Source organism: Dactylosporangium sp. NPDC049140 (assembly GCF_040648435.1).
Genome location: NZ_JBEZDS010000049.1, coordinates 1 through 57671, shown reverse-complemented (window position 1 = coordinate 57671; position 57671 = coordinate 1). Strand labels below are relative to the sequence as shown.

Here is a 57671-nt window from a genome sequence, read left to right as displayed (position 1 = left end):
GACCCGCAGCTGGACGCCTCCGCCCTCGCCACCGAGGTGTTCGCCGCGTCCGGGCTGGCCAAGGCCGAGAAGAAGAAGGGCGAGGCCAAAGATATCGAGTCCGGCTACCTGCTGTTTCTCAGCCACCGCCAGCTCGACAACCTCGCCGCCGCCGCGGTGCAGGCCGCGCAGGCCGGCGCCGCGCTGGACAAGGCGCAGTTCAAGGCCCTCGCCAACACCGAGCACTCGGTCGACATCGCCATGTTCGGCCGGATGGTCGCCGACATGCCCGACATCAACGTCGACGCAGCCTGCCAGGTCGCCCACGCGATCAGCGTCCACGCCGTCGACAACGAATACGACTACTTCACCGCCGTCGACGACCGCAAGGCCGACGCCGCGGAGACCGGCGCCGGCATGATCGGCACCGTCGAGTTCAACTCCTGCACCTTGTACCGCTACGCCACCATCAACGTCGCCGCGCTGCACGAGACACTCGGCGACGCCGCGGCCACCCGCGCCGCCGTGGAGGCGTTCCTCACCGCGTTCTCTCGCAGCGTCCCGACCGGCAAGCAGAACACCTTCGCGCACCGGACCCTTCCCGACGCCGTGGTGGTCCGCGCCCGTGACACGCAGCCGATCAACATGGTCGGCGCGTTCGAGCAGCCGATCGAGGAGACCGAGGCCGCCGGCCGGGTCAAGCTCGCCGCCGACGCGCTCGCCTCCCACATCGGCGCGGTCGAGCACGCCTACGGCGAAACGCCGACCGGCAGCTGGGTCACCCAGGTCGGCGAGCAGACCGCGGCGCTGGCCGACCTTGGCATGGCGGTGCCGTTCCCGCAGCTGGTCACCGGTGTCGGCGAGCACGTCGCCGCAGCCCTCGGCCGGTCGGCATGACCGTGCTGGTGCTGCGGCTCGCCGCGCCGATGCAGGCGTGGGGCGCCTCCAGCCGCTTCGCCCGCCGCGGCACCGAAGTCGCCCCGACGAAGAGCGGTGTCATCGGCCTGCTCGCCGCGGCCCGCGGCATCCGCCGCACCGACCCGCTGACCGAGCTGCTCGGTCTGGAGTTCGGCGTCCGCCTGGACCAGCCGGGCCAGGTGCTGCGCGACTTCCAGACCGCCCGCAGCCTCGACGGCCGGATCAGCGCGCCGCTGACCGAACGCTTCTACCTCGCCGACGCCGCCTTCGTGGCGGTCGTCGGCGGGGAACGGGAACTGCTGCACGGGTTGGACGAGGCGCTGCACCGGCCGCATTTCCCGCTGTATCTCGGCCGGCGGTCCTGCCCGCCGGTCGGCCCGATCACCTGCGGCGTCCACGAACAGAGCGTCGACGAGGCGCTGACCACCTGGCCGTGGATCGCCGCGGACCGGCACCGCCGACGCGCCGCCCGCACCGTCCGCCTCGAAATCATCCGTGACGCGCGGCCCGGCGACCCGACCGCCGAGACGGTGCACGACATGCCGGTCAGCTTCGACCCGGCCCACCGCCAGCACGCCTGGCGCGCCGTCCACCGCAGCCACATCGACGTCGACAACGACCTGGTGGAACGTGCCGCGGTCGCCGAGCACGACCCGCTGAGCCTGCTGGGAGGCTGACTATGTACCTCACCCGGTGCACCATCGACCCGGCCCGCCGCGGAGCCCGCAAGCTCCTCGGCTCGCCGCAGGCCATGCACGCCGCCGTCCGGGCCGCGTTCGCCGCCCCCGAAGACTACGAACGCCCCGGCGCGCGAGCACTGTGGCGGCTGGACACCACCGCCGGCGGGACCGTCCACCTGTATCTCGTGAGCCCCGGCGCTCCGGACCTCGCCCACCTGGTCGAACAGGCCGGCGGGCGGGACACCGCCGAGGCGTGGACCACCCGCCCCTACGACGGCCTGCTCACCTCGCTCCAGCCCGGGCAGCGGTGGGCGTTCCGGCTCACCGCCAACCCCAGCCACAGCGGCCGCAAAACCCCGGAGTCCAAGGACACCCAACGCTTCGGCCGGCTCCGCGCCGGGGAACAGGTCCAGTGGCTGCTCGACCGGACGGCCCGCTGCGGGTTCACCGTCGCCGCCCAGCGCGACGGCGCACCGAACCTCGCCCTGCACCGCCGGCAGACCCTGACGTTCAAACGCGGCATGCACACGGTCAGCCTCACCACCGCCACCTACGACGGTGTCCTCGAGGTCGCCGACGCCGCCGCGTTCCGGCAGGCACTCACCGGCGGCATCGGCCACGGCAAAGCCTACGGCTGCGGGCTGCTCACCATCGCCCCGGTCGGCTGACCCGGACCAGCGATGCAGATCCCCGGGGTACCGCCGGCCGACCTTCCCGCCCTCACCCGGGCCGAGGACCGGATCAGCTTCATCTACCTCGAACGCAGCGTCATCCACCGCGACAGCAACGCCATCACCGCCACCGACGACCGGGGCGTCGTGCACATCCCGGCCGCATCCATCGGAGTCCTGCTGCTGGGACCCGGGACCAGCATCACGCACCAGGCCATCGCCCTGCTCGCCGACCACGGCGCCACCGCCGTCTGGGTCGGCGAGCGGGGCGTGCGCTACTACGCCCACGGCCGCTCCCTCGCCGCATCCACCCGGCTGCTCGTCGCGCAGGCCGCCGCGGTCAGCCACCGCGGACGCCGCCTCGCCGTAGCCCGCAGCATGTATGCGATGCGGTTCCCCGGCGAAGACACCACCGGGCTGACCATGCAGCAGCTGCGCGGCAAGGAAGGCGCACGCGTCCGCCGGATCTACCGCGAGCACGCCGCCCGCACCGGCGTGGCGTGGAACCAGCGGCAGTACGACCAAGCCGACTTCACCGCCGGTGACCCGGTCAACCAGGCCCTGTCCGCCGCGCATGCCTGTTTGTACGGCATCGTCCACGCCGTCATAGTCGCCGTCGGCGCCGCCCCCGGCCTTGGCTTCGTCCACACCGGACACGAGCGCGCATTCGTGTACGACATCGCCGACCTCTATAAGGCCGACATCACCATCCCCGTGGCCTTCGACGTGGCCGCCAGCAACTCGACCGACATCGGTGCCGACACCCGCCGAGCTGTCCGCGACCGCATCCACGACGGCGCCATCCTCAGCCGCTGCGTCCACGACATCCGCGCCCTGCTACTCCAGCCACACCCGACCGGCGAGATCGACGACGAAGAAACGTCGATCGGCCTCTGGGACGATCACGGATTCGACGTCCCGGCAGGCCGCAACTACGCCGGCGGAGAGGACATCGACTTCTGATGACCGTCATCATCCTCACCGCCTGCCCCGCCGGGCTACGCGGCCACCTCACCCAATGGCTCCTCGAACTATCCGCCGGCGTCTACGTCGGGCATGTCAGCACCCGCGTCCGACGCAGACTCTGGGCACGCGTCATCGACATGGCCGGCCCCGGCCGCGCCATCATGGTGTTCCAGACCAACGGCGAACAGCGGCTCAGGTTCGAGGTACACGACCACCACTGGACCCCGGTCGACCTCGACGGCATCACCCTCATCCGACGACCCAGCGCACCAGTATTCAACGCCGCACTGCCGAAAGGCTGGAGCAACGCATCACGCCGTCGACGGTTCGGCCGCCGGACACGCGGATCTGGCCAATCGTCGATACCGAGTGAAGAGAATTGACGATCTGGATCTTCAGGGCCGCAGGTCAACAAGTGTGCTCCCCGCGCACGCGGGGATGGTCCCTCCCGGTTGAGCCTGCCGATCTCGCCGCGGACGTGCTCCCCGCGCACGCGGGGATGGTCCAACACCAGGCCGCTGCACAGGTAGGCATCCGACGTGCTCCCCGCGCACGCGGGGATGGTCCGGGGAGCCCGCCGGCCAATCCCGGCGGGCTCTTGTGCTCCCCGCGCACGCGGGGATGGTCCCAGGGCGACGGCGAACCGCACGCCGCCGCTCGCGTGCTCCCCGCGCACGCGGGGATGGTCCCACCAGCTCGGCGCGCTTCTGGTTGGCGCTGTCGTGCTCCCCGCGCACGCGGGGATGGTCCTTGTCCGACGGCCGGCAGTTGTTCTTCACGGTCGTGCTCCCCGCGCACGCGGGGATGGTCCGGCGCCACCGAGGCCGGGCCGGCCGCCGCCGACGTGCTCCCCGCGCACGCGGGGATGGTCCCTGGTGGTTTGCGCTCTACTCGAACGCAGCCACGTGCTCCCCGCGCACGCGGGGATGGTCCGGATGAGGAGGCGGCCAAGTGAGCCAGCTCGGCGTGCTCCCCGCGCACGCGGGGATGGTCCGCAGTGACCCTGGCCGCCGCCCTGGCCCGTCCCGTGCTCCCCGCGCACGCGGGGATGGTCCTGCCCGTTCCACGGGGTGATCCATGGCAACTGAGTGCTCCCCGCGCACGCGGGGATGGTCCCTGGATCCGCGGCCCGTCGAGGAGGCTGAAGTCGTGCTCCCCGCGCACGCGGGGATGGTCCGTGCTCATCGACGGGATCGGGGCGGATGCCGCGTGCTCCCCGCGCACGCGGGGATGGTCCGTTGATCGATACATCGGTGACGAGAGGCATGGCGTGCTCCCCGCGCACGCGGGGATGGTCCGGCGACGAACAGCCTCGACAACATGGCGGCAAAGTGCTCCCCGCGCACGCGGGGATGGTCCCATGTCCGCCGGCAGCCGCGCCATCGCCCGCGGGTGCTCCCCGCGCACGCGGGGATGGTCCGCTGTATCGGCTCGGCGTGGGCCGCCAGCCGTTGTGCTCCCCGCGCACGCGGGGATGGTCCTGGGACTGTGAGCTTCACGCCGAATTGGCCGAACGTGCTCCCCGCGCACGCGGGGATGGTCCCTCCACCGTGCCGGTCGCCGCCTGCGCAGTGTCGTGCTCCCCGCGCACGCGGGGATGGTCCTTAGCGACCGCGGTTCATCATCTGGTCGGCGGCGTGCTCCCCGCGCACGCGGGGATGGTCCAGAGATCACGATCACCGTGTCGGAGGAGACGCTGTGCTCCCCGCGCACGCGGGGATGGTCCTGTCAGCGGGGCCACCCTCACCAACCCCGGGGTGTGCTCCCCGCGCACGCGGGGATGGTCCCTTGCAGTGCAGGTTGCCGTCGGCGTCGGTCTCGTGCTCCCCGCGCACGCGGGGATGGTCCTTCGATGAACCACGGGTTCACGTCCTGGGCGCCGTGCTCCCCGCGCACGCGGGGATGGTCCGGCCGTGATCGTCCGGAAGTTCCGGGCGGGTGTGTGCTCCCCGCGCACGCGGGGATGGTCCCTGGCAGCAGTCGTTTATTGACGCGGTCATTAAGTGCTCCCCGCGCACGCGGGGATGGTCCGCAGGTCGTCCAGAACTTGCTGGGCCAGACGGTGTGCTCCCCGCGCACGCGGGGATGGTCCGCAGCCGCTGCCCGTGACGATGTGACCGTGAACGTGCTCCCCGCGCACGCGGGGATGGTCCGTTAGCGGCCAAAGCCCCAAAATGCATCCAGGAGTGCTCCCCGCGCACGCGGGGATGGTCCCACCATGGCCCCGTCGTTGGCGCTAGCCGTCTCGTGCTCCCCGCGCACGCGGGGATGGTCCCGACACGGACGCAACCAGCGAGGTCGCGTTCGGGTGCTCCCCGCGCACGCGGGGATGGTCCCTGGAGGCACCACTCCGGTTAGCGGGAGCCGATGTGCTCCCCGCGCACGCGGGGATGGTCCTGAGCCTCGCGTTCCGCGCGGCCGGCCGAACAAGTGCTCCCCGCGCACGCGGGGATGGTCCGAACGCGGCGGCGCGCGGACTGCCCGTAACCGAGTGCTCCCCGCGCACGCGGGGATGGTCCATTCTTCGGTTCCGGTGCCTCGGGAGTAGCGCCGTGCTCCCCGCGCACGCGGGGATGGTCCGGCCAGCGGCTCGGCCGCGGCCGTCTCGTCCGCGTGCTCCCCGCGCACGCGGGGATGGTCCGGAGAGGTGCTTTCCCTGCCCCGCCATCATCACCGTGCTCCCCGCGCACGCGGGGATGGTCCCTCCGAGATGATCGTCTGCCCGGAACCGGCGGTGTGCTCCCCGCGCACGCGGGGATGGTCCCGAGTTCACCCCGACGAGCGCCAAGGGATTCGGGTGCTCCCCGCGCACGCGGGGATGGTCCGGGTGCAGCCAGGCCCTAGATCAGGACCGCCTCGTGCTCCCCGCGCACGCGGGGATGGTCCGTCCATCAGCACCGGAAAGTCCGCCGCGTACGCGTGCTCCCCGCGCACGCGGGGATGGTCCTGAACAAGTGCGCCACGTGCGGCGCGGACCTCAGTGCTCCCCGCGCACGCGGGGATGGTCCCTTGACCACCCAATGACCCAGCAGGATCAGTACGGTGCTCCCCGCGCACGCGGGGATGGTCCTGGACGCCCGCCGGTCCGGCCACAGCGATCTACGTGCTCCCCGCGCACGCGGGGATGGTCCGGTCCGCACCATCAACCAGAAGCTCAACGACATGTGCTCCCCGCGCACGCGGGGATGGTCCCTGTCGAGGGTGCCCGGGCTCGCCGGCGATGTGGTGCTCCCCGCGCACGCGGGGATGGTCCCTACTCGAATACGTTCGCGGAGACGACCCTGACGTGCTCCCCGCGCACGCGGGGATGGTCCCAAGGAGAGGGAGAAAACGAAATGGTGTCTTTCGTGCTCCCCGCGCACGCGGGGATGGTCCGCGCGGCCAGGGCCTGCTCTTCGCCCTTGCCGCGTGCTCCCCGCGCACGCGGGGATGGTCCGCCGCCGAACCCCGGCCGGAAGATGAGCGATCCGTGCTCCCCGCGCACGCGGGGATGGTCCACGGCGCATCGCCGCCGTCCTGCGCGACGGCACGTGCTCCCCGCGCACGCGGGGATGGTCCGTCGAAGGGCCACGAGTACGGGCCGGACACCGAGTGCTCCCCGCGCACGCGGGGATGGTCCCGACGCCGGTTTGCGGGTCGGGCGGTAGTCGACGTGCTCCCCGCGCACGCGGGGATGGTCCCATGACCGGGCGGCGGCCGGCGGCGGCGCAGAAGTGCTCCCCGCGCACGCGGGGATGGTCCCCCGATCTCCGACATCCTGATCTGCTACGACCCGTGCTCCCCGCGCACGCGGGGATGGTCCGACCTCGCCGAGCAGCAGGTACAAGCCGTCCTCGTGCTCCCCGCGCACGCGGGGATGGTCCGGAGAAGAGCAGTGAGCGACTACCAGCCCGTCGTGCTCCCCGCGCACGCGGGGATGGTCCGCCCCTTCAGCGCAAGACGCCGCTCGTGGCGAAGTGCTCCCCGCGCACGCGGGGATGGTCCGGCGTCGCTTGCCGTGTTGGTGCCGGGCCGCATGTGCTCCCCGCGCACGCGGGGATGGTCCATCGACCCGCTGGCCGAGCTGCAGATAATGCGCGTGCTCCCCGCGCACGCGGGGATGGTCCTCACCTCATCGGCGGTTGTCGCCTTGCGCATCTGTGCTCCCCGCGCACGCGGGGATGGTCCGACTGAGGACAAGGGTACTGGCAATAGCATTGCGTGCTCCCCGCGCACGCGGGGATGGTCCTCAGTCCGGGTCGACGCCCGCGGCGCGGAGCACGTGCTCCCCGCGCACGCGGGGATGGTCCGAACCTCGCGGCCGCGCGGGCGTACTGCAGCGCGTGCTCCCCGCGCACGCGGGGATGGTCCGGTGATGGGCCGGAAGCGGCGCGACGGCAGCACGTGCTCCCCGCGCACGCGGGGATGGTCCGTACCGCCAATCCATGGTGCTCCGCAGGTGCACGTGCTCCCCGCGCACGCGGGGATGGTCCGGCGGCGATGAGGAAGCACACCAGCGCGGCGATGTGCTCCCCGCGCACGCGGGGATGGTCCTTGCTGCTGGATCGCGGCGTCCCGGCCGCCGGCGTGCTCCCCGCGCACGCGGGGATGGTCCCCGTTCGAGGAAGCTCCACTCCTCGGTGTGGCTGTGCTCCCCGCGCACGTGGGGATGGTCCGAGGTCAAGACTCCGATGATCGCCATGAAAGCCGTGCTCCCCGCGCACGCGGGGATGGTCCCGCGTCCAGCGCCGACGCGTTCGCCAAGACGTTGTGCTCCCCGCGCACGCGGGGATGGTCCGTTCGTCGCGGGCACGCTCGACGATGAAGGCTAGTGCTCCCCGCGCACGCGGGGATGGTCCTGGGCGCCAGGAAGACCGGCTTCGAAGAACTCGGTGCTCCCCGCGCACGCGGGGATGGTCCTCACCGGGCAGGTACAGGTAGGCGCGGTCCTCGGTGCTCCCCGCGCACGCGGGGATGGTCCGGTGTGGGAGTACACCGACGGGACCGAGGAGCCGTGCTCCCCGCGCACGCGGGGATGGTCCGGACTACCCGCTGTGGAACAACCGGGACATCTTGTGCTCCCCGCGCACGCGGGGATGGTCCGGCTTCAATCTCGTTCGCCATGTTGACCAAGACGTGCTCCCCGCGCACGCGGGGATGGTCCCGACTTCTACACCAGCACCCTGTTCGTCGAGACGTGCTCCCCGCGCACGCGAGGATGGTCCGGCAGCGAGGACAACTCCACAGCGGGACAGGGAGTGCTCCCCGCGCACGCGGGGATGGTCCGGTCTTCCGCCCGGTCGTCCGGGTGCAAGTCCAGTGCTCCCCGCGCACGCGGGGATGGTCCGGAGCCACGGCCTCTCTGACCGGTGCGGGTGCGGTGCTCCCCGCGCACGCGGGGATGGTCCCAACCCGGACTGCCCACGCCCGGACGTATGCGAGTGCTCCCCGCGCACGCGGGGATGGTCCCAACCCGGACTGCCCACGCCCGGACGTATGCGAGTGCTCCCCGCGCACGCGGGGATGGTCCCAACCCGGACTGCCCACGCCCGGACGTATGCGAGTGCTCCCCGCGCACGCGGGGATGGTCCGACTGACCGCCGGTCGCCTGGGCGGTGTAGGACGTGCTCCCCGCGCACGCGGGGATGGTCCCGGGCTTTGACCTTGATCGGGTTGTTACCGATCGTGCTCCCCGCGCACGCGGGGATGGTCCGACGCCACAGTCGGGTCTGGGGCTGCTGACGGCGTGCTCCCCGCGCACGCGGGGATGGTCCGTCGGGCGCCCTTGCCTGCGGTCAACAGCGCCTGTGCTCCCCGCGCACGCGGGGATGGTCCGCGCGCCACGATGCGCATCGCGGCGGCAAGGCGGTGCTCCCCGCGCACGCGGGGATGGTCCGCAGACCGGGCCCCGGTGGCTCTACCGGTACGTGTGCTCCCCGCGCACGCGGGGATGGTCCACACACGCAGAGCCTCAATCGAGGTACCGAAGCGTGCTCCGCGCGCACGCGGGGACGGTCCATACACAATGGCCTGGTTGGCTGCTGGCACACCAGTGCTCCCCGCGCACGCGGGGATGGCCCAGTCCCGGGAAAGGTTGCTGGGGTGGTTAAGAGTTCCTAACAAAGATGGTCAATGACACAACGGGTGTCCCTTGTAGACGATCGTTTACCGTGCTGAGCTGTGCGGCGTGGTGAGCAGCCGCCGTGGATCGTGCCCGATGGGTTGTGGGAGCGGATCGAGCCACTGCTGCCCAGACATGTCCCACGCGATTCGCGGCGTCCCGGTCGGAATCGGGTCCCGGATCGGCAGGTGTTGTGCGGGATCTTGTTCGTGCTGCATACCGGCATCCAGTGGGAGTTCCTGCCCCAGGAGCTTGGGTTCGGATCCGGGATGACGTGCTGGCGGCGCCTGGAGGAGTGGAAATAGTCGGCAATGATGTGGCCGCCGTGCCGTTGCACGCGGCTGGTCGCGTCGGCGAGTTGGTCGGTGTGGAGGGCTCGGGCGGCACGGCGCTCTGTCGTGGCCGCCAGTCCGTAGAAGGCAAAGTCCATGATCGCTCCTGCGTAGTGGGTCGGCGTGCGGTCTGTGGTTGGTGTGCGTTGGAGGGGGAAGGCGACGTCAGGTATCCGCCTTCTCGGGCTCGGGACGATTGGGTGAGGATGCGCTGCGATGCATCGGCGGCCGTGAGCATCGTTCACGTGCTGCGACGAGGATCTTGAGCATTGCGCGTGCGGCGGATGGCGTGATCACGGGCGGCTCATCTGGGGGAATGAGCATTAGGCCCCGTGGGTGAGACGTCGACCTGTCGGTGCGAGTGCCGATGTGCGGGCGTGGTTCGGTCGCGTCGTCGTCGGCAGTTGCGGCGTCGTGAGCGGAAGGCTTGTTCACGCCCACCCATGGCCCAACTGGGTCGCCCAACTCGGCACCTGCGGCTTGAGCGGGGCCCAACCGGACTCAACCAACCCAACCAGCAGGGGCCAACGGACCCAACTGGCATGGTCAGTGGACCCAACTGGCAGGAGGCGCGGCTCGGCAGGTAGCGCTCCGATCCCAAGGGGTATGGGTCGGAGGTACGAGCTGCCGAGTTGGCCCGGCGCTTACACGCTCTCGGCGGTGATCACCGGGATCGGTAGGGGAGGGGGCGGGGTGCCACGGGTTCGAGTCCCGACCGGCCCAACGAAGGTGGACAGGCGCGAACCGCATTCCGATCCGCGGTTCGCGCTTCTGCGTGCAGGATCGAGGGCCTGTCCGCCCTGCTGAGCGGGATGCGGACTACTGGTGTCGCGGTCTCGCGGTCGATGCGTACCTCGGCGAGCAGGGCTTCGCACATCGCCTTGCGTTCGGCCGCGCTGCCCGTCTCGATGATCTCAGCGATGCGGTCGCGGATCTCCACGAGGTGGGTGCCGTCAGGTTCGTCTGCGTCGACGTCGAGGAGGAAGGTCAACTCGTCACGGCGGTGGCGCAGCTGTCGGATCTGCTCGGAGATCTTTTCGATCCGTTCGGCGACGGTGTCGCGCTCGATCCTGTTTTCCTCATAGTCGGTGAGGTACCTGTCGACCACTGATTCCTTCGCGGCTAGTTGATCTTCAATGGTTGTCAGCTCATGCTCGTAGCCGCCTCGCGCGCGATGGTGCTGCGCCCGCGCTGCCGTGATCGCATCCAATGCTTCGGTGAGGTGGTTGGTGTAGAAATCGCGAAGGATGTCGAGGACCAGACTGTCGAGGGCGTCGGCGTGGATGCGGGGGGCGGCGCAGTGGTCGACGCCGTAGCGGCTGCGGGTCCAGCAGGTGCAGTAGCGGTAGGTGCGGCTGCGTCCACCGGCGTTGGTGCCGACGTAGCGGCGAGTGCACGCGGGGTAGGTGATTTTGCCGGTGAGGTGGTAGTCGGAGGGGCTGGACGCCTTCGTCGGTACTTCGCCGCGCTGCGCGAGGATCTCCTCCGCCAGGTCGAAAGGTGGTCGGATCGACCGTCGCTTCGTGGGCATCGGTCGCGATGACCTCGCGGAAGTGGACTTCGCCGAGGTGGACCCGGTTGATGAGAATGTCGGCGACCGTCTTGTGGCTCCACGGCCGCGCGGGGCCCTGCCCGGTGGCCTTGCGTTGTGCGCCGCGGCGGAGTTGTCCCTGCCGGTTGAGGTACGTCGCGATCGCGCGCGTACCCATCCGCCGTCGCGTGTAGAGGCGAAAGATCTCCTGGACGATGCTGATCTCGTCGTCGATGGCACTAGGGTGTCATCGGTTTCACGGGCGAAGCCGTATGGCACCTGCCCGAGCGTCCACTGACCCTTGGCCGCCTTCCGTTCCATGCCGTTGACGACCCGGTCGGCGATCATCTCGCGCTCGAACTCGGCGAACACGGCGAACATCTGGACCATCATCCGGCCGGCGGGGGTGGCGGTGTCGAACGGTTCGGTGGCCGAGCGGAACGCGACGTGGGCGTGGTCGAGTTCGTCGACGAGGTAGGACAGGTCGCGGATGCGGCGGGTGAACCGGTCAACGCGGTAGACCAGCAGGATGTCGAACTGCCCGGAGCGGGCGTCGGCGAGCGCCTGGCGCAGGCCGGGGCGGTCCAGGTTGGCGCCGGAGGCGTCGTCGGAGTACACGGCGACCAGCCGCCAGCCGGGTTGCGAGACGACGTAGGCGTCCAGCTTGGTCTGCTGGGCTTCCAGGCTGAAGGGTTGGTGCTCCTCGTCGGTGGAGCGGCGGATGTAGATGGCCACCCGCAGGCCGCTGTCGGCGGCCTGCGCGACGGCACGGGTGGTGGCGCGACGCGCCATGACGGTGGTCCTCTTCTTCCCTCAGCCGCGCTCGGACGGCCCGACACGCGGTCCAATGCGCGCGGCGGTGACGACGGCGAGCGCGTGCGAAGCCGTCGAGTGCGGCGTCTTGGGCGGCCTCGAACCCGGCGACGACGGTCAGCATCGCCAGCAGCAGCCGGTCGGTCGGGTGGGACGTGTCCACCGCGCCGTCCGCGGTGCGCAGGGCCACGCCGGCCCGGTCCAGGTCGGCCAGGACTGCGGCGACTGGGCCCACCATGCGGCCGAGCACGGTGGGCCCAGTCGTGCGACGAGCAGGACGTCGAACTGCCCGGTGCGGGCGTCGGCGACCGCCTGCCGCAACGCCGGCCCGGTGCGGCGGGCGTTGCTGCCGTAGTCGTGGTAGTCGGCGATCGGGTACCAGTCGGGTTGGCTGAGCAGGAACTGCCGCAGCTGGATCTCCTGGCCGATCGAAGAGGAGGCGTGCAGGTCGCGGGTGTGCGTGTGCAGCGCGACCCGGGACGGGCGGTGGGCACAGATGATGAATGTGGGCAAGGTGGTCTCCAATGCGCTGGAACCTGCGGCTGGCTGCCGCCAACCGTGGTATCTGGAAGGCGTCGGAGATGCAGCGCCTGCTCGCCGACCACGGTTTGGTGATCTCCGCCGGGAAGATGTCCGGCCTGTGGTCCGGGCAGCCGGTCACGGTCAAGCTGACGGACCTGGACGTCATCTGCGTGGTGCTCGGCTGTGAGGTCGGCGGCCTGCTCATCCCCGAGCCGGACACGGTGGCCAAGCCGATCGACGCCGGCCAGACGGCCCGTGCCGCCGCTGGCGCCGCCGGGTTGACGGTGGTGCCACGCCGCCGCGACGGGCGTTCCCTGCCACCGGCCTGACCCGTGGTCGCACGCCAGAGCGACGGCAGCATCGTGCGCCGCGCCGTCACCAGTTGCGCCTCGTGCCTGGCTTGGGGCCTGACCTACGCGCAGGGCGTGTGCCTGGCCTGCTACAACTTCGCCGCACCCCGGCACGCCCAACTTCCCGGCGAGTGCGCCGCGTGCCACCGGTGGGAGCGGCTCAAGCATGGGTACTGCCGGCTGTGCTGGTGTCAGGCCCGCGCCGACCGCGCAGTCCTCGCGGAGACCGCCCGGTCGGCGGTGCTGCTGGCTCCCTATCTGCGCAACATCCGCCACTACCAGCTGTTCCTGGCTGACCTGGACCGGCGGCGGGCCAAGCCACGCACCATCGAGCGCCGCCGCGGCGCCAAAGGTCGGCCGCTCAAGCCGCCGCCCGCGCCGGTGACCCGGCCGGTCACCGGCTGGATCCAGCCGCCGCTGTTCGACGCCGGCCCACGCGTCTACCGCTACAGCCGTATCGACCTGCGCAGCGGACCCGCGCCGGACAACCCGTGGCTGGCGTGGGCGCTGCACGTGGCCCACAGCACCGGGGAGGCCCGCGGCTGGCGTCCGGAGATCCGCCGCGCGATACAGCGGGTCCTGGTGATGCTGCTGGCCAACCACGTCGAAGGCGAGCAGATCCGGGTCAGCGACTTCCAACGCATCCTCGCGCGGCAGTCCACCAACCTCGACCTGGTGGTGGAGATCCTGTCCACGATGGGTGTCGTCGTCGGCGACCGTCCCGCCCCGCTGGAATCGTGGCTGGACACCAAAATCGCCATCCTCGCCCCGGCGATCGGCCGCGACGTGCTGCAGTGGGCCCGCGTCCTGCGCGATGGTGGGCCACGCACCCGCGCCCGCCATCCCGAGACTGTCCGTGGCTACGTCGCCGCCGTCGTGCCGGCCCTGGCCGGCTGGTCGACCCGCCACCACCTGCGCGAGATCGTCCGCGACGACGTGATCGCCTACCTGGCGACGGTGTCTGGCCACGCCCGCCAGACCGCGACGAGCGCGCTGCGGTCCCTGTTCGGTTGGGCCAAACGCACCAACCTGATCTTCCGCAACCCGACCGCCAGAATCAGCAACCCGCACGTCCCGGACGGCATCTGGCAGCCGCTGCGCCCGGACGAGCTCGCCGAAGCCGTGGCTGCCGCGATCACGCCGCAGGCCCGGCTGTTCCTCGTTCTCGCCGCGGTGCATGCGGCGCGGCCAAGCCAGATCCGAGCCCTGCACCTCGACGACGTCGATCTCCCAGCGCGGCGCATCACCATCAGCGGTCACGACCGGCCACTGGACGACCTGACCTACCAGGTACTCATCGGCTGGCTCGAGCACCGGCGCAGCCGCTGGCCCAATACCGCCAACCCGCATCTGCTGGTCAGCAAGGAAACCGCGCTGCACCACGGCCCGGTCAGCCACGCGCTGATCTTGAATCTGCGGCGACTGGCCGGAAACCTCGAACGCCTGCGCATCGACCGCCAACTCGACGAAGCCATCGTCACCGGCGGCGATCCACTGCACCTCGCTGCCGTCTTCGGCATCAGCGAAGGCACCGCGATCCGCTACGCGACTAACGCCCGAATTCTCCTGCGGGGACCTACCGAGCCGAACCGGTGAACGGTTGTAACCCGTCACTGGGCCGAGAGGCCGTCGTCGCCGGGCTACTGTTCTTCGGTGACCATGCGACGGCGCACGTTCCGCACCGCCGACGGACAACGAGTCGAGGGTGTCTGGCGACACATCTTCACCCGCAACGGCGACACCTACTACCTGGCCGACCTGATCGTCTACGCCGACGGCGCGATCGACTGCGGGGTCGGAGGATTGACCGACGTGGCGGGATTGCGCGGATACCTGCAGTCCGGCCGGGTCGCGACCACGTTGCAGGACGGTGCGCGTGGCTCGGCGCACGACGTCGCCGGTTGGCGATTCGCCGAGCCCGACGCCTGGATCGACCCCGACATGCTGCTCGGCGAGGTCGCCGACGAGCTTGACTTCCTCAACGGCCGCCCAGACTCCTCTGAGCGTTGTCTGGTCGCCGTCCAGACCTACCTGGCCGACCCGACCGAAGACAATCGACTCGCCGTCCGCGACCGCTACCTCGCCATCCCCGAGCACCTGCGCATCTACGCGCTCGGCGACATGGATGCCAGGGACTGGCCCCTGCGAGTCCTGGTCACCCCGGTAGATGCCCACCTCGACGCGGACCCGGATGAGGAGGTGGTAACCGCCGACGTGCTCGCCACGGCCATCGAGTACTTCCGTGACCGGAGTCTCGCAGCCGCCGTGCGGGAAACGCGTACGCCGGCCGACGGCGCCGAACACGCACAGGCGGCCACCCTGACGATCTACCGCGGACGGCAGGAGCATCCGGGCACCGAGGTGCTCCAGAACGGCTGGCGGGCCACCATCACCATCAACGGCCGGGACTATCCATCTGTCACGCACGCATACTGGGCCCTGTCCACCAGCGATCCCGGTTGGCACGACCGGATCGCCGCAGCCCCAAAGGGCGACGACGCCGCCGCGCTCGCCGAGCAGGCACCTCGTCGTGCTGGCTGGCCCGCCGCCCGCCTCGCCGTCATGGCGGTACTGCTGCGCGCCAAATACCTCCAGCACCCCCAGATGGCGCAGACCCTGCTCGCCACCGGCGACGCTCGAATCATCTACGCCGACCTCGGCTCGGCCTACTGGGTCGCCAGCAGGAATCAGGGCACGAACTGGATCGGCAGACTGCTGGAGGTCATTCGCTCCGAACTCGCCGTCGCAGAAGCTGGCATACCACTGCCCGCAACTCATGACGCCAGCCCGTCGGCTTCGCCGTGAACCGAAGCGTCCACATGCGACAATGAGCGCCGTGACCGCTTCGGATCCCGTTGAGAACACTTGGGTTCACCGGAACTCGCGGAAGACGTCGGGGCCTGGAAGACGGCAATGTCGTCATGCTGGATGAGGCTGACTGGGATGTTCTTGCGGCGGCTGGCTCGAGCCACATGGAGTTGGAAGAACGAGTGCCGGGCCGCGAGGCGGCCGTCGCGGACCGCGGCGTGGACGGCGCGGCGGCAGGCGATGAGTTCCAGGCCGGCGGCGAGACCGGCCTGGATGGTCTGGCCGGGCAGGTCGACCAGGACGTGGTCGCGCCGCCACGGCCGGGTCACCACGGCGATGACCCCGCCGGGTTTGAGCAGCGGACGGCAGCCGGCCAGCACGGCGGTGATGCCGTCGAGCAGCCCGGCGCGTCCCCGGTAGGCCAGGTTGGCTGGGTTTGACGCTGCGGAGGCGGTCGCTTGGCTGCTGGCGTCGAGGCGGTGGGGTTGGCGGCTGTAGGTGTTGTGGAAGCGGGTCAGCGGCCCGCGGCGGTGCTCGACCCGCCCGTGCATGGTCTTGCCGTACGGCGGTGAGGTGAGCACGAGGCTGATCTGGCCATGCAGCTCGCCGGACACGCCGCGGGGCAGGGTGGTGGCGTCGCCGCGCAGGACCCGGCCGTGTCCGGTGCCGCCCTGGCGGCGGGCGAGGTCGATGTTGGCCCGGGCGAGGGCGACCCAGCCGGGCTCGTACTCCATGCCGAGGGCGTTGCGGCCGGCGTGGATGGCCTCGACCAGGGTGGTGCCGGTGCCAGCGAGGGGGTCGAAGACCAGGTCGCCGGGCTTGGTGTAGTCGTTGATGAGGGCGGTGGCCAGGTCAGGTGCCATCCGGGCCGGGTGCGCCCCGGACCCGGCGACATACCGGCCGTGGCGCTGCTGGGCGAGGCTGCGCTGCCCGACAAGGATCACCGACAGCAGCGGCACCAGCGACGCCGGTAGCGTGTCGCCGCAGCCGGGCGACATACCGGCGCCGATGACGGCGGGTCCGGCGGCCTGCGTAGTCGTGTGTTCAGCCACGGCGGCCGCCCCGCACGACGAACACGAACAGGTCCAGGTGGACCTTGATATGGGCGGCGGCGCGCAGCATGCCCGGGTCGGCCGGCCGGGCCCGCCAGGTGATCTGCTGCCCGACGATCGGTGCGGTGATTGCGACGATGTGCTGCAGCCAGCCCAGACCGGCCTGGTGCGCGGCCGGGATCAGCGCGCTGCTGTGCTGCGCGAACGTCTGCTGCGGGGACAGTCCGGCCAGGGCGACGATGGTGCAGCCGCCCGGACCCATCAGCCACCGGCAGGCGGCAAACATGGCGATCAGGCCGTCGCGGTGTAGCCCGTCGGGCCGGTCGGCTGGGGGCCAGGGCAGCACGATCAACGCGACGGTGCCGGCGGCGTGCTCGAGGTCGTTGAGCCGGTCGGGGTGGGTCACGCTGCGGTAGACGCGGCCGCCGGCGCCGGCGGCGCCGGCGAGGGCCGGGTCGTCGCCGATCGACACGATGGTGTCGCCGGGACGGGTGTGGACGCCGACCAGCAGCGCGGCCAGGCGGGGGCTCAGCGCGTCGGGGCGGCGGTGGCCCCAGCCGGCGTCGACGTCGGCGACGCGCCATACCGCGATCGGCACCGGCGGGTCGCCGGGGACGACGTCGATGTCGCCGCTGGCGATCAGGTTGGACAACGCCAGCGGGTCGTCCACGTCATCCGCGGCCCCAGCAGCGACCGAGGCATCTGCGGGGTCGGGCAGGTCATGGTGCGCGGTGGCGGGGTGGTGCGTGATGCTCGGGTCGCGACGGTCGGGGTCGCGGTCGGAGTTGTCGGGGACGTTCGTGATGGGCGGGTGCGGTTCCCGCGTGGGGGGGCTCGTGTTCACGCCCACCCAAGGCCCAACTGGCCGCCGTCCCGCAGCCCTCGACCGGACAGGTCCGCCCAACCGGCACCCAACCGGACCACCGGCCGCCCAACCGCGTCCCAGAGCAGCGCCCAACCCGGTTGGGTGCCAGCGGGCGGCCCGAGCCAACCGAGTTGGGTGCCGCACGTGCCGGACGTTGGTCGGCTACCCAACCACGCCGCCGACCCGACGCACCCCCACCCAACGGACCTCTGCCACACGCCGGACTTGCCCAACTGGCGCGCGAACGGTGGGACCGGCCCCATGCCCGTGGCGGTCCTAGACGCCGAACACCCGGCCACCCGACCTCCGCCCCGGGTCCCGGTCGCCGGACCCGCGGCGCGCTCGGATCGAGCGCAGCGTCACAGACGAGCGGCGCGCGGCCCGAGACCCGGCGCGGGGCGCAGCGAGCGGTACCGATGCGGCGCCTGATGGCGCCGACTCCGGCACCCGTACGCCCGCCCGCTCCCACCGGTACAGGTACCGGTCGTATGCCCGGTCACCGGTTCACGCGCCCGGACCGGTACCGGCGCGCACCGCCCGGTACGGGTGCCCGGTGCCGGGTGCCGCCCGGTGACCGGGCAGGCCGACCGTACCGATACCGGGCGCCAGCCTGTTCGCGTCCGCCGGTACCGGACCGGTTGGTAATCGAACCGGCTGCCCGATCGAGGTCGCACCGATGCGACCACAATCGATCTCCGCAACCGTCGGGCGGCTGGTCATCCGCCCGCTGGGCGGTGCGCTGCCGCCGGGTCCGCCCGACGGCCGGGCCGGCCGTCCGCCCTCCACGCGCAGACTCCTCATCGTGAACAGGCCAGACGTCGTGATCGGCGGCGCGATGCGGGCCGCCGCGTGGACGTGCTGCGCGGCGCCGGCCATCACGGCCGCCCGGCCTCCCCGGCCGCCCGGCCTCCCCGGCCGCCCGGCCTCCCCGGCCGCCCGGCCTCCCCGGCCGTCGCTGTGCGTTGCCGAGGGCGAAGGCGCGGGCACTGCGGTGCGGCCATGCCTCGACCGGTACACCGCTGACGGACCGGTGACCGCTGGGGCACGGGACCGGTGCCGCCGGTATCCGGCGGGTGCCTCGCGTACCGCACCGGTCACCGCGCATCGGTCGCCGGCCGGTACCGGTCGGGTCCGTGTGCCGGTGAGCACCCTCCGGTACCGCCCGGTTGCGCCGACCCGCTGCACCGGTACGGGGCTCTCGGGATCACCGGTGACTGGACGCGGTGCCGCCCCGCTGTCCGGATGACCGGACCGTCGCGTCACCACACCGTGGACAAGGTGACGCGGCTCGGCTAATCGCGTCGCGCCGGACCCGGGGCCGCTGCGCATCGCCGAGCAAGCCGTCGCCGCAACGACGATCACGACGCGGGGAGCCGCGATGTTCCTGCTGCGTGTCGTTGCCGGTGTCTCGAGACGCTGGTCGGCATGATCCGTCATGCGCGGAACCCAGTTGGGACGGGCCCGCCCAACGGACCCAACAAACCCCCACTGAGCTGCGAAGTCGTCCACCACTGCGCCGGCTGAACGGATGCCGGTGCAGTATCTCCGGGACGGCGGTGGTCGGCTCGGTGATGCGGGCGTTGAGCTGGGCCAAACCGCCCAACCCGAGGCCGGGCACGGCTTGCCCCGGGCATGATCCGGTTGGGTGTTGGCTGGTTGGCCGACGCGTTGGGTGGCCGTGCGCCCATGGACGGCGTCCCCGCCCTCGACCCGGCTGCTCCTGCGGCCGGGCGGGCATCTCGCCTGACACGGGAGCACACCACATGCCCACGCAAACGTCCCGGCCGGCGGCTGGCCCGCAGTCCGGTCGGACCCGTCGGATGCGGCACCAGTCCTGGCCGAGCACGCCGCTCGACGCCGCGCAGCGCGCGTTCGATCTGCTGGTCTGCCCGCCGGCGCCGCTCGCCTTCGACGGGCGCGCCTTCCCCGGCCTGCCCAACCGGATCTTGTCCCTGGATGCGTTGAAGCAGCTGCTCATCGACGACACGACGCCCCGTTCGGTGCGGGACGAGGTGTGGCGGGAGCTGGTGGTGCGAGCCCGCCGGGACGGCCCGGCCTGGGTGATCGCCGCGGTCGGCATCGCCATGCCGGGGCTGCGCCGCACGGCCGGCAGGCTCGGCAAGGGCTGGCACGGGGATTCCAGCGACCGCGACAGCGAACTGCTGACCGGGTTCGTGGACCGGCTGCACAGCGTCGATCTGCGCGACACCCGCATCGCCGGGAAACTCATCGACGCCGGCGTCCGGGCGGTCAAGGCCGCCCGGGACCGGGAAGCGGAGTCTGACGCGATCCGGGTGCGGACCACCTGGTCGATGCCGCCGCAGCAGCCGTGGGACCACCCGGACTGGGTGCTGACCCGGGCGGTGGCCCAGGCGGTCATCGACCCGGACGAGTACCTGCTGATCGCTGCCACCCGCCTGGACCAGGTCGCGCTGGCCACAGTGGCCGACAAGCTCGGCCTCAGCGTGGCCTTGGCGGCGGCATGGCGGCGCAAGGCCGAACGGCGCCTGGCCGACGCGATCCGCGGCGGCGAGCTCGACTGGGTACCCCTGGTGCCATTGACCCACGGCAGCCCGGACCCGCAGGCCCTCGGTGAGACGTCCGGGATTGCCCCGTCCGCCGGTGACGACGACGTGGTCCCGGTTGCCGCAGGTTCGGCGAACCGGTGAGTGGGGGCACGCCATGACGGCGACATCCACGAGCAACACCGGTGCGTCGGCGCCCCCGGCCGGAGTACCGCGCCGTGGGCAGCCGGGGCCCTTTCCGGTCATCGTGGTGCGGCCGGCCACCGCCCCGGTCCCGGCCTACCTGCGCCAGCACCGGCGGTGCCGGCGCGGCGCCAACCTGCTGGCCGCCGCCCGGACCGGCCAGTGCCACGCGGTGCGCACGGTCAGGCCCAGCCCCGACGACATCTGGCTCGACCTTGACGACCCGCGCGACTACCTGCTCGTCCTGCCCGACCGGCAGGTCGTGGAGAACCTCATCCGGCAGGCTCCGGTGGTCGTGGCGCCGCCGCCCGGCGGCCGGGACCGGCAGGCCCGCCCCATCGTGGTGCTGCTGCACGGGCCACGCTGGAGCCTGGTCCTGCGCCGCGGGCACCCGTACCCGGTCGGTGTGGGTGCTCCTGGCGAGGCCGGCCCCTGCGCGTTGCGGTTGCACGGCACGCGTGAGCTCAGCGTCGACCGGGACGGGATGACCCGCGACGTCTATCGCCTCCTGACCGGTGACGCCGGCTGAGACCGACCGCCCACCCGCAGGATCACTGCGGCCGCGCCAAAGCCAGCGGGGCGACGACTCCATCCGGAGTCGTCGCCCCGCTGCTGTGCTGATCGACTGCTACCCAACGGCGCATACCAGGTGAGCACGTCCCACGGCGCCGGGTGCCTGCGACGCCACCGACGTTCTCGCAGCACCGCCGGTCGAGGCCGACTGGCCGCCGGTAAAGATCGAGTTGGGTCAGTTGGCCGCCGGTTGGGTGCCCCGGCCGGCGCGAGTGCTGTGTTGGGTACCCAACCGCAGCCCTTGGTGGGCAAGGAATCGCCACCGCCCCTCGGACAGTTCCCGGGCGGGTCCCGTGGTTCCCTGCGCCACCACAGGGCGTGCGCGGCGCCGGCTAGCCAGACGGCCGTGGTCACCACTCGCCGCTGATCGCACCCGCGCAGGAGTAAGGCTCCCACGGCTTGTCCCGTGCCGCCCTGCGGTGACGCCTCCCATCCGCTCGACGCGAACGCCCCAGCCCGCTGGGGCGGGAGGTGTGAGGCACCCATGCACCGCAACCCCAACGTCCGTCACGGCATCCGGCGGGCTGCGACCATCGTCGCGGCCACCCTCGCAGCCCTGCTGGCCGCGGCCACCCCCGCGTCGGCCGCCGACGGCATCCCTCTTGCCGTCAACGATCTGCCCACGGTCATCAGCAACCTGACGACCTGGATCACCGGCATCATCGCCGCCGTCGCCACGCTGTTCCTGACCATCGGCGGTGCCCAGTACCTGATGGCCGGCGGCGACCCCGCCCAGGTCGAACGGGCCAAAGGCTCGCTCAAAAGCGCGGGGATCGGCTACGCCCTGGCCCTGCTGGCCCCGATCATCCTGACCATCCTGAACAACATCCTGGTCGGCTGACATGGTCACCGGGCTGCTCAACGGGGCGTTCGCCTGGATCGCCGAAGCGATCCAGGCCATCCTCAGCACGCTGTGGGGGCTGCTGGCGAGCACCGCCTTCACCACGCCGGACGTCAGCACGCTGCCCCAGGTCACCGCCGTCACTGGCAAGGCCATGGTGATTGTCAACGCCTGCTTCATCCTGGCGATCATGACCGCGGGGATCGCGGTAATGACCAACGGGACCGTGCAGTCCCGCTACGGCGTCGGGGAACTGCTGCCCCGGCTGGTGATCGGCTGGATCGCGGCGAACTTCGCCGTCCCGTTGTGCCAGAACGTCATCCAGCTCGCCAACGCGTTCACCGAGGCACTCACCGGCGACGGCGTGACCGCGCAGGGCTCCCTCGTGCGGCTGGCGCAGGTCACCTTCGACTCACTGAACAACCCACCCAGCGCGGTCCTCGCCGTCATCATCGGCTTGATCATCGCGGTGCTGACCGGGATGCTGCTGCTCACCTGCATCGTGCGGATGGGCGTGCTGATCGTCCTGGTCGGTGTCAGCCCCCTCGCCCTCGCCTGCCACGCCACCCCGTTCACCGACGGCGTCGCGAAGCTGTGGTGGCGCTCCATCCTGGCCACCGTCGCCACGGTCGTGCTGCAGGCCCTCGCCCTGCACACCGCCCTGTCGGTGTTCCTCAGCCCGGACGCGAACGCGCCGCAGCTGGGTCTGCCACACGACGCGACGGGCACCTTCAACCTGTTCATCGTCATGTGCCTGCTGTGGGCTGTTGTCAAGATCCCCGGTCTGATGCGCCGGTTCGTCACCGGCGGTGGCGGCCGGAACCCGGCCGGGATGCTCGTGCGGATGGTGCTGATCCAGCAGCTGACCAGTGTGCTGCGGCTGCCGATACGGCGCGGTGGTGGCGCACGGACGGCAGCCGGAGTCGGTGGCGCCGGCCGGGGTGGCCGCCCCGGCGGGGGCTTCGGCAGCGGGGGGTCCCGTGGTGCTGGCGGCGGCCGGACGTGGATGCCCTTCATGCTCGGCGGCCGCGCTGGTGCTGGCGGTGCTGGTGGCCGGTTGCCGTCACAGGCTGGCGCGGGACTGGGCCGCGTGGGTGTGGCGTGGCCGACCGGACGGCCGGTCCGGCCGTACACCACGCAGGACATCGCGTCCGGTGTCGATGTGGCCTGGCGGGCCGTGCCCAAACGGCCCACGCCCGCATCCGGGGCGGTGCCGGCGCGCTCGTCACGGCCGCCGATCCGGGCGGCCGGTGTGGTGCCCCCACCGCCGCCGGCCGGACCCCGTCCGGTGCTTCCGGCCGGGGTCAACCCGGCCACGGCGATGCCGCAGACCCAGCCGGTGCGCCAGCCGGTCCGGCCGGTACCCCGCCGCCGCGTCCGCAGCCAGTGGCACCGCCCAACCCGCACCTGACAACCGATCACCACCCGAGTCGGGGAGATGGCATATGCCGTCCCCCCGAACGGGGTGGCACGCCAGCCGCTCAGAGCGGCGCCAATCGAGCCGTCTCCCCAAGGAGTCCATTGTGGATGCTGAAGAAGTGCATGCCCGGGTACCCGCAGACATCGAGGCGCCCGATCGGATCGTCTGGGGCCTGACCGCCCGGCAGGTCGCCATCATCGGCGCCGCCGCGGCGCTGGGCTACCTGATCCTGCGCACCATCGGCCATGTCCTGCCGCTGCCGGTGGTGGCGATCATGCTCATCCCGCTCGCCGGTGTCGCCGTGGCCCTCGCGTTGGGCCGCCGCGACGGCCTGCCCCTGGATGCGTGGCTGTGGGCGGCGATCGTCAACCGGCGCACCCCCCGCCGCGCCGTTCCGGCCACCGCCGGTGTCGTGCCGGTGCCAGCCTGGGCGCCCCAGGTCGAGGCGGACGGGCCGCCGCCGGCCGTGCTGCGGCTGCCGGCGCGTGGCATCGCCGACAACGGGGTCATCGACCTCGGCGACGGCACCGCGACCGCGCTGGTCGCCGCGACCACCGTCAACGTGGGCCTGCGCACCGCCGCCGAGCAGGCTGCCCTGGTCGGCTCGTACGCCCGGTGGCTCAACTCCCTGACCGGGCCGGTGCAGGTGGTGGTCTCCGCCCAGCGCGTCGACCTGACCAGCCACGCCATCCGCGTCGCCGACGCCGCCGAGACCCTGCCGCACCCCGCGCTCGCCGACGCCGCGCTGGACTACAGCGACTTCCTGCTCGACGTCGCCGCCCGCCGGGACCCGCTGTGGCGCACCGTCACCGTCGCGCACACCGCCACCGGCGAGCGCGGCGCCGCCACCGAGGCGATCCGCCGCGCCGAACACACCGCCGCCGCCCTGGCCACCCTTGGCGCGCAGACCCGGGTCCTGGACGGCGGCACCGCCACCGCGGTGCTGACCGCCGCGGTCGACCCCTACCAGGACACCGACGCGTCCTGGCCGCGCACCCCCGCGCACGCCCCGATCACTGCCCCCGGCCTCGACGAGGAGCTCGGCGCATGAACCGCAGCAAGCACAAGACCACCGAAGCCACCTCGAACGGCGCCGTCAAGCGGAGGCACCGTGTTTCGTGCGAGGGCGACGACGCCGCGGTGCTGACCGCGGCGATCGGCCCGGCCGCGGTGGAGTCCACCCCACGCTGGCTGCGGGTCGGTGACGGCTACACCGCCGTGCTGATCATCACCGGCTATCCGCCCGAGGTCGGCCTGGCCTGGCTGGACGCCCTCCTGGCCTGGCCCGGCCGGATCGACGTCGTGCAGCACATCGAACCGATCCCGGCCGCGACCGCCGCCAGCCGCCTGCGGCGCCAACGCGCACGCCTCGAGTCCAACCGGCGCCTCGACTTCGACAAAGGCCGCCTCGGCGACCCGGTCACCGACGCCGCCGCCGAAGACGCCGCCGACCTCGCCGAGCGTGTGGCCCGCGGCGCCGCCCGGCTGTTCGGGGTCGGGCACTACCTCTGCGTCCACGCCCCCACCGAAGACGACCTGGTCGAGGCGGTCGCCGACGTCCGGGCCGCTGCCGCATCGGTGATGCTGGACACCCAGCCGGCGACCTGGCGGCAGCTGCAGGGCTGGATCAGCACCCTGCCCCTGGGCGTGGACGCAGTGCGGATGCGGCGGGTGTTCGACACCGACGCCCTCGCCGCCGCGTTCCCCCTCGCCAGCGCCGACCTGCCGGCGCCGCTGCCCGGCGACGGCGTCCCGGCCGGCGGGGTGCTGTACGGGCTCAACAGCGCCTCCAACGGCGTCGTGTGGTGGGACCGCTGGTCCTGCGACAACCACAACAGCGTGGTCCTGGCCCGCTCCGGGGCCGGCAAGTCGTACCTGGTGAAACTGGAGACGCTGCGCTCGCTCTACGACGGCGTCCAGGTCGCCATCATCGACCCGGAGGACGAGTACCTGCGGCTGTGCGACGCCGTCGGCGGCACCGCCATCCAGCTCGGCGCCCCTGGTATCCGCATCAACCCCCTGGACATCCCGGCCGGCGACCGGCGTCCGGACGCGCTGACCCGGCGGGCGCTGTTCCTGCACACCCTCATCGCCGTCCTGCTGGGCCAGCAGCCCCCACCGGAGGAACGAGCGGCCCTCGACCGGGCCATCATGGCGACCTACGCGCAGGCCGGGATCAGCAACGACCCGAACACCTGGACCCGGCCGGCGCCGCTGCTGCGCGACCTGGCCGCCACCCTGCACGACGCCGACATCTCGGGGGCGCAGACCCTCGCCGCCCGGCTCGCACCGTGGACCGACGGCAGCTTCAACGAGCTCTTCGACGGGCCGACGACCTTCCATCCACGCGGCCACCTCGTCGTCTGGTCGACCCGGCAGCTCGCCGACGAACTGCGCGCCCCCGGCATGCTCCTGGCCCTCGACGCGATCTGGCGCGACGTCGACCTCCCCGCCGGGACCACGGACCGGCGCGGGGGACGCCCGGCGCAGCCGCGCCGCCTCGTCGTCGTCGACGAAGCCTGGACCCTGCTCCGGGAGGGCGAAGGCGCCAAGTTCCTGTACCGCCTGGCCAAGGCCGCCCGGAAACGGCGGGCCGGGGTCGCCGTGGTCACCCAGGACGCCGCCGACCTGCTCGGCTCCGACCTGGGCCAGGCGGTCATCGCCAACGCCGCCACCCAGATCCTGATGCGGCAGGCCCCGCAGGCCATCGACCTGATCGCCGAGACGTTCGCCCTGACCGGTGGCGAGGCCCGGATGCTCCTGGCCGCCGGCCGCGGCGAAGCCCTCCTCCTCGCCGGCGCGCACCGGGTCGCCTTCACCACCGTCGCGTCCACCCGTGAGCACCAGCTCTGCGCCGGGCTGGCCGACCTCATCGACGACCCCGACCTGTAACCGCACGCCGTACCGCGGTGCTGTCATCTGTCCACATCGGACCTCCTCCCGGAGTACCCATGCCTCCCACACCGGCACCGTCGCGGTCGGTGGACCCCACCACGGTCCCCGCCGTCCCGCACTCCCATCTGCTCGACCTGATCCAGACCGCCGCCGGCTGGACCGCGCACCGGCCGTGGCTCGCCGCGGTGGCCGCCGCGCTCATCGTGGCGGCCGTCGTCACCACCGCGCGGGTCCGCACCCTGCGACACCAGCGCTTCGCCCGGCACGCCCAGCAGGTCCTGATCACCCCGCCGCCGCAGGTCGACCCGGCGGGTGCGACCGCCTGGTGGGCCAACCTGTACGAGCTGCTCGCCCCGTCACGGTGGCGGCGCCTCATCTACGGCACCCCGCACGTGGCGATGGAGTACCGGTGGACCGGCCGGGCACTCACCATCCAGGTGTGGCTGCCCGGTACCGTCCCGGCCGGGCCGGTCGCCGCCGCGGTCCGCGCCGCCTGGCCCGGCGCGTCGGCGACCATCACCGAGGCCACCGACCCGGTCCCCGTGCCGAGCACCGGCAACCGGGTCCTCGACGTCGGCGGCGCCCTCGCGCCGGCGCTGCCCACCTGGTATCCCCTGCAGACCGACCACGACACCGACCCCACCCGGGCCCTCGTCGCGGCCGGCGCCGGCCTGTCCAGCGGGGAACGCGCCTGTGTGCAGATCCTCGCTCGACCGGCCGCACCCCGCCGGGTGCAGCAGGCCCGGCGGGCCGCCGCCGCCCTCCGCACCGGCCGTCCACCCAGCAGCGTGCTGGACCCGGCGGCGTGGCTACGCGGTGGCCTGCACCTGGTCACCGAACTCATCACCCCCGCCCGGACCTACACCGCCCGCGGGGGCGGGTCCGGGCGGTCGGTGACCGCGGACCCGATCCGCGACCACGACGCCCGGCCGGGACTGGACAAGACGCTGCAGCCGCAGTGGGAGACCGGCATCCGCTACGCGGTCGCCGCCCCACCCAGCCGCGGCACCGGCCGCAGCAGCACGCCCGACACCAACCCGCAGGCGGCGGACTCCGAGGTGATCCGCCGGCGACTGGCCACCGCCGCCCACGCGCTCGCCTCGTCCTACGGCATCTACACCGGCCGCAACAGGCTGCGCCGGCGCAACCTGGCCCACCCGGCCGCCGTCCTCGCGCAGCGACGCTTCACCCGCGGCTTCCTGCTCTGCGCCGACGAGCTCACCACGCTCGCCGCGCTGCCCACCGACGTCGCCGTCCCCGGCCTCGACCGGGCCCGCGCCAAGGCCGTCCCCGCCCCCGTCACAGTGCCCACCGGCGGCCGGGGCACCAAAGTGCTGGGCCGGGCCGAGGTCGGCGGGCACTCGGTGGCGCTCCGCGTCGCCGACGCGCGGGAACACATCCACATGCTCGGCGCCACCGGCTCCGGCAAGTCCACCGAGATGACCCACATGGTCATCGACGACGTCAACGCCCACCGCGGCGTCGTCGTCATCGACCCCAAAGGCGACCTCGCCCAGGACATCCTCGACCGGCTTCCGGCATCGGTCGCCGACCGGCTCGTCCTCATCGACCCCGACCAGGAACGCGGCGCCACCCTCAACCCCCTGACCGGCGGCGACGACGACCTCGTCGTCGACAACATCGTCAGCATCTTCTCCAAGATCTTCCAGCGGCACTGGGGCCCGCGCATCGACGACGTGCTGCGCGTCGCGTGCCTGACCCTGATGCGCAAAGCCAACGCCACCCTGACCCTCGTGCCGCCGCTACTCAACGACAAGCAGTTCCGGGCCGCGTTCACCGTCGACCTCGACGACCCCGAAGGGCTCAAGGGCTTCTGGGAGTGGTACGAGGCCACCCCACCACCCCTGCGGGCGCAGGTCATCGGCCCGGTCCTCGCCAGGCTCCGGGCCTTTCTGTTGCGCGACTTCGTCCGCGACACCATCGGCGTCGCCACCTCGAGCTTCGACATGGCCACCGTGTTGGACGGCGGCATCCTCATCGCCCGCCTGCCCAAAGGCCAACTCGGTGAAGAGACCGCGAAACTCATGGGCAGCCTGATCCTCGCCTCCGTGTGGCAGGCTGCCACCGCCCGCGCCCGCATCCCCGAAGACCGGCGCCGCGACGCCTCCGTGTACATCGATGAGGCGCACAACGTGCTGAACCTGGCCGGGTCGGTCGGGGACATGCTCGCCGAGGCCCGCGGCTACCACCTGTCGCTGATCCTGGCCCACCAGAACCTCAGCCAGCTGCCCCGCGACACCCAACTCGCGCTCTCGGCGAACGCCCGCAACAAGGTGTACTTCAACTGCAGCCCGGAAGACGCGCATCAACTGGCCCGGCACACCCTGCCGGAGCTCGACGAACACGACCTGTCCCACCTCGACGCGTACACCACCGCCAGCCGGCTCGTCGTCGCCAACCGCGAGACCGCGGCCTTCACGATGCTGACCCGGCCGCCGCTGCCGATCCTCGGCGAAACCACGGCCCTGCGGCAGGCCGTCGCCCGCACCGACACCGGCGAGCCGACCGGGGTGGAACAACTCGCCCGCCGGCCGCGCGGCAAACGCACCGCACGGCGCGCCGCCTGACACGGCAGGGTGCCAGGACCGGCACACCCCCGGGCGTACCCCCGGGCGAACCCCGCACCGCCGCAGCGGTGATCAACCGTGCCCAACGGCACCCAACCACCCTGGTAGGACCCTATGACCGACGACCCGCGCCAACCGCGGAATATCCCTACGGGGGATATCCCCCGACCGGGGGTGACCCGCGCCCGGCCGGCGGCTACCCCCCGCCGGTCGACCACCCGGCAATCCACGCTCTCTGATGATCTCCTCGCCGTCTCCTGGCGTCTCGAACCCCGCGACTACGTCCTGGCCCACCTCCTCGACCAGCACCGGTTCCTCACCACCGACCAGATCGCCGCGGTCCTGTACCGCTCACCCCGCACCTGCCGCAACCGGCTCAACGTCCTGCGCCAGATCGGATTCGTCGACTGGTTCATGCCCGTCCACCCGAGCACCGGGCGGCTACCGGTGCATTGGGTACCCGGCCGGCTCTCCGCCCGGTACGTGGCCCTGTACCACGGCCGTCCGGCGCCCAGCAGCCGGGCGCTACGCGAGACCCGCGACCGGTACCCGTCCGCGGCGACCCGGGTCGGGCACCTCGCCCACGCCGACGGCGTCAACCAGTTCTTCATCGACCTGCTCGCCTACAGCCGCCACCACCCCACAGCGCGGCTGACCCGCTGGTGGTCAGCCGGGCGCACCTACGCCAAGGTCGACCACAACACCCGCCCGGACGCGCACGGCGTGTGGACCGAAGACGGGCACGAGGTGGCGTTCTTCCTCGAGCACGACACCGGCAGCGAGTCGCACCCGGCCCGGGCCGAGAAACTGACCGGGTACCGCACCCTGCAGGACAAGGGCCCCACCTGGCCGGTGCTGTTCTGGCTGCCCAGCACCACCATCGAGGCGAACCTGCACCGGCACCTCACCGGCCTGGCCGGCGGCACCCTCGGCGTGCGCATCGCGACCGCGGCCCGCGACCACGCCGCCGAGCACGGCGGCCCGGCCGGCCCGGTGTGGAGGGTGGTCGGCAACGGCCGCCGCCGGCTACGCCTGGCTGAGCTGCCCGGCCGGCCCGGCCCGGAGGGACCGTTCCACCCCGGGCCGCCCGAGCCCGACGAAGACCCGCTGTACCTGCTGCGCGGCGACACCCCGCCCACCGCGGTCTGACCACTGCATTCGAGGGCTCGGGCTTCACCTAGTTCACTACGCGAGGGAGACCGTTTGGTCCAACCTGAGCCGTACTACACCGACGAGACGGTGACGCTGTACCACGGCGACTGTCTCGACCTCTTGCCGTTGCTGCGCGCTGACGCGATCGTCGCTGATCCGCCGTATCAGCAGACCGCGCTGCCGTGGGACCGCTGGCCCACCGGCTGGCTGAGCGCCGCCGCCGAGTGCACGAGCTCGCTGTGGTGTTTTCTGCCGCTGCGGCAGTTCGCCGTGCCGCCGTTGCGCGGCGCCGAGTTCGCCGCTGCCGGCTGGCGGCTGTCCCAGGACCTCGAACCGGACCTCGACACCGAGCACGACCATTGGACCTGGGCGAAACACAACGGGTCCGGGTTCGCCACCGACCGGTTCCGCCGGGTCCACGAAACCATGACCCACTGGTACCGCGGCCGATGGTCAGCGGTCCACCACGACGTGCCCCGCGTCGCCGGCCAACCACGGCCCAACGCCGGCATCGCCCACCGGCCGCGGCCCGCCCACACCAGTCCCATCGGATCGGTCGGCTACACCTACGGACCGACCCGCCTCGCCAGGTCCGTCATCTCCGCCCGGTCCGAGCATCGCACCGGCATCCACCCCACCCAGAAGCCGGTCGCGGTCCTCGAGCTGCTCATCCGATACGCCTGCCCGCCGGGCGGCGTCGTCGTCGACCCGTTCGCCGGGTCCGGCTCGACGGGCATCGCCGCCCGCGCCGCCGGCCGCCGCGCAGTGCTCATCGAGACCGACGAACGCTCCTGCGAGCGTGCCGCGCACTGGCTGGCGACCGGCTAGCCGTTACCTGTCCGGCACCGCGCGATCACCGGTCCGCGACACCCAACTGCGGCGTCGCCGCGCCAACCCAACCAACTCAACGGCCCCCAACACTAGACGCCTTCCCAGGCGCCCGGTGTGGGGGCCGTTTCGCGTTTCCGGCCCGAACTGCCCGGCCGGTCCGCACGCACCACGGCCACTGCCGCGAGGACTCCCGACGCGCCTCGCTGGCCGCACCGGTGCGGGTGCGTGCTGCATGCCCGCACCGAAATCCACTGCCTTCCATCCAAGGGGAAACCTTTATGACGACAGCTCCATCGGCAGCACCGCAGGGCGGTGTGCCGCGTCCGAAGCGGCTCCTGACGCAGAACCGCGAGATGAAAGCGATCGGCGTGTGGAACTGGACCCTGCCCGCCTGGGCCGGCCGCTTCCCCGACGGCCGCACCTACAACACCTGCCCGGCCGCCGGGATCTGCGCCCAGGTCTGCTACGCCCGCAACGGCACCTACCTGTGGCCGGTCGTCCGCGGCCGGCACCAGGCCAACCTGGCCTTCGTCCTGGACGACCTGCCCGGCTGGGAGACGGCGATCACCGCTGAACTCGCCGCCGCCAAGTTCCGGGGCGCCTGGGTTCGCATCCACGACGCCGGGGACTTTTTCACCGACGACTACCTCCGGGCGTGGCTGCGGATCTGCCGCAGCCGGCCGGACGTCACCTTCTACGCCTACACCAAGGAAGTCGAACGCTTCCGCCGCCTCGTCGAGCCCGACCCGCCGGCGAACTTCCTGTGGGTCTACTCCTACGGTGGCGCCCAGGACCACCTCCTGCACCCCGACGCCGACCGGGTCGCCGACGTCTTCCCCGACGAGGACGCCATCGCCGCGGCCGGCTGGTCCTCCCAGGAAGCCTCGGACCTGCTCGCCGTGCTCGGCCCGCGACTGGTCGGCATCCCCGCCAACCGCATCCCGCACTTCCTGCGCCGTCTGCATGGCCGGCGCTTCAGCCAGTGGCAGCACGACGTCGACGCCGAGCGGGCCGCCCGCCGCCATCGCCACGGCGCGCCCCCGCCGCCGGCAGCGCCGAACGACTCCAGCGCCGCCCAGCCACCCGCCGCCTGACCACCCACCGCGCCCCGGCACCACCGGGCAACCGGCCGACGGCCAACCCAACTGGGCCAACCGACCCAACTGGCCGGTCGCCGGCCAGCACCCAACTGCCCCCGGCCGGCACCCAAACGCTAGCTCACAGCCCTTGTAGAGGTCCCGGCCGGCTGATCGGGACCAGTTGGGTCGCCGCCCTACGGTGAGAGCTTCTTTCATAGAACCCACCCAAGCTCCACCGCACCACCCGGGCGCATGCTCGCCACGGCAGGGACACCGCACCGCCCACCCGCCACCTGGCCGGTCGGCCGCGACCAACCCTCCGGGCCACCACGCCCACCGCGCGCGACCCGCACCAACCCTGGCGACCAAGCCAGCAAGCACCATCCTCGGCCCTCAGCCGAACAGCTCTACCTCCGGCCCTCGGCCGGACAGCAACGCCATCAAACCCGCCGGTTGACCCGTTGCCCCTGCGGCGCATTGCCGCGATCCGACCGCACCGTGCGGTCGCCCGGGTCGTCACGACCCGAAGGCCGGCCCAACCACGGGTCATCACCGCGCGTACTTGCGCGTCCCAGCCCAACCCCGCATCCGGGGGTTGCGGTGCCGCGCGCCCGTGCGGCCCAAACCAGCTAGTCCAAAGGGAGGAACTGTCATGCGCGTCTTGCGTACCACGTCCACTGGCACCAGCCGGCTGCACCTGCCCACCCGCAGCATGGGCATTGCCGTCGTCTGCCTGCCCGCAGGCACCCAACCCACCGCGCTCGCGGCACAGGCCACCGCCACCCTCGCGGCTCGCGGCCTTGCCACCCACGGCGTGCTCCCGCACTTCGACACGCGCACCCGCCGCACGAGCAAGCTCCTCGACCGCTGGAACGGCCTGACCTCCGGCGGCCCGATCGTGCTTCTCGATCTGCACCGGATGCGCACCCGCGCCGTCGCCGGCGCTGCCGCCGAGTGGCTGCTGTGGCAGCAGGTTGTCGCCGGCACCCGACCGGCCCAACCGTTCTGGGCATTCACCGACCGGCACGCGGCCGACCCGCACCGCTACCCCCTCGCCACCGCGCAAGGCGACTACCTGTCCCAACCGCGGGTCCTGGCGATGGCGGCCCACAACGCCATCCCCGGCCAGCCTGTCCCGCTGCCGACCTCGGCGCTGGAAGCCTTCCAGGCCGGCTACGGCACCTACGTCAACCTGGCCTGGCTGGTCGCGGTCCCCGGTGACGGGCTCGCCCCCCAGCCCGGCGGCTGGCTGACCACCCGCAGCCAACGTCTCGCCGACCTCCTGGACTACCTCACCGCCGCCAATGCCCACCTGGCCCAGCTGCCCCGCGACGCCCACCTCGTCGCCGTGGCCAGCCCGGCCTGAGCACCCACGCCATCGGCGGACCCGCGCCCACGCCGGGTGCGCGTCGACGCGCACCCAGCCCAACCCGACGCCTGCAGGAGGCGCACGACCATGACCACCCAGCTCACGTTCGACCTCGACACCGTCTGCCAACTCGCCGAGCACGCCGCCGCGGCCACCGGCACCGGCACCAGCCAGCCGAGGCCGGCGCTGCTGCTGCACTCGGGGAGCAACGGCATCTGGCTCACCAGCAACGCTGCGCACCCCCAGCCGGCGCCCGCCGACCAGCCCGGCACGCTGGACCACCGGGCGGCGTTCGCCGCGGAATGCCCGTCGGGAAGCTCCTGGCTGGACCAGGCGACACTGCTGCGCGCCGAGCTCATCCCGCTCACGCACGTGCTGCCGCTGGACGAGCCGACCGGCCGATCGCTGCTGGACCAGCTCCGCGCGGGCGACCAGGCGGGTGCCACCACGGTCCGGGTGCTGCTATCCGGTGCGAGCGTTGCCATCGCAGTCGGGCGACGCCGCAGACGGCCCACCGCCCGGCGGGACGAGGCGGCCACCACGAGGCGGGCCGATCAGCAGCACGCCGACTGGCGTCGTCTGCTCCGTCAGTACCGGCCGCTGCCGCGCTACCCGCGGATCAGCGAGCTCATGACGCGCATTGAGCGGCTGCGCGAGGACAACGCCCGGCTCCACGACGCGAACCTGACCCTCATCGGCTTCGGGATCGTCGCCCACCGCGACGAGTACCTCGCCCGTACCGCCGCCATCCATGACGAGGCCCAGACGATCGGCGCTGCACTGCAGCGGCTGGGCGCGCACGCGGCTGCCCAGCTCGCCCGCCACGGCTGGACCATGACCCTGAGCCGGCACCGCGGATCGATGCACACCACCGGCGGCTAAGCCACCGGCCAGCCCGGCCAGTGTGCGGTCTCCGGGCCCCGGGTGCCGACTCGACGGCGAGATCCGCGGATGACCCACGCGTCGCCGGCCGTGCCGCCACCACTCGTGGCAGCAATCCGGGCGGCTGGATGTCAGCCGCACCACCAACCAACCCCATGCAAAGGAGCGCACCACCATGCCCATCAACCTGCCCAACGGCACCACCCTGCGCACCGTCACGTTCTGGTACCCGGCCGACCACCTCGGCATCACCGACTGGGCCACCACCCTGGCCTGCCTGTTCGACGACGACCTGCGGCCCGAACGGCGGCTGCTGGCCACGCCCACCGCACCCCGCGCCCGCACCCTGCTGGCCGCGCCCCGCAACACCGACCCGATCCGCTGCGCCGGCGGGCCGCTGCGCCTGCTGGACCTCGCCGCGACCTGCGTCCACGCCGCCCGCGAAGCCGCCGCCCGCCACGACGCCTGGTCGGCCACCGCCCGCGTCGGGGCCCGGCGACCCGGCCGCCTCGAGTCGACGCTGCTGCGCGCGGGCCGGCACCACTACGTCACCTACCACAGCCTGCGCCGGGTGGTCGGCGACGTGCTGGTCATCATGCGCACCGGCACCGCGCTGTACCCGGCCGCCGCCAGCCCGCAAGCGCTCCTCGACCACGTCGAGCAGGCGACCGCCCGGTTGGCCGACGCGAACCCCGACGACGTGCTCGTCACCGTCGGTGCCTGAGCCCGAACCCAGACCCGCCCGGCGCCGCATCCGCACAGCGAGCCCGCCGCCCACACCACGTCGACCGGCCACCGGCCGGCCGAGCATCCGCCCCGAGCCGGCGCCGCGCGACGGCGGCACCTGCACCGCGGGCCGGCCCGTACGCCACTTGGAGGCAGCCATCATGGCCGAGTACCGACAGTTCGAACCCACCGACGACCCGACCGGCGACGCCGACCCGGTCAGCGGTCTGGACCGCAGCGACGTGCACGCGCTGCAGGTCGCGAACACCGTCCTCTTCCAGACCACGAGCACCGGGGCGTGCATCGACGCGTGCTTGACCAGCGCCGCGTTCACCGAGCCGCGCAGCTACGAGACGCGTCAGCAGCGGCTGTTCCCGGACGGTGACCGCCTGGACCGGCGCCGGCGCATCCCGGTGGCCGCCGACATCACCGGCTTCGACACCAACCACCGGTGGCATGCACACCACCTGCCCGGCACAGCCGCACTCACCGGCATCGACGCATGCGGGTTGCACGAGGTGTGGCGCACGATCGTCGATCTGCTGCGCCCGGGCGACGTGCTGCGGCTGCACTGGCGGGCCGACGCGACCACCGACGCCCTGACCGACCCGGACCTGCACCGCGACGAACTGCGGCTGATCGTGGCCCGCGGCCAGCGCCGCTGGGTGTTCCTGCTCGACGTCCAGCTGCGACCCCACCCGGCCCGCATGATCACCGTGGCGGTGCCGGCAACCGTATCGGCCGTTGCGCCCGCCGCCCGCCGCTGCGCGGCGATCCCGCAGCCGCTGTGATCCAGCACCGCACACCGACGAGCTCGCCGACAGCAGAGGAGAACGACGTGGCCACACCGAGACGGCCACCGCTGGCCTGGTACGTGCAGTTGACCGAGGAATACGGCCAGGCCCGGCTGGTCGCCACCGTGGTGATCGAAACGCCAGGCGGCCCGTTGCGCACCATCACCGCGTGGGGGCGCGGGATCACCAACGGCGCCCCGTTCTACGGGCTGGAGGTGACCGCCTACGTGGAGGGCAGCCCTGGCCTGGCGGCTACCGGGGTCTGGGGCGTCCAGGTGCGCTACGCGCCGTTCGAGGTGCGCAGCGCCGAGCAGGCCCGCGCGATGGCCGCCGTGTTCGGCCGCATCGAGCGCGGTGTCGAGCGGCTCAACCGGGCGGAGGGCCACCCGGACGACAACGACTATGCCGGCCACCTGATCCGGGTCGGCCGGGTCCTGTCGATCGACCGGTTCCACGTCAGCGCGTCCCGGCACCGCCGCCCGGCCACCGGCGAACCCCATGAACTGGTCGACGGCAGCGGGATGCGCCGGTGGGTCGGGCAGGTCGTCGGGGACGTCGCGGCCGGCAACCGGCAGGACCACCTCCGGTGAACCGGCTGTGGCTCGGCGACCGTCTCGTGGCGGTCGGCGACATCCTCGCCCTCACCGGCGGCTACACCGGCCCGGCCGTCGTGGTCGCCATCCGCCCCATCCGCGACATCGACGAGGGTGCACTGCTCATCGACCCGCGGACCCTGCAACTGGTCCAGTGCGCCGGCTGCGACAGCCACGGCGCGTGCTTCATCGCCTACCCGGGCAGCATCCTGCACGGCTGTGCAACGCCCGGCGAGCTGTTCCCGGTGATCGCCCTCGACCCGGCGCGGCCCGCGCCGGACGGCGACGCCGAGCACCGTAACCCCTGACCCTGCCGGGCCACGCCCGCCACGGGTGCGGCACCGACGGTCCGCCTGAGCGGGAATCCGGTTCGTGGCGGCATCTGCCGGCCCGGTCGCCGCGGCCGGGTTGACCAGCTCCCTGCTGATCCGCTGGTGCACCGCAACACCGGTGCCCCAGCCGACTGCCGGTCCCGCTACCGCTGTGGCGGTGACCCGGCTCGCATCTGCACGTGTTCTCGGCCGTTGCCCGGCCTCCGCACGACCGCGCACCTCGCGCACCAGCCCGGGCACGGCCGATATGGCCGCGTCCGGGCTCCGCATCGTCCATCGAAGGAGCCCCAGCCATGACCCATCGGCATCACATCGCGGCCGCCGCCCCGGCGGCCAGCCAGGCAACCACCGGCCCCGCCGTCGCCCCGGCGCCGTTGCGCGCGCGTCCGCTGCGCATCGCCGTGGTCGGCGGCTCACTGACCGGGCCGGTCCTCGCGTTGCTGCTGTTGCAGGCCGGCCTCGACCACGTCACCGTGTACGAGGCCAACCCGGACCTGCCCACCGCGACCGGCGGGATCCTGTCCTTGGAACACCCGGCCCTGGACGTGCTGGACCGCCTCGGCATCCCCCAGCACGAATATGTGCAGTTCGGGTTCGAAACCATCACCCAGTTCCGCGGCTACGGCCCGGCCGACGACCGGTTCGTCCAGCGGCAGTACCCGGGCCGGTTCACCACCTGGACCCTGCTGCACCAGGCGTTGGCCCGCCGCCTGCCTGCCGGTCTGGTCCACGCCGGGCGGCGGGTCACCGGCATCAGCGCCGACCACCGCCGGCCGATGCTGCACTTCGCCGACGGCCGGCGGGAGGCCGCCGACCTGGTCGCGTTCTGCGACGGTCGCGCCTCGATCGGCCGGCGGCTGCTGGACCCCGGCCGGCGGCTGCACTACGCCGGCTACGTCGCCCACCGCGGCACCGCCACCATCCGACCCGGCGACCTCGGCGACTTCCAACGCTGGGAGCCGCGACCCGGCCTGCAGTTCAACATCGCACCCGTCCCGGCCGGCAGCGACTGGATCTTCGCCCTCAACGCCACCACCGAGCAATACACCACCTGGTTCGGCGCCCCACCGGAGCAGCGGACGTTCGTCCTGCCACACCACGTCAGCCCCGCCGCGCGGGCCCACGTCGACGCGTACGCCGCCACGCACCTACCGGCGCACCTGGCCGACCTGGTCCATGCCACCACCACCAGGATGGCCGTGCCGGTGATGGACATCGACCTGCCCACAACGATGGCGTGGCCGGTCGGCGACGGACACGCGGTCCTGCTCGGCGACGCCCTCGCCCCGGTCCGGGCGCACACCGCCCGCGGCGCCAACAACGGCATCGAACAAGCCGACGGGCTCGTCACCGCCCTGCGGCAACACACCCGCCACGGCGCCGACCTGCCCGGCGCCCTGCTCGGCTGGCGGCGCCGGCACCTGCTCACCGCCCTCGCGGCAGTCCGGCAGGGACCCATCATCGCCGACCGGCTCGGCCTGGGCACCACCCGTGACCTGGCGACCGCAGTCGTCGGCTGAGCCGCCCACCCGCCCGGTCGCCCCTGGCCGTCCCATGGCGGCCTGCCGCCCGACGTGCTGCACGATCCGGCGCGACGTCCACGCCCCGGGGCTGCGCCGCGGTGCGACGCCGTCGCCGACCAGGCCGGTGCGCTTCCCAGCCGCGATTGGGTAACCGCCGACCCGCACCAACCACCCTGTGACCCCTTTCCGGGACCGCGCCGGCCGCGTGCCGCCATCCCCGGGGCCCCCGGGTGTGGGGTACCCAGCGGGTGCGGCCTCCCGGTGCATGCCATGCCCTCGAGGGAGGAACCAACCATGCCTGACCCACTGGCATCGATGGACACTGTCGAGCCGTCCCCGCCGATCGAGTACCTGCTGACCGCCGTCGCGTTGCACGATCGCCGGACACCACACCTCGGCCTGGACTGGCGCGAGGTCACGGCGAACCGCTGTGACACCGTCCGCGACGACAGCCTGGCTGTCACTGACCAAGGCCGCGTACCAGGCGTACGTCGGTTGGTTCAGCGATCCCACGATGGCGCTGCTTGGCCTCGCCGGGCGTGCCGCGGTATCGCGGTGGCCTGCCTCGACCGCGGCGCCATCGAAGCGGACAGCCGGCCTCTTGCCCCCGACGAAGGAGACCGGCTCACCTACCTGCTCGACAGCTACGACCAGCACGTGTGCGACAGCGGCGAGGTGAATGCGGCCTTCCTCGACCAGATCTTCGCCGCCGCCGGTGTCGAACGCTTCCCCGACGAGGACACCGACAACACCGACGCGCGCCGCACCGTCCAGTAACACCTGCGGCGCGAGCCGCACCGGCTAGCAGCCAAGACCGCTCCAGGGCATCGCCGATTCCGGTCGCCCTTGACGGGCAACCGGCCGGTCGGCGGTGCCCTCCACAGCAGATGGAGACACATCGCATGACCACGACAACACCTGCCAAGCGCCGGTCCGACGCCGCCGATCCGGCCTTCGCCCGGCACAGCCTGCCCATCACCGCGGTGGTGTTGACCAATACCACCGTGCTGGGCGCGGTGACGGGCCACACCATCCTCACGGTGATCGGTGTCCTCGTCCTCGGGCTCACCTACCTGCTCGGCGCGGCCGCCATCGCGCACCGCTACGAGCAGCAGCTCGTCCAGAAGGTCGCTGCGGCGCGCAGTGACCCACTGACCGGACTGCCCAACCGAGCCCTCGCCGACGAGATGCTGGACGCCGCCAGCCGCGGCGGCGCACCGATCACGGTCGCGCTCATCGACGTCAACGGCCTGCACACCATCAACAACAACCTCGGCCACGCCGCCGGCGACCAGTACCTGACCCTGATCGCCCGGCGCCTCATCCAAGCCGTCCCGCCGCACGGGGTCCTGGTCCGCCAGGGCGGCGACGAGTTCACCCTCCTCGCCCAGAACACCGACCCGCAAGACCTCGCCGCCCAGATCGGAGCAGCCCTCGCCGGACCGGCGGTCATCGCCGGCTACCGCATGCAACCCCGCGCCAGCGTCGGTATCGCCGCCGCCCAGACCACCGCGGACGGCACGGTCGACGCCCACCACGCCCGGGGCCGCGCCGACGCCGCCATGTACACCGCGAAACGCGACGGCGGCAACCAGATCCGCATCTTCGACCCCGACCGCGACGCCGAGCCGTCCCTGGACGGGACCCGGCCGCTGGTCCGTCGCCGCGACATCAACCCGATCGTCGATGCCGGGATGGCGTGGCTGCCCACCCCGGGCGACGAACTGATCCCACTGCTACTGGCCCCCGACGAGCTGCGCACCGTCACGCAGGCCCTGACCACCACGGCCGACGGGTGGGGCCGGGCCGGTGCCGAAGCCACCGCCGGCACCAACCAGCCCACAGCCGCGCCGAACAGCGACCCGGGACGGATGACCATCGAACCGACCCCGGCCGGTTACGCCGGCGTCGCCCGGCTCGCCGGCCAGCAGCAGGCCCGCTACACCGGGCTGCGGCGGCGGCTCCAGGCGATCCTCGACACCGTCGACGCCTTCGACAAGGCCGGCCACATTGTTCCCGCGTCGTCCGTGGTGGCGCCGAGGTTGTCGTGCGTGGTCCTCGTCGGCATCAGCGCCGCGTTCCCGCCGGAGGACCTCGACGCCCTCGTCATCACCGCCGCCGAAGCGGTCCACGGCGATCCCGCCGACCTCAGCAGCCGCCAGCGCGACCTCGCCGCCCGCGCCTACGCCCTCCTGCGGGACACCGAATAGCCCAGCACTCTGCGACACGTGAGGAGCACCGTGATGCGCGATGATGCACCACCCACCCACGTCGGCACCGACCACTGGCCGGTGCTGTCCTGCGTCCGGGTCACCGGCACGGACGACCCAGGCGAGTGCGTCGTCCTCGTCTCCTGCTGCGAAGGCAACACCGACAAACCGTACGCCACCCTGCACGTTCGTGTCTGGCCCGGCCGGCAGGCTGGCCGCGACGGCGAGTACAACCTGACCTTCGAGCAGGCCGCGGACCTGGGCATCCTCGGCCCGGTCGCCGCCTCCCCGTGGACCGACAGCCGCCGCGTCGGCTGGCGCATCGCAAGACTGCACGACACCCACTACGCCACCGTCGTGGCATTCGCCTCCCGCCTCGGCGGTGTCCCGGCCGCGTCGCCCGCCCCGGCCGCTGACCGCGACCAGTCGCCGCAGCATGGTCGGCGGCGACGGTGGTGACGAGCCCCGACGCGGACGCGCGGATGGCCTGCCGGGTCTGCGGGTTGCCGCTGAACCGGTACGTCGACCTGGACACCGGGCAGGTTCGCTACCAGCACCCGGCCCGCGTCGTCGCCGAACCAGCCGGGCACCGGCCCGACCCGGCACCCCTGGATGACGTCGACGCCCGGCACGTGTGTGACTTCTGCAGCGACGAACGCATCGCCTACACCTTCCACACCGTGCCGATCAGCGCCGTCGTCGACACCGCGGGCGGCCAAGTGGTGGAACGCTACGGCACCGACTGGTCGGCGTGCTTCCCCTGCGCCATGCGCGTGCGGGACAGGGACCTGGACGGTCTGCAGCAGCGGCTACACCAGACCGCGCCCCATCTGGACCCCATCGCCGCCGGCGCGGCCCGGGTGATGCAGCAAGCCGTGCTGCAAAGCCTGCTGCCCGGCATCACGGTGGCCAACCTTGGCCGCTGGCCGGCCACGCCGCTGCCGGCGGCTACGCTGCCCAAGGTCCGCGACCGGCTGGCGAACCTGCTCACCGGGCCTGTCGGCCTGCCGCTGGGCCTGACCGACCCGGCCGTGCGCGGCCCGGTCGCGGACAGCCTGCGCGCCGCCCGGCTGTTCTGGATCGACCCCGAGTTCACCGAACTCGCCGAGTATGCCGCCGGGTCGCTGCCGGCCACCCACCTCACGGCGGCGGATGTGCCGGCACCGCATGGCCTGCTCGCCTGGGCCCACCCGGTCGGGCCCCGGGCCGACCTGGTCGCCGCGTCGTGGACCAGCGGCCCGCACGGGCTGCGGGTGGTCGGCTACCGCAGCATCGGCGCCGGCCTGCCCGCCGAGGATCTGCAACCGTTCCGCGAACAGCTCGGCTGGCTCGGCCCCCGCGTCCACGCGCAGCTGCCGCCCGGCGAACCGGTCGACGCCAGCAGCCCTGCCGCGGCCCTGGTGACCACCTGGCTGCTGATCGCGCAGCGCCTCACCGAAACCACCCCGGCGCCGGTGGACAAGGCCATCCGCAAGGCGTACCGGCGCAACGGCCGCCCCGACCCGGAGGTGCGTCTGGTCCGCATCCGCGGCGCCAGCACCGTCCGGCCGGCCGGCGACGCCGCGTCGCCGCACCGGTCCGCAGACGACAGGCCGGCCAGGTCTCGCGACCACCGCTGGTGGGTCAAGGCCCACTGGCGCGGCCAGCCGTACGGACCCGGCCGCACCTTGCGGCGGCCGTTGCTGGTGCTGCCACAGCTGCGCGGCCCGGACGACAAGCCGATCAGAGCGAGCACCGTCGTGCGGATGTTGGCCGCAGCGCCACCACCGCCCGAGCAACCACGGCACGGCGACGGCCAACAACCCACGCCGACCAACGACAGCACGCCGACGACCTGACTCCACAGTGGATGGTAGGGGCGCCTTCAGGCGCAGCCGATCCGACACTTTCCACGACCACCAGGAGGAGCACGCACATGCAGCCATCCCCACGCCTACCCGGCATGACCAAGCGGTCGCAACGCACCTACATGATCACGGCCCAGGTCACCGTGGACGCTGCGGCGGACCTGACCGACCCGGTCGCCCGTTTCGCGGTCCTGCGCGCGTTGGCCGCACAACTCACCGCAGCGCCGGTCGACCTGGACGCACCATTCGGCGCCGCCCAGGCCCGGATCGGGCTCATCACCGCCGTGGCCTAAGCCCACACGAGCCGGCGTCCGGCACCTCAGGGCCCCCACGGCCCAGCCGCTCGTCGACTACCGGCACAACCGTGGCTCACTGGTGGCCAGCCGAGCCGGACACCGCCTTGCTGGACTGGAGGCCGACCATGCGACAGGACCAGGGACCACGTCAGCTTCATGCTCGACGAGCTGTTGGCCGTCCCGCTGCCGGACGGCTTCACCTCCGCTCGCCGCGATCGCTACGACGCGGTGATCGACCACACCTTCCGCGACACCACCATCAGCACGACCAGTCTGGACGTGGCGACGTTCGCGTACGGCAAGCCAGGCGCCTACGCCGCCATCGGCGTGGACGTCGACGACAGCTATACCGTCGGCATCTTCATCACCGCAACCAGCTAGCGCCTGCGACGCGCCAGCGACATCGCGTACTGCACGTCCGCGTCCGACGCGGTGCGCCGGTCAGTACGTGCGCTACGCGCTGAACGTCAGCGTCGGCGGCGCTGGCAGTGGGGCTGACCAGCCGCAACGCGTAGCAGTCTGGCCCGCCGATTGGTGCAGCTGCCCGCATCGGGCCATCCCGGCGAGCACGCACACCGCTCGGCCGGCGATCGCCCGCTGCTGCGGCAGCGGACTGCACGCAACCCGAACTCCAACAACAAGAGCCGCGACGTCGTCGCGGCCCCAACCGTGTGCCTACGGGCAGGCTGGGGCCGTGCGGTCCCAGCCCGTCCGCCGCCACACCGGCGGGGATAGGAGGGGCCCACCGTGGCCACCACACGCAAGCAACGCCAGGACCAGCCCACCGACGAGGAACGTGAAGCGCTCCTGGCCAAGATCAAGGCCGACTTCGACCAGCGGCTGGCGAGCATCGCCAGCGATCCGCACCAGTGGGTGCGTTTCCTCGAGCAGGTCGCCGTGTTCGGCGCCCGCTACAGCCTCGGCAACCAGATGCTGCTGCTGATGCAGGCCGAGGAACGCGGCGTCAGCCCGCAGTTCTTCCTGCCGTTCGGTAACCGGCAACGCCGCACCGGCTGGTTCCGCCACGACCGGCAGGTCCGCAAAGGCGAGACCGGGTTCAAGGTGTGGGCGGCGATCAAACGGCGTCCCACCGACGAGCAGGTCCGCGAATGGGAGGCGGCCGGCCGCAAAGTCCGCCGCGACCCTGACGGCCGCCCGTCGATCCAGGTGGTCGGGTTCCGGCTCCAGTCGACGTTCGAGCTGTCGCAGACCGACGGGGAACCGTTCGAGGTGCCGACCGTGCAACGGCTGCGCCGGCAACGCCTCTCCAGCGCCGGCGCGCCGCAGCTGCTGGACGGCGACGACCCTACCGACGCGTTCGACGACACCGTCAAACTGATCAAAGACGCCGGATACGGCTTCGAACTGGCCGCCCCCGGCAGCCGATACCTGGGCTCCGCCAACGGCGTGACCGTCGGCGGTGAGGTGATGCTGGTCAAGGTCCGCGACGACGTCAGCACGGCGCAGCGGCTCAAGACCACCATGCACGAGCTGGCGCACATCCGCTGCGAGCACTGCACCGGCACCCGCGTCGGTGAAGACCTGCACCGCGGCCGGCGCGAGACCGAAGCCGAAAGCGTCGCGTACATCGTGTGCAAAGCCCTCGGCCTGGACACCGCCGCCTACAGCGACGCCTACGTGCTGGGCTGGGCCGACGGCGACATGGACCTGGTGAAGCAGTGCGCCGAAACGGTGCTGCGGGTCGCGAAGCAGATCCTCACCGAGCTCACCCCGACCGCCACAGGCGCGTCCGCGGATGCCGACGCCGACGATCTGCCCGAACCCGCGCCGTCCGCCGAACCCGCGCCTGGCGCGGCGATTGCAGCGGCCAGGCCGAACCCGGGGTCCAGCACCGCCAGTCCAAGGGCCGAGCAGCACAGCCGGACGCCCGCAGCGATGTGACGACCCAAACTCGCGCCGGTGCGGCACGCCTCGGCCGCACCTGATCGCTCACCGCCACCCGGGGCCGCTCGACGGCCCGCTCGTCCCATTGGCCCGGCGCGGGACGCGCCGCCGACGGCCCGATCGAGGCCGCCGGCGCCGGGCTCGCCATCGCGTCCACCCGAAGGGATGGCATCACCGATGCCGATCGCGACCAATGCCGAAGCCCTGCGCGACATGCGCGGGCTGCATCCCACCAGCACCGGCCGGCTCCGTGGCCTGCCCGCGAAGTACGCCCGTCCCGGCGGTGCCGACCTGCGCGGCACCCCCGAGCCGTGGCACAGCCGGCTGACCAACGACCTGGCCGAGCAGGCCGTGGACATCCTGACCCCGGCCAGCACCGTCTACCTGGTGTTCTCCGACAACGTGGTGATCGCCGTGCTCACCGCCGCCGCGCACGTACTGCTACCCGAGTACCCGCTCACCGCGACACAACGCCGCCACCAGCTCGCCGTCGCCGACGCATTGCATGAGCTGCCCCGGCACGTCCTGCGGGACCTGGCCGACCGGCGCGCGAGCATGGACGGCCGCGACGAACAGGCCCACTTCGAGTACGACCCACCTACGGCCGGGGCCATCCGCGTCGCCGCCCTGGCCGAGCCGACCGTCACCCACTGGGCCGACATCGACGCCGATCTCGCCGCCATCCGGCAGCGGATCACCGACCTGGGCCTGGACCCGGACCGGCTGATCGTCATCACCGCCGCCGGCTACGGCACCTACGGCCGCGACCGGCACCGGCTCAACCTGCCGATGCTGTGCGCCATGCACCGCATCGCCGACCGGCACGACGTCACCCTGACCGTCGTCGGGGACTGGCTGGACGCCGAAGGCGCCACCACCGCCGCCGACCTCGACCCCGACGTGGCGGTCACCGGCTTCGCCGACGCCTATGTCGGCGCGTTCGGCAGCGAGCGTGACTTCACCGCACACCGGATGCGCGAGCTCGGCTGGACGACCGCGCTGCAGCAGGCCGGCATCCCGCAGCACTACCTCAACGACGCTGCGGTCACCCGCGGCTGGTTTCCCAGCCAGTTCCGCGGCATCTGGTGCTCGACCCGCCACCGCACCGAGGTCTTCCGCCGAGCACCGGGATAGGCCCTATCGCCGCGGCAGCGGCCGTCACGCGCGTCCTTCACCGTCCCGCGCCGGGTCCTGGCATCGCCAGCCGACGACCCGTGCGCCCTCAACCCGGAAAGGCATCACCCTGTGCCCACGAACCCCGACACCATGACCGAGCAGGACCCGGCCGCCACGATAGCTTCGCTGCCGCCGATCCCGCTGTGGCTGGCCCACCGGCCCGTCGTGGCCGGTCTGGCCGTGCCCTGGATCACCGCCCGCGGTCTCGACGGCCGCTCCCTGTTCGGCGGCCTCGACCCACACCGGCAGCACCAGGCCATCACCGAACACCGCTGCCAGGTCTGCAGCCGGCCGCTCGACTGGCGCAGCATCCTGCTGCTGCGGCTGCACGACCTGCCCCGCCACCGCACCCCAGAACCGGCGCTCGACCCGGTCTGCGCCGCCTACACCGCCGCTGCGTGCCCCATGATCGCCGGGCGCATGGCCCGCCACCGCAGCACCCTGATCACCCTCGGCCACGGCATCAGCAGTGCCGTCGACCAGCCGGCCCGGCTCGGCGCCCCAGCCGAACCCTGGTTCGCCGTCTGGCTCGACCGCTACACCACCGCCACCGACGAGGACAGCGGCCTGCTGATCGCCTCCTACGACGGCATCCGTCCACGCCGCATCCGGCCGATCACCTGGCGGCTTCCACCGATCTGGTGAGCCGCACGCCGGTGCCCATCCGCCGACGCGGCGCTGCGTGAACGTCCAGTCCCGGCATAGCCGGCAACAGCCCGGCGGGCACACCGAACGACCGCGTCGGCACGCGACAACCCGAAAACCTCGATAACCCGTACTGCCACCGCCACGCCGGGAGCCGGCTCCGCCAGCCTCCGCGATGGCGGAGGCGCGTGCGTGCGCCGGCTCCCGGGATGGCCACGGCAATCCTTGGAGGAGACACCGCATGTCTGCCACCCACCGCCCCACCCTCCGCGTGCACAGCATCGAGGACCTGGCGGCATTGATCCCGTATCTGCTGGGCTTCCACCCGCATGACAGCCTCGTGCTGGTCAGCGTCGAGGACACCACCAACCGCATCCGCACCGCCGTCCGGCTCGATCTGCCGCCCGCCGACGCACCGTCCGCCGACCTCGACATGGACGCCGTCCTACGCCGGGCTGTCGCCGTCCTGGACGAGGGCGTCAGCATCAGTGCCGTGCTGGCCGGCTACGGTCCTGTCGGACGGGTCGAGCCGACGGTGACCGTGGCCGGCGAGGCCCTGCACGCCGCCGGTGTCGCCGTCCGCACAGCGTTGCGCGTCGCCGACGGCCGCGTCTGGTGCCTGCGATGCACCGACCCGCCGGCCTGCCCATCCGACGGTATCCCGTTCGAGGCGGCCACCAACCCTGCGGCCGTCGCGGCCGTCTACGCGGGCCTGGTCGCGCTGCCCGACCGCGACGCGCTCGCCGCCACCCTGGCCCCGGTCACCGGCCCGGCCCGGCAACGCATGATCGCCGCCACCGTCGCCGCCTGCGGCCTCCTCGCCGACGTCCTCGACGCCGCCCGCACCGACAGCGTCGCCCACCACGACCGCGACAACACCGGCGACACCGGTGAGGACCCACACGATGACCCGGATGCGGTGCTGGACAGCCGACTGGGCCGCGCGCTGCAGGCTGCCGCCCGCACCTACCTCACCCAGCTCCAGGCCCGCTACCGGGACGGGCGACCGGCCGACGACGAGCATGCCGCGACGGTGACCGTCCTGCTGGACCTGCCGTCGCTGTGGGAGTTCGCGGCCCGGGCCACCACCGGCGAGGCGTGGCAGATCCAGATGTGGAGCGACCTGGCCCGGCGGGCCGAACCGCCGTTCACCGCGCCCGCCGCCACTCTGCTGGCCCTGTGCGCGTTGCAGGCCGGCCACGGTGCGCTGGCCGCCATGGCGGTCGACCGAGCGCTGGCCGCCGACCCGCAGGACCGCTTCGCGCAGCTGCTGCACCAGGCGATCGCCACCGGCATCGACCCCGCCACCGTCACCGCCCTGCTGTCCCCGACACCGGGAACAGCGCGATGACCCAGCAACCCGAACACGGCCCGCGCCGCGGATCACCGCCCTACCTGCCGGTGACCGACGACCGTCTGGCGGAAGCGCTGCACGAGCTGGAGCCATGGCGGGGCGCCGGCGACAGCGTCGACTGGGACCTCGCCCTGATCGCCTACGACGTACCCGCCGACACCGTCATCGCGGGTGTGCCGATACCGGCCGGACTCTACACCCGCGAGATCACGGGGGACGGCTACCACGTCATCGCCCACCGCTGGACCGACCGTACCGCGTTGGCAGACCGGCTCGACGACATCGAGCGGCGCCACCACCAGTTCGAGCACATCGACCACGCCCGGCCCCAGTTCGTCGCCATCCACACGGCCGCGATCCACGCCTACGCCCACCGGATGCTGGCGCTGATCGAACGCGACGAACGCGCCGGCGGAGTGCTGTACGACGTGGCGGTGCGCTGCTGGCACGACCTGAACCCCCACCTCGGGGCGGACCGGTACGCCGACGAACTGCGCATCAGCGGCAACGTCGGGGCGTACGACGAAGACGAGTTCGTGACCGCCGTCCACGATCGCACCGACACGCAGCTGCACGAACGCGACCGCCTGCTCAGCTTCGACGAGGCCGAAGCGGCCGGGTTCGACGGCACGCTGCGCGACGGCAGCGCACCCCACACCTGGGCCAGCCTCACCCCGCGGCAGCGGGCCGCGCTGCAATCGGGACCGATCCGACGTCCCCGCTGGCGAGCCGACGTCAGCCGGTTCCTCAGCCGGCACCTGCGGCAATGGCGGCGCACGGCAGGCCCGGCCTCGTCTCGCCGCACCGACCGGTAGCCGCAGCGGCACGCCGTCCGGCACCACGCCCGCCGAACCGGCTCCACCGCCTCCCGTGACCGGTCCCGGCGCCGCCGGACGCGTCACCAACGATCCCGCTCGGCCGCAGCCCGGCCCAGACTTCCGGCGCGGATCAGCGCATCGTTACGCATGTCCGCTGCCTGCGCCGGTGGTCAACCACAGGCGCAGGCGCGCCGCGACCGGCACTCCGACAACACCAGCAACGGAGTGCACCATGCCCTACAACCATCATCCGGCCACGGTCAAGCCGCTGCGACCCTTCCGGCTCCTGCGCCACCACACCCAGACCCCCGGATCCATCCACTACAAGACCCGCGCGGCCCGGGACGCCGCCGCCCAGCGCTGGGCCGACCACGACGGCCACGTGGTCGTCACCGAACTCTGGGACGCCACGCACCCACACGACTTCGCCAACCGCGGCTGGGCCGTCGACGGCCTGGTCGCACCCCAGCAGATCACCGTCACCCTGCACATCGACAACGTCTACGAGCTGTACGACACGATCGAGACCACCGTGACCATGACCATCCCGGTCCCGCCCGCCGATGCGGGCAGCGACGCCTACGACGACTGGGCGTACGAGCACATCTTCGCCGAGACCGGCACCGGCCACGCCGACGGCGACGCCGGCTACTTCGTGCGCATCACCGCCTCCACCAACCCTGACCTGGTCGGCCGCACGTTCGAGTTCGGCATCTGACCAATTGCCGGCGGCCTGCCGCTACGGCGGTGCGGCCTTCACGACCCGGTACCGGCACGCTCAGTCCCCGACTCGGAACGACCCCATCCACCACCACGACCCGCAGTCGGGGACCTGCACCGCCGAGCACCCCGTGCGCCACACCGGCGAAACCATCCACAACGTACTTGCCGAGGTCCCTGCCAGCACCCGCCCGCGAACCCGGGCCGATCCGGCACCACTCGTCGTCCTGCCTGCCTACGACGACCAGCCGGCCGCGACCGGACGGACAGCCTACGACCTGATGGCCCGGCTGCCCGCCGCGATCGAACGCCGCGATCAGGCTCCGGTCGAGGTCACCCCCGGCCTGCTCGCGGCCATCCAGCAGCCCGGCGCTTCGACCGCACGGCCGGCGCGGAGCTGCAACGTGCTCAGCGCGCGAGCCAAGGCGACCGGCGACGACCGCTCCCGCGACCAACGCTTCGCCGACCACGGCGAGCACGCCTGAGAACACAAGCGCGGCGTTCTGACCCACCTCGACGACATCCGTGAACCCGGCAAATGAGCCCGCGGAGCCCCTCCCGGGTCCCCGACGTGGCTTGTCGGGTGAATGGCCCCTGCAACTGCCAGATCTGGCCGGCGCGCCCGGACTCACGCTCGGCGCCGCTCTGTGCCTGTGGGTCCGCAGCGACTGCCGCAACCAGTGTTGGCGGTGCTCGGGCCTGCCGTCGCCGTGGTCGGGTCGCGCGCCGCGACCAGCTACGGCATGCACGTCGCCGGGCAGCTCGGCACCGACCTGGCCGACGCCGGCTGGACCGTCGTGTCCACCGGCGCCCTCGGCGTCGGCACCGCCGCGTTGCGCGGCGCGCTCGCTGGCGGCGGCCTGCCGGTCGCTGTTCTCGCTGAAGGTGTGGATTAGCCGCACCCCTACGCCAACCGCGACCTGTTCGACCAGATCACCCAGCGCGGCATGCTGATCAGCCCCTGGCCACCCGGCACCCACCGCAACGGGCACGGTACACCGCCACCGCGGCGCTGGTGGCCACCCTCACCGCCGGGACCGTGCTGGTGGAAGCCAGTCCCGCAGCCACGCCCTCACCGTCGTGCAGCACGCCATCGAACGCGGCCGCCCGACGATGGTCGTCCCCGGCCCGGTCACCGCCATCACCTCCGACGGCGCCCACCAGACACTGCGCGCCCATCCGCAGGCCCGCCTCGTGCGCGGCGGCACCGACGTGCTCGCCGAGCTGGCCGCACCACCGGCCATCGAGTAGCCCACGCCCCGGCCGTCAACGGCCGTCCGGCACACATCCAGGTCCGACCGTGCAGCCACACCGCTGCCCGGTCGAGTCCATGCCGCGTGCGGCGGCGAACCGGGCCAAAACGCCCGGCGCCGCGGCACGCCCCCCATGTCCAGCCGCACAGAAGGAAGACCTCATGCTGTACGTCCTCCCGGACACACCACCGATTTCCCTCGTCGGGCCCGACGACACGGCCTGGTGGACCGCCCTCGGCGAAGCCCCAGCCGGCCGATCCGCGCTGGTCATCGGGGACCCGGCCAACCCGACCGCGGCCCTCGTCATCGCCGCGTCGTTGCCGGAACTCGGCGCCTACCTGCCGGTCCTGCACACCACCCTGGACCGCACCGTCCAGGACAGGCTCGAGATGCCCCATCCGGCACCACGTCCGCCGCTGCCCACGCCGGCCACCACCGGGGCCGGCACCGTCCCGGCTGCGGAAGCCGACACCACGAGCAACCTGGTCGCACTGCCGCACACCGGCATCCAGGTCCCGGACGCAACCTTCCGGGTCACGACCTACCAGGAGCTGCCCACCCCGGACGGGGTCGCCTACACCGCCACCGTCCACTGGGGTTCCACGCCGGTCGGGACCATCCACAACGAGGGCCGCGGCGGCGCCACCCGCTACTGGCCAGCAGCCGGGTCCGCTCTGGACCAGCGCAGCCTGGCCGAGTTCGTCGCCGCCAGCCGCGGCGCCGACGGCCGGTCACTGACCGAGGAGGACCTGCTCGAAGCACTCGTCACCGAGTACGAGCACGCCAGGCACGTCGCCCACGCCACGCGGACCGGGCGCAGCCCGATCCAACTGCGGGCGCCACTCGGCGTCGGCGCGGACGAGGCGTTCTACACCGCTGATCGCCGTGTCGTGGCCAAGGTCGCTACACCCGAGCAGCGGGCCGCGCTGACCGCACGCCTGCAGCGCCTCGCCGTGCCGGACGGCATGTGGTGGCAGCTGTGGACCGGCCAGGCATGGGAAGACCTCACCACCCCAACGCAGCCAACCGCACCCGGCCCGGACCGGCCGGAGCCGCGATGAGAGCCCGCGGCCGGCGGGTCGCCAGCAGACCCGACACCACCACAGGCCGGCCGGCGCCGCGCCGTCCCGCCCTGCCCGCCGGGCAGCTGTACGCCATGGTCCTCGCGCACCTGCGCGCCCATCCGACGGTGGACTTCAGCCCAGGCGAGCTCGCCAACGTCCTCGACCGGCCCACCTCCCGCGGCGCGATCATCAAGATCTGCCGGCGGCTCGTCGACGAGGCCCTGGCCGTGCGCACCACGCTACGGCCGGAGCGCTACCAGGCCGCCCCCACCACCTAGCCAGCAACGATCACCGGCTCCGGCCGCACTTCCGTCCGTCCACGACGGACGGTGATGTAGACGGCCATCGCTGATCGACCGCACGAGCGCGGCTGCCCGCCATCCCGGCTGCAGCGCACAACCCGGTGCCCGCATCTGCGGGACGCCCACGCCTTGCCAGGCGTAGCGTCCCGCCGGCAAGCGGGGTGCTGCGCCTGCACACCTGTGCAGGAGGAACCCCGGTGCACTCGACCATCGACCGTTGCCGCCGCCGGGCAGGTGGCGCATGAACCTCATCCACACCGGCCCTGAGGCCAGGATCAGCACCCACAGCCAGGCCGCCGAACGCGTGGCCTGGGTGTTCTACTGCATCGCCGCGGCCGGCTCGACCATCGGCCAGATCTGGGTCGGCGTGCAAACCCCACCCTGGCCCGCCGACCTCGCCTGGTGGTGGCGCGCCGCGATGGTGACCCCGTTCGCGGCGGTCATCGACCTCGGCGGCGTCGTCACCTCCGCGTTCGCCGACGCCCGGCAGCGCCTCGGCGAGACCGCCTACGGCTGGCGGGCTCTGTCCGCCGGCGCCGTCACCACCGGCGTCGCCATCAACATCATCGGCCACGCCGACGTGCCCTACCTGGCCGTCGTGTTCGGCGGCCTCGGCGTCTTCGCCTACAGCGTTTGGCTGCTGCACAGCGCAGCCCGCCGCCGCGACGCGCTGCGCGCCGCGGGCAAGCTCGCCGACACCGCACCCGTCTACGGCCTCGCCCAATGGCGGCGCGAACCCGCCGTCACCCGCCGGGCCCGCACCCTCGCCCTGGCATCCGGCTACCCGCTGCACGAGTCCCTCGACATTGCCCGCGCGCAGCTGCGCGACGAGCGGCGCCGCACCGCGCTCGCCCAGCACGTCGAGACCCTCATCCGGTCCCGGCACGCCGACCCCGTCCGGGCCGCGATCGCCGCCACCACGCTCGACATCGACGCCGTGGCCGCCGCGCTGACCGCGCAGTCCGACGTGGCCGGCTGGGCCCGCGTGATCAACGCCGACCTGGTACCGCCACCGCTGCCCACCGCCGACCCGCACGACAACGAGCCGTACACCGCACCGGCCGTAGGCCCGGCGATGCCACCCACCGACGTGCTACGCCGCATCCCGACCAACCAGACCGCCTACGACCGATGGCGGCAGCTGTGGACCGAACTGGCCACCGACCCCGACATCGACCTGCAAACCTTCGCCGAACAGCACGGCATCTCGCTGCGGCAGGCCCAATGGATCCGCAGCGTCGGACCCACCGGACTACTCAACTCCCCAACCCCACCCGCCGTCCGGCTGGCCGAACTGGCCCGCAGCAACGGCCACCTGGCCTCGCCGGCAACACCCGCGACCTGAGCACCACTCACGCGCCGGGCCACCACCCCGTGGCCCGGCGCACCGCCGCCCCGACCCGGCCGCTCGGACAACGCCCGGTCACACACCCCGACCGCCCGGTCGGCTGCCAAACCAACCCAGCCCACGCTCAAACCCGCTCAGCAGCCGCGACGGGCACCGGACCACAGGGCACAGCGGCCTACTGCCAGGCATCGATGCAGCTGAACCCCCATCACCGGCACGCAACGGATGCGATCGCCAGTCCCCCCGCAGCCGGTTGCTGCGCCTGCGACACGACCGGGGAGGCGGCAACAGCTCGCGATCCCGCCACAAGCTCGGTATCGGACGCGACCGGTGGACTCGCGCCGCGCTTCTCCACCACAACGCTCATGCCGTTCGCCGGCGCGCACAGCGTGCCCTTTTTGTGTTTCCAGACCCCTGCACCCCTGCATACCTCGCCAGTTCGGGCGCGCATAGCGCCCTTTCGCGTTTCTGGAGGCTTCCATGTCCATCCACACCGCACCACGCAGTCCCCGCGCACCCGTCATAGACTCGGCGACGCCGCGATGACCACCAAGGCAGTCGGCGGCATCGTCGCCGCCATCATCGGCTTCGTCGCCATCTGCGCCGGGGGCGCCATGTTCCTCCTTGGCGGTGCCGCCTCGGCGTGCACCATGCCGATGCCCAGCGGCGCCGTCACGGTCACCGGACCGGCCGGTGGCTGGCAACCCATCGGCCGGTACGACAGCGAACAGGTCGGCCTGGCCGCCACCATCGTGGCGGCCGGTGTGCAGATGGCGATCCCGGTCCGCGGCTGGGTCATCGCCGTCGCCACGGCAATGCAGGAATCCGACCTGGGCAACCCCGCGGGCGGCGACCAGGACTCGATCGGACTGTTCCAGCAGCGGCCCAGCCAAGGCTGGGGCACCCCGCAACAACTCCACGACCCCGTCTACGCCAGCCGCAAGTTCTACGAGAAGCTGCGTACCGTTCCCAACTGGCAATCGCTGCCGCTCACCGAGGCGGCCCAGGCGGTCCAGCGCAGCGCCTACCCCGATGCGTACGCCAAGCACGAAAACGATGCAACGCTGCTCGTCAACACTGTGGTTTCCAGCGGAAACCGAGCAATGTCGCTGGATCTTGAGCAGTGTCTGAGCAATTGTCCGGAGATCTTGAGCAGTCCGCACCCTCAGGATTCGGCAGCGGGGCCGTCAAGCGATGCTGCCGGGTGCGAATGGATGGCGCCGGTGCACGCGCCGATCGTGTCCGGGTTCCGGACTGCGGAGCGGCCGGGGCATGACGGTGTCGACCTGGGGGCGGTGCGTGGCACACCGATTCATGTTGCATCCTCAGGGACGGTTGTGGTGGTGCGGTGCAACGTCGCGCCGGCAAGCCGCGGCTGTGACCAGGACGGTTCACCGTCGACACCGGGCTGCGGCTGGTACGTCGACATCCTGCACGCTGGCGATGTCGTGACCCGGTACTGCCACATGCTCACCCGCCCGATGGTGGTCGAGGGACGGCAGGTGCTGGCCGGGCAGGTGATCGGCGTGGTCGGATCGTCGGGGCACAGCTCGGGGCCGCATCTGCATTTCGAGGTGCATGTGAACGGGGATCGGCGCCCGAGCGGGGCGGTGGATCCGGTGGGCTTTATGCAGGCCAAGGGTGTGCCGCTTGGGCGGTGATCACGAGTGTAGGTGCTCATTGACGACGACGCTTGCGTCAACTCGACGAGAAACAACCTGGTCAGTTCCCCTCGGCCGGCCCGCGGTGGGGATGCGTTCCTCTTCGATGACCGTACGGCCAGCCGTCACCAGCGTCCATGTTGGGTTGAAACGCGAATCCGGGTCCTCGTTGTCCCTAAGTCCGATGGCTGCCGCGAACTGGTACTGGAACTCGCGTCCGCCAGTCACGACCTCGCGGATCTTCGCGAGGTCGTGACGATCGCCGCCTGGCACCCAGAGCTTCTTGATCTCCAGAAGCAGCAGATTGTCTTCAACGGCCGGCGAGCCGCGACGATGAAGTATGATGTCCGGTCGCATCGTCGGGGCGTCGGGCTCGAGCCCTTGCCTCTTCGGCGCACCGTCGACACCCTGCTTGTTGTACTCGATGTCGACGCGCCAAGTCGGATCAACGCGTTGTTCGAGGTAGACAGCAATCCGGAAGGCGCAGGACCATTCGCCTACGGAGTACCTCAGGAGGTCCAGATCCCTCTCACGGAAGTCGCTCAGCGCGCCGCTGACCCAGCTTGAGATCACGCGAACGACGTCTTCGCGGCTTTCCGCACCACCCTGGCCGCCCTGCACGATGCCACCACCTCGGAAACTCACGAGCGTCAAGGCTATCGGTACGGCGGCAGGATGCTCGTGTCGTGGAGGTGGAGACCATCGGAGCCCCGGATGGTATGGATGGTTGCCGACGCGGTGGTGTCGCCGGCCTATGTTATTTCATCGATGGTCCAATGTGGGTTGTGGTGTCCGGCCCGCGCCGCGCAGCGTCCACGTCCCGCGCGGTGGCTCACACCGACTCGGCGAGTGCCGAGTCGGTGGTATGGATTCGCTTTGATAGCGGGTAGGTTCGTCCCGTAGCGCTGGACCGGTTGCGGTGGCGTCATTTCGCTGGTTCGGTGCCGTGGCGGCGGTTCCGCTCCCGTCAGGGCCAGGCCCACCTTTCGGGGAGCTACTGGGCGGCCACGACGGACGGGCATGTGGTCTACGAGTCGCGGCTGGAGCTTGAACGAGCTTCGGCCGGTTGTGGGCCAGCAGCTTGCCAGTACCGGCGGCCTGCCATCTCAGTCTGCGCAGCGCGGAGCCGTGCAGCGCTCGACGCGTCAACGGTCAGGCTCGTCACGTCGTTGCCGGTGGTGGTCGGTGAGGTGCTGGTACAGCTCACGGCTGCCCTCGTCGCGGATGAGGCGGCGTTGCTCGCCGATGACGACCAGCGTGGTGAGGATCGCGAGGAAGCTCGAGTAGCCGCCGAGTTGCAGACACAGCACAGCGAGCCGCCCGACCGCGCCGGCCGGATCTGCGGTCACGATCACGAGTCCGCCGACAACTGCCGACGCGCCGGCGGCCCAGGCCCAGGCGTTCAGTGCCCGGCGGACACGGGCCAGGTCAATGCCGCCTGTTGTGCCGGCGGTCCACCGTGGCCAGAATCCGCAAATGATCAGCATCAGGATCGTGAGGGCCAGGGCGAGCAACAGTTGCCGGACGCGACGGGGCGGGTCGCTGGCGCCGAGCAGGACCCAGACGGTGGCGCCGGCGATCGCCACGCCGACCGCCACGAGCCCGACGATCCATGCCAGTGGTGGCCGACGCAGCCGCGGTACCGCTAGGACCACGGCGACGGCCACGCCTTGCACCGCCGCGGCGGCGTCAGAGACCAGGTCGGTCCCGGTGAGCAGCGAGCTGGGCGGGCCGTCACGCACGATGCCCCAGACTACGGCGAAGATCCGGGCAATGCCGTAGGCGGTGAACACCGCGATCGGTGGCAGGAGCCACCGCGGCGCCCACAGTCCGTCCGGCGGGGTCACGTTGCCGTCTGACATGGCCGCCTCCGATCCACCGGTGATGGTCTCCACCATACGACCGCTGCAGTATCGGCATTTCCGCTCGCCGTGGCGGGGTCGAGTGTCGAGCAGGACGCCGAGGACTTGCGATCCGTACACCGCGCGAATGGGCAATCGTGAGGCGTGGCGTGCTGCTGATACCTCGATGCCAGGAGCTGCTCCAGTGCGGCCCGGTCGACGGCCGCGGTCATCGGTCATCGGTCGGCGGCCGGTGGGAGCCCGTCGTCAATCCCGGCAGCCGGCACCACCTTGCCGCCGACGTCGTCGACATCGACGTGTGGCGGCTCGTCGACACGCTGCGCCATGCCGCGCGACCGGTTCGCCCGGCGTGGCGGGCCGTGGCGGCGTCGGCCGGAGTGTCGGGTGTGACACGCCTTGGTCGCGTAGCGCGCGCAGGTCGAGCTGGTTGGCGCTGGCGCGGGCGGCTTGCACACCGATGAGCAGCGCGGCCGGCATGACCGCGGCCGACCATTTCCACGGTGGTGGCGCCGCGGTCGGGGCCCAGCCGGCGCCAGCGGCTCGTCGGTGCGCGGTTCGGGTCGTTCATCGGTGCGCTCCGGTGCGATTGAGGTGGCGTCCGTTGTGCCGCCACTGTGTGGGGTCGCCGTCGTCCGGGCCGCGGTCGGGCCGGCCGGGCGGGGCCTCGGGGCTGGGCGGGTACGCCGGGTGGGCGCTGCTGTCGTCGGCTTTGGCGTGCGCGTTGCGGTAGCGGCGGGCGGCGCGGCGGCCCACGCCGGTGGCGTCGTCGGAGCGTCCGGCCGCCCGGGCCAGGTCCGCGCCGGTGGGTTCCTGTCCCCTGGCTACACCACGCCGCCACGTGCCGTACATTGCGGCGTCCTCGTCGCTGGTCGGTTTGTACACCGACACCGGCGGCGCACTGTCCAACTGCGGGGGCGGCGGTGCTGGGAGCGGCGGGGCCGTCCCGGCCGGCGGCACGGGGGAGGCACCAGTCTTGACGTCAACGGTGCGCTGCTGGTCCGGGCTCGATCCACCGGAAATCTGCGGCGGCAGGAGGTCCGTCGAGGTCTGCGCGGCCGGTTCGTCGATCGGCAGGTCGACGGCGGGGTCCTCGCCGGCTGCGGCGGTGGTGGTGCTGGCGAGGCGGGCTGGGGCGAGGTCGGCGGCGATGAGCGCGGTCAGGTCGTCGTAGTCGGCGCCGTCGGCGAGGCGGACCGCGATCTCGTCGAGGTCGTAGACGGCTACGGCGATGTCCGCGGTGGTCGGGTCGACCGCGGCGCGGATCTTGCGGTGCAGCACCTTGGCGATCGCGGAGGTCCGCTGCTCCTTGCGCTTCTC

General features: G+C 72.2%; 49 protein-coding genes, 5 pseudogenes and 1 CRISPR repeat array (1 of these 55 running past the window's edge). Of the genes and pseudogenes, 45 read left to right on the top strand and 9 right to left on the bottom strand.

Annotated features, from left to right (window positions below; genetic code table 11):
* The 6 genes and pseudogenes from cas7e to AB0B76_RS47095 form a co-directional block, all read left to right on the top strand.
* On the top strand, positions 1-876 hold the 3' portion of the coding sequence (cas7e, locus tag AB0B76_RS47120) for a type I-E CRISPR-associated protein Cas7/Cse4/CasC (protein WP_360388981.1). It extends 240 nt beyond the left edge of the window; only the last 876 of its 1116 coding nucleotides appear in the window; the start codon falls outside the window, past its left edge; it ends in the stop codon at positions 874-876.
* Complete coding sequence (gene cas5e / locus AB0B76_RS47115; RefSeq protein ID WP_360388978.1) at positions 873-1574, top strand: type I-E CRISPR-associated protein Cas5/CasD; 702 nt, start codon at positions 873-875, stop codon at positions 1572-1574. Before cas7e ends, cas5e begins: the two co-directional genes overlap by 4 nt.
* A gap of 2 nt (positions 1575-1576) precedes the next feature.
* Positions 1577-2245, top strand: a complete 669-nt coding sequence (cas6e, locus tag AB0B76_RS47110) for a type I-E CRISPR-associated protein Cas6/Cse3/CasE (protein ID WP_360388975.1) — start codon at positions 1577-1579, stop codon at positions 2243-2245.
* 12 nt (positions 2246-2257) lie between these two features.
* A complete protein-coding gene (gene cas1e / locus AB0B76_RS47105; protein WP_360388972.1) occupies positions 2258-3211 on the top strand; it encodes a type I-E CRISPR-associated endonuclease Cas1e in 954 nt (317 codons plus the stop codon).
* Positions 3211-3597: a type I-E CRISPR-associated endoribonuclease Cas2e gene (cas2e, locus tag AB0B76_RS47100; RefSeq protein WP_360388969.1), complete on the top strand. Its 387-nt coding sequence runs from the start codon at positions 3211-3213 to the stop codon at positions 3595-3597. Before cas1e ends, cas2e begins: the two co-directional genes overlap by 1 nt.
* Before the next feature lie 34 nt (positions 3598-3631).
* A CRISPR array of direct repeats spans positions 3632-9273; the repeat unit is 28 nt; unit sequence GTGCTCCCCGCGCACGCGGGGATGGTCC.
* A 100-nt stretch (positions 9274-9373) separates the two neighbouring features.
* Positions 9374-9613, top strand: a pseudogene (locus tag AB0B76_RS47095) (transposase); the annotation flags it as partial.
* Between the two features lie 697 nt (positions 9614-10310).
* Here AB0B76_RS47095 and AB0B76_RS47090 read toward each other — a convergent pair.
* The 4 genes and pseudogenes from AB0B76_RS47090 to AB0B76_RS47075 all read right to left on the bottom strand — a co-directional run.
* Positions 10311-11177: a recombinase zinc beta ribbon domain-containing protein gene (locus AB0B76_RS47090; RefSeq protein ID WP_360389025.1), complete on the bottom strand. Its 867-nt coding sequence runs from the start codon at positions 11175-11177 to the stop codon at positions 10311-10313.
* A gap of 25 nt (positions 11178-11202) precedes the next feature.
* Positions 11203-11355, bottom strand: a pseudogene (locus AB0B76_RS47085) (recombinase family protein); the annotation flags it as partial.
* A gap of 125 nt (positions 11356-11480) precedes the next feature.
* A pseudogene (locus AB0B76_RS47080) lies at positions 11481-11969 on the bottom strand (recombinase family protein); the annotation flags it as partial.
* Positions 11970-12138: 169 nt separating this feature from the next.
* Positions 12139-12228, bottom strand: a pseudogene (locus AB0B76_RS47075) (hypothetical protein); the annotation flags it as partial.
* A 286-nt stretch (positions 12229-12514) separates the two neighbouring features.
* Between AB0B76_RS47075 and AB0B76_RS47070 the strand changes: the two are divergent.
* The 3 genes from AB0B76_RS47070 (at position 12515) to AB0B76_RS47060 (ending at position 15667) form a co-directional block, all read left to right on the top strand.
* Positions 12515-12841 carry a helix-turn-helix transcriptional regulator gene (locus tag AB0B76_RS47070; protein ID WP_360388966.1) on the top strand — a complete coding sequence of 109 codons (327 nt, stop codon included), beginning with the start codon at positions 12515-12517 and terminating at the stop codon, positions 12839-12841.
* Positions 12842-12874: 33 nt separating this feature from the next.
* A complete protein-coding gene (locus AB0B76_RS47065; protein WP_360388963.1) occupies positions 12875-14458 on the top strand; it encodes an integrase in 1584 nt (527 codons plus the stop codon).
* A 63-nt stretch (positions 14459-14521) separates the two neighbouring features.
* Entirely contained in the window at positions 14522-15667 is a 1146-nt protein-coding gene (locus AB0B76_RS47060; protein WP_360389022.1) for an NADAR family protein, read from the top strand.
* Here AB0B76_RS47060 and AB0B76_RS47055 read toward each other — a convergent pair.
* Together AB0B76_RS47055 and AB0B76_RS47050 are read right to left on the bottom strand one after the other, a co-directional pair.
* Positions 15637-16722, bottom strand: a complete 1086-nt coding sequence (locus AB0B76_RS47055) for a DNA methyltransferase (protein WP_360388960.1) — start codon at positions 16720-16722, stop codon at positions 15637-15639. The genes AB0B76_RS47060 and AB0B76_RS47055 overlap by 31 nt on opposite strands.
* Entirely contained in the window at positions 16715-17566 is an 852-nt protein-coding gene (locus tag AB0B76_RS47050; RefSeq protein WP_360388957.1) for a hypothetical protein, read from the bottom strand. The genes AB0B76_RS47055 and AB0B76_RS47050 overlap by 8 nt, the downstream gene beginning before the upstream one ends.
* 1841 nt (positions 17567-19407) lie before the next feature.
* Here AB0B76_RS47050 and AB0B76_RS47045 point away from each other — a divergent pair.
* The 36 genes from AB0B76_RS47045 to AB0B76_RS46870 all read left to right on the top strand — a co-directional run bounded on the left by AB0B76_RS47045 (position 19408) and on the right by AB0B76_RS46870 (position 54492).
* Positions 19408-20256 carry a hypothetical protein gene (locus tag AB0B76_RS47045; protein WP_360388954.1) on the top strand — a complete coding sequence of 283 codons (849 nt, stop codon included), beginning with the start codon at positions 19408-19410 and terminating at the stop codon, positions 20254-20256.
* A 13-nt stretch (positions 20257-20269) separates the two neighbouring features.
* The gene (locus AB0B76_RS47040) at positions 20270-20824 is read left to right on the top strand and encodes a hypothetical protein (protein WP_360388951.1); all 555 of its coding nucleotides are present in this window, start codon (positions 20270-20272) and stop codon (positions 20822-20824) included.
* Positions 20825-21352: 528 nt separating this feature from the next.
* Complete coding sequence (locus tag AB0B76_RS47035; RefSeq protein ID WP_360388949.1) at positions 21353-21709, top strand: pilin; 357 nt, start codon at positions 21353-21355, stop codon at positions 21707-21709.
* A 1-nt stretch (position 21710) separates the two neighbouring features.
* Positions 21711-23120: a conjugal transfer protein TrbL family protein gene (locus AB0B76_RS47030; RefSeq protein WP_360388946.1), complete on the top strand. Its 1410-nt coding sequence runs from the start codon at positions 21711-21713 to the stop codon at positions 23118-23120.
* Positions 23121-23232: 112 nt separating this feature from the next.
* A complete protein-coding gene (locus AB0B76_RS47025) occupies positions 23233-24180 on the top strand; it encodes a PrgI family protein (RefSeq protein WP_360388944.1) in 948 nt (315 codons plus the stop codon).
* Positions 24177-26021 (top strand): conjugal transfer protein TraC, encoded by a 1845-nt coding sequence (locus tag AB0B76_RS47020; RefSeq protein ID WP_360388942.1) that lies wholly within the window; start codon positions 24177-24179, stop codon positions 26019-26021. Before AB0B76_RS47025 ends, AB0B76_RS47020 begins: the two co-directional genes overlap by 4 nt.
* 59 nt (positions 26022-26080) lie before the next feature.
* Entirely contained in the window at positions 26081-28612 is a 2532-nt protein-coding gene (locus AB0B76_RS47015) for a type IV secretion system DNA-binding domain-containing protein (RefSeq protein ID WP_360388940.1), read from the top strand.
* Positions 28613-28786: 174 nt separating this feature from the next.
* A complete protein-coding gene (locus tag AB0B76_RS47010; RefSeq protein WP_360388937.1) occupies positions 28787-29761 on the top strand; it encodes a replication-relaxation family protein in 975 nt (324 codons plus the stop codon).
* 54 nt (positions 29762-29815) lie between these two features.
* A complete protein-coding gene (locus AB0B76_RS47005) occupies positions 29816-30592 on the top strand; it encodes a site-specific DNA-methyltransferase (RefSeq protein ID WP_360388934.1) in 777 nt (258 codons plus the stop codon).
* A gap of 281 nt (positions 30593-30873) precedes the next feature.
* Positions 30874-31689, top strand: a complete 816-nt coding sequence (locus tag AB0B76_RS47000; protein WP_360388931.1) for a hypothetical protein — start codon at positions 30874-30876, stop codon at positions 31687-31689.
* Between the two features lie 637 nt (positions 31690-32326).
* Positions 32327-33040 (top strand): hypothetical protein, encoded by a 714-nt coding sequence (locus AB0B76_RS46995; protein WP_360388928.1) that lies wholly within the window; start codon positions 32327-32329, stop codon positions 33038-33040.
* Positions 33041-33130: 90 nt separating this feature from the next.
* Complete coding sequence (locus AB0B76_RS46990; protein ID WP_360388925.1) at positions 33131-33925, top strand: hypothetical protein; 795 nt, start codon at positions 33131-33133, stop codon at positions 33923-33925.
* Positions 33926-34100: 175 nt separating this feature from the next.
* Positions 34101-34649 carry a hypothetical protein gene (locus AB0B76_RS46985; protein WP_360388922.1) on the top strand — a complete coding sequence of 183 codons (549 nt, stop codon included), beginning with the start codon at positions 34101-34103 and terminating at the stop codon, positions 34647-34649.
* 163 nt (positions 34650-34812) lie between these two features.
* Entirely contained in the window at positions 34813-35442 is a 630-nt protein-coding gene (locus AB0B76_RS46980; RefSeq protein ID WP_360388919.1) for a hypothetical protein, read from the top strand.
* A 47-nt stretch (positions 35443-35489) separates the two neighbouring features.
* A complete protein-coding gene (locus tag AB0B76_RS46975) occupies positions 35490-36035 on the top strand; it encodes a hypothetical protein (protein ID WP_360388916.1) in 546 nt (181 codons plus the stop codon).
* Positions 36032-36346, top strand: coding sequence for a hypothetical protein (locus tag AB0B76_RS46970; protein ID WP_360388914.1), 315 nt, complete (start codon positions 36032-36034; stop codon positions 36344-36346). The genes AB0B76_RS46975 and AB0B76_RS46970 overlap by 4 nt, the downstream gene beginning before the upstream one ends.
* A gap of 317 nt (positions 36347-36663) precedes the next feature.
* The gene (locus tag AB0B76_RS46965) at positions 36664-37890 is read left to right on the top strand and encodes an FAD-dependent monooxygenase (RefSeq protein WP_360388911.1); all 1227 of its coding nucleotides are present in this window, start codon (positions 36664-36666) and stop codon (positions 37888-37890) included.
* 297 nt (positions 37891-38187) lie between these two features.
* Complete coding sequence (locus AB0B76_RS46960) at positions 38188-38670, top strand: hypothetical protein (RefSeq protein ID WP_360388908.1); 483 nt, start codon at positions 38188-38190, stop codon at positions 38668-38670.
* Between the two features lie 125 nt (positions 38671-38795).
* A complete protein-coding gene (locus AB0B76_RS46955; RefSeq protein ID WP_360388905.1) occupies positions 38796-40103 on the top strand; it encodes a GGDEF domain-containing protein in 1308 nt (435 codons plus the stop codon).
* A gap of 33 nt (positions 40104-40136) precedes the next feature.
* Positions 40137-40562 carry a hypothetical protein gene (locus AB0B76_RS46950; protein ID WP_360388903.1) on the top strand — a complete coding sequence of 142 codons (426 nt, stop codon included), beginning with the start codon at positions 40137-40139 and terminating at the stop codon, positions 40560-40562.
* Entirely contained in the window at positions 40559-41941 is a 1383-nt protein-coding gene (locus AB0B76_RS46945) for a hypothetical protein (protein WP_360388901.1), read from the top strand. Before AB0B76_RS46950 ends, AB0B76_RS46945 begins: the two co-directional genes overlap by 4 nt.
* Before the next feature lie 77 nt (positions 41942-42018).
* Positions 42019-42243: a hypothetical protein gene (locus tag AB0B76_RS46940; RefSeq protein WP_360388898.1), complete on the top strand. Its 225-nt coding sequence runs from the start codon at positions 42019-42021 to the stop codon at positions 42241-42243.
* A gap of 159 nt (positions 42244-42402) precedes the next feature.
* Positions 42403-42627, top strand: coding sequence for a hypothetical protein (locus AB0B76_RS46935; RefSeq protein WP_360388896.1), 225 nt, complete (start codon positions 42403-42405; stop codon positions 42625-42627).
* Positions 42628-42993: 366 nt separating this feature from the next.
* A complete protein-coding gene (locus tag AB0B76_RS46930) occupies positions 42994-44148 on the top strand; it encodes an ArdC family protein (protein ID WP_360388894.1) in 1155 nt (384 codons plus the stop codon).
* Between the two features lie 180 nt (positions 44149-44328).
* Positions 44329-45285, top strand: coding sequence for a hypothetical protein (locus AB0B76_RS46925; protein ID WP_360388892.1), 957 nt, complete (start codon positions 44329-44331; stop codon positions 45283-45285).
* Positions 45286-45396: 111 nt separating this feature from the next.
* Positions 45397-45972 (top strand): hypothetical protein, encoded by a 576-nt coding sequence (locus AB0B76_RS46920; protein WP_360388889.1) that lies wholly within the window; start codon positions 45397-45399, stop codon positions 45970-45972.
* A 241-nt stretch (positions 45973-46213) separates the two neighbouring features.
* On the top strand, positions 46214-47323 hold the full coding sequence (locus tag AB0B76_RS46915) for a DUF4192 domain-containing protein (protein ID WP_360388887.1): 1110 nt from the start codon (positions 46214-46216) through the stop codon (positions 47321-47323).
* Positions 47320-48141: a hypothetical protein gene (locus AB0B76_RS46910; protein ID WP_360388885.1), complete on the top strand. Its 822-nt coding sequence runs from the start codon at positions 47320-47322 to the stop codon at positions 48139-48141. The genes AB0B76_RS46915 and AB0B76_RS46910 overlap by 4 nt, the downstream gene beginning before the upstream one ends.
* Before the next feature lie 235 nt (positions 48142-48376).
* Positions 48377-48862, top strand: coding sequence for a hypothetical protein (locus AB0B76_RS46905; protein WP_360388882.1), 486 nt, complete (start codon positions 48377-48379; stop codon positions 48860-48862).
* A gap of 133 nt (positions 48863-48995) precedes the next feature.
* A complete protein-coding gene (locus tag AB0B76_RS46900; protein WP_360388881.1) occupies positions 48996-49349 on the top strand; it encodes a hypothetical protein in 354 nt (117 codons plus the stop codon).
* A 204-nt stretch (positions 49350-49553) separates the two neighbouring features.
* The gene (locus AB0B76_RS46895) at positions 49554-49760 is read left to right on the top strand and encodes a DNA-processing protein DprA (RefSeq protein ID WP_360388879.1); all 207 of its coding nucleotides are present in this window, start codon (positions 49554-49556) and stop codon (positions 49758-49760) included.
* A gap of 184 nt (positions 49761-49944) precedes the next feature.
* Complete coding sequence (locus AB0B76_RS46890) at positions 49945-50115, top strand: hypothetical protein (RefSeq protein ID WP_360388877.1); 171 nt, start codon at positions 49945-49947, stop codon at positions 50113-50115.
* Positions 50116-50278: 163 nt separating this feature from the next.
* Positions 50279-51178: a hypothetical protein gene (locus AB0B76_RS46885; protein WP_360388874.1), complete on the top strand. Its 900-nt coding sequence runs from the start codon at positions 50279-50281 to the stop codon at positions 51176-51178.
* Positions 51175-51459 (top strand): hypothetical protein, encoded by a 285-nt coding sequence (locus tag AB0B76_RS46880; RefSeq protein ID WP_360388871.1) that lies wholly within the window; start codon positions 51175-51177, stop codon positions 51457-51459. Before AB0B76_RS46885 ends, AB0B76_RS46880 begins: the two co-directional genes overlap by 4 nt.
* Before the next feature lie 265 nt (positions 51460-51724).
* Positions 51725-52828, top strand: coding sequence for a hypothetical protein (locus AB0B76_RS46875; protein WP_360388868.1), 1104 nt, complete (start codon positions 51725-51727; stop codon positions 52826-52828).
* A 545-nt stretch (positions 52829-53373) separates the two neighbouring features.
* The gene (locus AB0B76_RS46870) at positions 53374-54492 is read left to right on the top strand and encodes a peptidoglycan DD-metalloendopeptidase family protein (protein ID WP_360388865.1); all 1119 of its coding nucleotides are present in this window, start codon (positions 53374-53376) and stop codon (positions 54490-54492) included.
* Here AB0B76_RS46870 and AB0B76_RS46865 read toward each other — a convergent pair whose 3' ends face one another.
* The 3 genes and pseudogenes from AB0B76_RS46865 to AB0B76_RS46855 all read right to left on the bottom strand — a co-directional run.
* Positions 54493-55137, bottom strand: a complete 645-nt coding sequence (locus AB0B76_RS46865; protein ID WP_360388862.1) for a hypothetical protein — start codon at positions 55135-55137, stop codon at positions 54493-54495.
* Between the two features lie 500 nt (positions 55138-55637).
* Positions 55638-56354: a hypothetical protein gene (locus AB0B76_RS46860; protein ID WP_360388859.1), complete on the bottom strand. Its 717-nt coding sequence runs from the start codon at positions 56352-56354 to the stop codon at positions 55638-55640.
* Positions 56355-56918: 564 nt separating this feature from the next.
* Positions 56919-57671: pseudogene (locus AB0B76_RS46855) on the bottom strand (hypothetical protein); the annotation flags it as partial.

Excerpts from the sequence above, each read along its gene's own strand:
- cas5e (WP_360388978.1), top strand. The coding sequence starts at position 873 with ATGACCGTGCTGGTGCTGCGGCTCGCCGCGCCGATGCAGGCGTGGGGC.
- cas6e (WP_360388975.1), top strand. The coding sequence starts at position 1,577 with ATGTACCTCACCCGGTGCACCATCGACCCGGCCCGCCGCGGAGCCCGC.
- cas1e (WP_360388972.1), top strand. The coding sequence starts at position 2,258 with ATGCAGATCCCCGGGGTACCGCCGGCCGACCTTCCCGCCCTCACCCGG.
- cas2e (WP_360388969.1), top strand. The coding sequence starts at position 3,211 with ATGACCGTCATCATCCTCACCGCCTGCCCCGCCGGGCTACGCGGCCAC.
- AB0B76_RS47090 (WP_360389025.1), bottom strand. The coding sequence starts at position 11,177 with ATGCCCACGAAGCGACGGTCGATCCGACCACCTTTCGACCTGGCGGAG.
- AB0B76_RS47070 (WP_360388966.1), top strand. The coding sequence starts at position 12,515 with ATGCGCTGGAACCTGCGGCTGGCTGCCGCCAACCGTGGTATCTGGAAG.
- AB0B76_RS47060 (WP_360389022.1), top strand. The coding sequence starts at position 14,522 with ATGCGACGGCGCACGTTCCGCACCGCCGACGGACAACGAGTCGAGGGT.
- AB0B76_RS47045 (WP_360388954.1), top strand. The coding sequence starts at position 19,408 with ATGCGGCACCAGTCCTGGCCGAGCACGCCGCTCGACGCCGCGCAGCGC.
- AB0B76_RS47040 (WP_360388951.1), top strand. The coding sequence starts at position 20,270 with ATGACGGCGACATCCACGAGCAACACCGGTGCGTCGGCGCCCCCGGCC.
- AB0B76_RS47035 (WP_360388949.1), top strand. The coding sequence starts at position 21,353 with ATGCACCGCAACCCCAACGTCCGTCACGGCATCCGGCGGGCTGCGACC.
- AB0B76_RS47030 (WP_360388946.1), top strand. The coding sequence starts at position 21,711 with ATGGTCACCGGGCTGCTCAACGGGGCGTTCGCCTGGATCGCCGAAGCG.
- AB0B76_RS47020 (WP_360388942.1), top strand. The coding sequence starts at position 24,177 with ATGAACCGCAGCAAGCACAAGACCACCGAAGCCACCTCGAACGGCGCC.
- AB0B76_RS47015 (WP_360388940.1), top strand. The coding sequence starts at position 26,081 with ATGCCTCCCACACCGGCACCGTCGCGGTCGGTGGACCCCACCACGGTC.
- AB0B76_RS47000 (WP_360388931.1), top strand. The coding sequence starts at position 30,874 with ATGACGACAGCTCCATCGGCAGCACCGCAGGGCGGTGTGCCGCGTCCG.
- AB0B76_RS46995 (WP_360388928.1), top strand. The coding sequence starts at position 32,327 with ATGCGCGTCTTGCGTACCACGTCCACTGGCACCAGCCGGCTGCACCTG.
- AB0B76_RS46990 (WP_360388925.1), top strand. The coding sequence starts at position 33,131 with ATGACCACCCAGCTCACGTTCGACCTCGACACCGTCTGCCAACTCGCC.
- AB0B76_RS46985 (WP_360388922.1), top strand. The coding sequence starts at position 34,101 with ATGCCCATCAACCTGCCCAACGGCACCACCCTGCGCACCGTCACGTTC.
- AB0B76_RS46980 (WP_360388919.1), top strand. The coding sequence starts at position 34,813 with ATGGCCGAGTACCGACAGTTCGAACCCACCGACGACCCGACCGGCGAC.
- AB0B76_RS46965 (WP_360388911.1), top strand. The coding sequence starts at position 36,664 with ATGACCCATCGGCATCACATCGCGGCCGCCGCCCCGGCGGCCAGCCAG.
- AB0B76_RS46960 (WP_360388908.1), top strand. The coding sequence starts at position 38,188 with ATGCCTGACCCACTGGCATCGATGGACACTGTCGAGCCGTCCCCGCCG.
- AB0B76_RS46955 (WP_360388905.1), top strand. The coding sequence starts at position 38,796 with ATGACCACGACAACACCTGCCAAGCGCCGGTCCGACGCCGCCGATCCG.
- AB0B76_RS46950 (WP_360388903.1), top strand. The coding sequence starts at position 40,137 with ATGCGCGATGATGCACCACCCACCCACGTCGGCACCGACCACTGGCCG.
- AB0B76_RS46940 (WP_360388898.1), top strand. The coding sequence starts at position 42,019 with ATGCAGCCATCCCCACGCCTACCCGGCATGACCAAGCGGTCGCAACGC.
- AB0B76_RS46935 (WP_360388896.1), top strand. The coding sequence starts at position 42,403 with ATGCTCGACGAGCTGTTGGCCGTCCCGCTGCCGGACGGCTTCACCTCC.
- AB0B76_RS46925 (WP_360388892.1), top strand. The coding sequence starts at position 44,329 with ATGCCGATCGCGACCAATGCCGAAGCCCTGCGCGACATGCGCGGGCTG.
- AB0B76_RS46915 (WP_360388887.1), top strand. The coding sequence starts at position 46,214 with ATGTCTGCCACCCACCGCCCCACCCTCCGCGTGCACAGCATCGAGGAC.
- AB0B76_RS46910 (WP_360388885.1), top strand. The coding sequence starts at position 47,320 with ATGACCCAGCAACCCGAACACGGCCCGCGCCGCGGATCACCGCCCTAC.
- AB0B76_RS46905 (WP_360388882.1), top strand. The coding sequence starts at position 48,377 with ATGCCCTACAACCATCATCCGGCCACGGTCAAGCCGCTGCGACCCTTC.
- AB0B76_RS46885 (WP_360388874.1), top strand. The coding sequence starts at position 50,279 with ATGCTGTACGTCCTCCCGGACACACCACCGATTTCCCTCGTCGGGCCC.
- AB0B76_RS46880 (WP_360388871.1), top strand. The coding sequence starts at position 51,175 with ATGAGAGCCCGCGGCCGGCGGGTCGCCAGCAGACCCGACACCACCACA.
- AB0B76_RS46875 (WP_360388868.1), top strand. The coding sequence starts at position 51,725 with ATGAACCTCATCCACACCGGCCCTGAGGCCAGGATCAGCACCCACAGC.
- AB0B76_RS46870 (WP_360388865.1), top strand. The coding sequence starts at position 53,374 with ATGACCACCAAGGCAGTCGGCGGCATCGTCGCCGCCATCATCGGCTTC.
- AB0B76_RS46860 (WP_360388859.1), bottom strand. The coding sequence starts at position 56,354 with ATGTCAGACGGCAACGTGACCCCGCCGGACGGACTGTGGGCGCCGCGG.